Source organism: Acinetobacter sp. 243_ASPC (assembly GCF_001054715.1).
In the GTDB taxonomy this organism is placed as follows: Bacteria; Pseudomonadota; Gammaproteobacteria; order Pseudomonadales; family Moraxellaceae; genus Acinetobacter; species Acinetobacter soli.
The window spans coordinates 1-57,671 of the sequence record NZ_JVOR01000020.1; the positions used below are offsets into that span (position 1 = coordinate 1).

The window sequence follows — 57,671 nt, forward strand, 5'->3', positions numbered from 1 at the left end:
TAAAACAATTAGGGGTAAAAATGAGATTAGTTAAAGCTGATATAAAAAATTTCCGAAAACTAAAAGACTGCTCACTGAGTTTTTCATCAGATCAAACAATTCTTGTTGGTGCAAATAACAGTGGTAAAACTTCTGCGATGAAAGTTTTAAAACTATTTCTAAAAAATGAATCCTCAAATGAAGGTTTCAAATACACAGATTTTACATTTGATAATTGGGTAAAATTAAACAAAAAAGCTCAATGTTGGTTTGATAAAACCATTGTAATGAATCCAGATGAAGAGTTACAAGAATGGAAAAATTTTTGTCCTAGTTTAGACTTAATCATAAATGTCGAATCTTCTGAAATTCATCATGTAATAGAGTTTTTGCCTTCATTGGATTGGGATGGGGGACTTATTGGTTTGAGATTAAGGTTAGAACCTAAAAATATAGAGGAATTGAGGAATGACTTTGTTGAATTATGCAATGAGAATAAGAGGGTCATGTCGGAAAATGGTCAAATAGCGATTAGCAATTTTTGGCCCAATGAAAATATACAAGAGTTCTTAAGTCGTCATCTAGATAAATATTTTAGAATAAAATCATATGTTATTGATCCATATGCTGATAGTACAGAGGAGATTTTATTAGAGACCAGTGAACCTCTGAAAGGTTTAATAAAAATCAATGTTATTGGTGAAGATGCTGGTTTTTTTAATAGTAATGGTGCCAAAAATTTGTTATCTAGTATTATTCAAAGTTTTTACAAATCACATTTTGATAACGATGATCGTAAAAAAACAGCCAATGATTTAGTGGCAATTAAAGCAATAAATGACTCTAAAAGTGCTTTTGATACGACATTAACAGAAACTTTTTCTGAGATATTAAGTGAAATAAGAGACTTAGGTTACCCTGGAAGTAAAAATGATCCTAATATTAGTATTTCCAGTAAGATTGACCAAATTGAGACATTAGGCCATGAAAGTGCAATACGTTTTAAGATTAATAATGATGGTGAAGAGGAAATTAGAATTCCTGAGGGATTGAATGGGCTAGGTTTCAGAAGGTTAATTTCTATTACTTTAACATTGATAGATTTTCGTGAAACTTGGTTACGGAAGAATAAATTAGATCAAGAGCCTATAGAGCCTTTACATTTAGTTCTTATTGAAGAACCAGAAGCTCATTTACATGCCCAAGTACAGCAAGTCTTTATAAAGAAAGCATATGAGACCTTGTGTCTAGGTCAACCTAGTCATTGTGAAACACAATTATTGGTAAGTACCCATTCAAGTTATTTAGCTCGAGAACTAGACTTTTCAAATCTGCGTTACTTTAAGAGGAAAAATAGTGATGCGATACCACATGCAGAAGTAGTAGATCTTTCTAGAACTTTTGATAAAAATTCATCACAGAATGAGAAGTTTGTAACTCGATATATTAGAACTACTCATTGCGATTTATTTTTTGCAAATGGAGTTATCTTAGTCGAAGGCGATGCTGAAAGGTTATTATTACCACATTTCATCAAGAATCACTTTCCTAAACTTAATAGCAGTTATATTTCTATACTCTCAGTTGGGGGAGCGCATGCACATCGATTAAAAAATTTAATTGAAAAACTTGCCTTACCGTGTTTGATTATTACAGATCTAGATTCAGTTGCAATGGAAATTCAGACGGATGAAGATGGGAATATTAAAATGAATAATAATACTGAAAAAGTAAAATATAAAAAGTGTGTACCTTTGCTTAATGCAAATCAATTAACAAATAATGATACTTTAAAAACATGGTTTCCTATCAAGCAGAAAATTGATGATTTGTTAAGTTTAAAATATGAAAATAAAACTAATGGTAATATAAGAGTAAGTTATCAGACTCAAGTTTCTTTGAATTTTAAAGATGAAAATAAAATAGTATTTCCTTACACGTTTGAGGAGTCTATTTATTTTGAAAATAGAACTTGGATCAACACTATTTTTAAAAAGAATGTTGATAAAGATGATCCTCGTATAAAAGCGACTGGCGTTTTGTTAAAAATGATGAAAGCTGAAGATTGTGAGGATTTTAATGATTTTAGACAAAGTATTTTTTTAGCCTTAGAAAGCAATAAAGTTGATATGGCTATGGATTTAATTTATGGTCTGGAGCCAAAGGATTTAAAAACACCAACATATATTTATGAGGGACTAACTTGGCTAGAAAATAAAATATTAGGTATTGATGATTTAGCACAAGGAGAGACTAATGAAATCTGTTAATTCTTTAGTTTTAGAAGATTTAATATTTGATTATGTATCTTCATCTCCACCACAAAGTTTCATTCTATATGCAGGTGCAGGTGCAGGAAAAACCCATACATTACATCAAGTATTAAATAAAATAAAGGAAGATATTCTTTTATCTCTTGGTCGAGAAAATAAAAAGCTTGCTGTTATAACATATACAAATGCTGCCTGTGATGAAATTAAAGAGCGAGTGAATTTTGATAATAATTTTTTTGTCAGTACAATACATAGCTTTGCGTGGAGTTTAATATCACCCTTCACAAAGGAGATTAAAGAAATTATTAAAGAGAATCTAAAGGAAATTATTAATGAAGAAGAAAAGAAATTAAAAAAATCTAGAGATTTAAATAATAAAACTAGTATCGGTCGACAAGAGAGAATTAGGAAGTCTTTAAAAAGATTGTCTTCATTAGAGTCAACTAGATGCTTTAATTATAATCCAAATTCTTCAAATGTTGAAGAAAGTTCATTAGAACACTCAGAAGTTATAGACATTTTTTCAAAATTATTAGTAGAGAAGAAGTCATTTAGAAAAATTTTAGTGAATAAATTTCCTATTCTATTTTTAGATGAAGCTCAAGATACCTATGAAAAGATTATTGATGCATTAGTCCAAACGCAAATTGAATTTCATAGTCAATTTGTAATAGGGTTGTTTGGTGATAATATGCAGCGAATTTTTACTAATAATAAGAAAGATTTAAGTAAGTTTATTCCTGAAAATTGGAAACGCCCAGAAAAGATTGAGAACTGGAGATGTCCGAAAAGAGTAGTGACATTAATTAATAAAGTAAGATTCGATGCCGATAAATTTCAACAAGAATCTAAAGTTAATCATAATGGATTTGCTCGCTGTTTAATTGTTGATACAAATAAGCCGAATTTAGATAAATTGTTAGTTGAAGATGAAATATGCAAAATAATGGGAGAAATAACCAATGATGATAAATGGAATATAAGGTCTGAGATAAAGACCTTAATTTTAGAGCATCACATGGCTGCAACTCGTTCTGGATTCCATAAGTTCTATAAACCATTATATGATTCGGCATTACGAAGTAAATTGAGTGCCGCTGATACTCAATCTTTAAGGTTTTTAGTGGGTACTTTTTGTGAATTTATTAAGTCTGTGCAATCTAAAAATGACTTTAATATCATAAAGATATTGAGGAATAGTTCAGATATTTTTCTTGATTTCTCTACTGTGGAAGATCAGTTGAGTTATTTGAAAAATATAAGAGATAAAAAAAATGAATTGTTTGATCTTTTGATGGATAGTAATAACTCTATAAAGATTATTCTTAATTATATTTATCAGACTAACCTTTTGAATATTCCATCATTATTAGTTCAGGCATTAGTTTTAGATAATTATGCTGTAGATACAGACAGTAGCTCTTCCGAACTTATTGCGTATAGTCAAGCTTTAGATGCAAAAATAGATCAACTATTTAAATATGCATCTTATATAGATGGAACTTCGGCATTCGATACTCATCAAGGAGTTAAAGGATTGCAGTTTGAGAGGGTTATGGCGATATTAGATGATGATGAAGCTGGAGGTTTTTTATTTAACTATGATAAATTTTTAGGTATTAAAAGTTTAAGTGATAGTGATAAAAACAACGAAGCTCAAGGAGATGATAATGCATTGTCTCGCACTCGCAGACTTTTCTATGTAATTTGTAGTAGAGCTGAGAAGAGTTTAGCTGTAGTTTGCTATACGAAAAACTCTGAGCTTTTAAAGGGTAAATTAATTGAAAAAGAATGGTTCGATGAAAGTGAAATACATTTAATTTAAATAAAAAAAATCCGACATTAAGCCTGATTTTTTATTTCAGTTTCATTATATGTGTCGCGTAATGTCGTTACATGTGTCGCGTGACATTTAAATTCTATTATTTTCAGGGGGGATTACCATACCCTTAAAAACATAAAAAAGAACCATTCGACTAGAATGGTTCTTTTCTATTTGAATGACATTTTATGCTTAGCGTGAGGTTGCATTCAGCCTTTACCAGCTTAACGCACCACCAGTTTGGTAATCTGTTACACGCGTTTCAAAGAAGTTCTTCTCTTTACGCAAGTCCATCATCTCAGACATCCACTGGAACGGGTTGTTCACGCCAGGGTATTGCTCTGGTAAGCCAAGCTGTGCCAAACGACGGTTACAGATAAACTTCAAATACTCTTCCATCATGGCCGCATTCATGCCCAATACACCGCGTGGCATCGTGTCACGTGCGTATTCGATTTCAAGCAAAGTACCTTCCACAATCATCTGAATCACTTCTTGCTGGAATTCGGTAGTCCATAAACTTGGGTTTTCAATCTTGATCTGGTTGATCATGTCGATACCGAAGTTTACGTGCATCGATTCGTCACGCAAAATGTACTGGAACTGTTCAGATACACCGTTCATCTTGTTACGGCGGCCCATACTCAAAATTTGGGTAAAGCCACAGTAGAAGAAAATCCCTTCAAGAACACAGTAAAACGCAATCAGGTTACGCAGTAACTGCTGATCGGTTTCAGGTGTACCTGTTTGGAAAGTAGGGTCGCTAAGCGATTGTGTATACTTAAGGCCCCATGCCGCTTTACGCGCGACACTTGGAATCTCGTGATACATGTTGAAGATTTCGCCTTCATCCATACCCAATGATTCGATACAGTACTGGTAAGCATGAGTGTGAATAGCTTCTTCAAACGCCTGACGTAAAATGTACTGACGGCACTCTGGGTTGGTAATCAAACGGTAAATCGCCAAAACCAGATTATTCGCGACCAAAGAGTCGGCAGTCGAAAAGAAGCCCAAGTTACGTTTAACAATCACACGCTCGTCTTCAGTCAAGCCATTTTCAGACTTCCAAAGCGCGATGTCATGGTTCATGTTAACTTCTTGTGGCATCCAGTGATTGGCACATCCGTCTAGGTACTTCTGCCAAGCCCATTCGTATTTAAACGGCACAAGCTGGTTTAAGTCTGCACGGCAGTTGATCATTGCCTTGTCGTCAACCTGTACACGCGCTGCACCTGTTTCGATCTCTTGCAAACCGGCACTGATGTCCAGATGCTTTAGGGATTCAGATGCTCGAGCCACCGGATCGGTTGGATCTGTTGATCGCACGGAATCGGTTCCAGTGGATTGTACATTTGCCACACTCGGCGATGATGGCTCTGTAGCAGATACCAACGGCGTAGCTGGCGCTTCTTTCGTATCGACGGGCGCAGACTGGTGTTCATGTGCAGCCGGTTTTTGCGAATCATCTTCTAAATCGTCCCAACTCAGGATAGACATATCAATTCTCTCTTCGTTGTTAATATCGTTTTCGATATCTTTTGGAAGATATCTTTACTATACGCTTATTCTGTGTAAGCAAAATTAAGTTTTATCGATAACTGCTCTAAAATTACTGAATAGAACAAATATCCCTACGACTTATTTTGATTACGCTGTTGTTCACGAATTTTCAAAAACGCGTAAACCAAGGGCGTGTAGAACACAATTGAGGCCACAATGAGCACCGCCAAACCAAGCATATAGTTGTGAGTCAGATGCCACATTGTGTTGTCCTCATGTTCAATCAGGAACGCCTCAAACCGAAACGTTCCTGAAGGGATGTTTTACTGACACGCTTCGCAGTCAGGATTATCAATTGAGCAAGCCATTGGCACTGGAGCAGCTTGTGTAAAGCCATCTTCAGTGGTTTCTGCTTTTACTTCTGGCGCAACTGCTGCCACTGGTGCTGCAGCCGCGGTAGCTTTAACTGCGTTTAATGCGCTAGTGTTAATGGTCGACTTCTCGGCAGAAGTGGCACCTAATGCACGGAGGTAATACGTCGTTTTGAGGCCACGCAACCATGCCATTTTATAGGTAATGTCAAGTTTCTTACCGTTTGCACCTGCAATGTACAAGTTCAGCGATTGCGCTTGATCGATCCATTTTTGACGACGAGAGGCTGCATCAACAATCCAGCGTGGCTCAACTTCAAATGCTGTAGCAAAAATTGCTTTTAATTCTTCAGGAATACGCGCAATTTTTTGTACCGAACCTTCAAAGTGTTTTAGGTCGTTAACCATCACGGTGTCCCACAGGCCGCGTTCTTTCAAAGCGCGTACAAGGTATGGATTGATGACCGTAAATTCACCCGACAAGTTCGATTTTACATACAGGTTTTGGAAGGTTGGCTCAATCGACTGTGAAACGCCACAAATGTTCGAGATGGTTGCGGTTGGTGCAATCGCCATCACATTTGAGTTACGCATACCGTCTTTTTGCACTTTAGCGCGTAGAGTATCCCAGTCTAGGCGTTGGGTGCGGTCTACTTCAAACATACGCTCCGGACGTGATTTTGCTACGATATCTAGTGAGTCGATTGGCAAAATACCCTGATCCCAGAGTGAACCTTTAAAGGTTGAGTACACACCACGTTCAACCGCCAAGTCGCTTGACGTTTGAATCGCGTAGTAGCTGATAACTTCCATCGATTCATCTGCAAAATCAACCGCTGCATCAGAACCGTAAGCAAGACCCAATTCATATAGTGCATCTTGGAAGCCCATGATGCCCATGCCTACAGGGCGGTGCTTCAAGTTCGAGTTTTTCGCTTGTGGCACTGCGTAGTAGTTAATGTCGATAACGTTGTCGAGCATACGCACAGCAGTTTTGATGGTACGGGCCAGTTTCTCACGGTCAAGTGAACCACCTTGTACGTGCTGAACAAGGTTGATCGAACCTAAGTTACATACTGCAATTTCATCTTCGCTGGTGTTGAGCGTAATTTCTGTACACAAGTTTGACGAGTGAACCACGCCCACATGTTGTTGTGGCGAACGTAAGTTACATACATCTTTAAATGTAATCCACGGATGGCCTGTTTCAAACAGCATCGACAGCATTTTACGCCACAAGTCTTGCGCACGGACTTTTTTGTGCAACAGCTCTTGTTCTTTAGCAATCGATTCATAGTGCGCATAACGCTCTGCAAATGCTTCGCCAGTCAAGTCGTGTAGGTCTGGTACTTCAGATGGCGTAAATAACGTCCATTCTGCATCTTCAAACACACGTTGCATAAACAGGTCTGGTACCCAGTTGGCCGTGTTCATGTCGTGTGTACGACGGCGGTCATCACCTGTGTTCTTACGAAGCTCTAGGAATTCTTCGATGTCGAGGTGCCATGTTTCTAGGTATGCACAGACTGCGCCTTTACGCTTACCACCTTGGTTAACCGCAACAGCTGTATCGTTCGCTACTTTCAAAAACGGTACAACACCTTGAGACTTACCATTGGTGCCTTTAATGTACGAGTTGAGTGCGCGTACTGGTGTCCAGTCATTACCCAAGCCACCCGCCCATTTAGACAGCATCGCATTGTCGCGGATCGCGCCATAAATGTTGTAAAGGTCATCACCAATGGTGGTGAGGTAACAGCTCGACAATTGTGGGCGTAGTGTGCCGGCATTGAACAGGGTCGGGGTAGACGCCATGTAGTCAAAGCTTGAAAGCAGGTTATAAAACTCGATTGCACGTGCTTCACGGTTTTCTTCGTTGAGCGCCAGACCCATCGAGACACGCATGAAGAACAATTGTGGCAATTCGTAACGCACGCCATCTGAATGAATGAAGTAGCGGTCGTAAAGCGTTTGTAAGCCCAAGTATGTAAACTGGTTTGAGCGCTCAGGTTTAATCGCTGCCGCCAATTGCGCCAAATCAAACTTTAAGAGTTCTGGGTCTAGTAGCTCAAGCTCAATCCCTTTTTTCAGGAAAGTTTCAAGCGCATCGCTTTCTAGGGTGTCTTCTGGTAAACCCAAAAACTCAAGACCTTTAGCCACAAGTTCGTTACGTAATAAACGCGCAGTCACGTAGGTATAGTTTGGCTCTTGTTCAATACGTGTACGTGTTGCCATCATCATGGTGGTGGCGATGTCGCTAATTTTGACACCGTTGTACAGGTTTTTAACAGTTTCATCGACAATTGCTTGAATGTTAATGCCTTCAAGGCCTTCCGCTGCTTTTTCAACAGTGGCTTTTAGTGCATCGAGATCAAGCGGTTGAAGCTGACCTTGATTGTCGGTGATTTGTAAGGTTGGGTGATGGTTGGCGCCTGCTTGCTGGCGTGCAGTACTACGCTGCTCACGGTAAATCACGTAAGCACGCGCAACTTTTTGTTCGCCAGTACGCATCAGCGCAAGTTCAACCTGATCCTGAATTTCTTCAATATGAATAGTACCGCCAGAAGGTAAGCGACGGTTAAAGGTGTTCATCACCATTTCGGTTAATTGACTGATTCGGTCATGAATACGACTTGAGTCAGCGCTTTGCTGACCTTCAACAGCTAAGAATGCCTTTCCAATCGCAACAGAGATTTTCTCTGCATCAAAGGTAGCAACTTCTCCATTGCGTTTAATCACCTGAAGTTGTCCAGGAGTTGAAGTGATTACGCTCATGTCAGCATAGCTCCATTGTGATCTGTATTTATGTTCATGGACCATTTGAACCGGGCAAATTTGTGCACGATGTTTGAGGGATAAACACAAGACTTAGTGGTTAATATAGTTTATAGGCACAAGATACGGGAATTTTGGCAGGATATCAATCTTGACTTTTCTTTAATTTTTTTTCCAAATTCTATGTGCATGATTCTGTGGTGCATAGCATAACAAAGGCTGTTAAAAACACGTATAGATAACTGTGTGGATAACTCAAAAAACACTCGTTCAGTGCTGTTGTTTTGGTCCGGTGAAATAATTTGTTTAATAATTGGACGGTCTTTGCGACGACTGGTGAACTTGTGATCTGAGGCGGAAAAATATTTAAAAAGACCTGAAAATTCAACACTTAATAAAAATGCAACAAAATACAACGGACGTGTATCAGTTTGGTGAACGAGGACTTGTTTACAATGTAAACGTGTGTATATTGCAATCTATTATGTCGGTGTAATTGTTGGTTTTTGAACAAGACACTTTAATAGATGATAGGGGCAAAAGTATGAGCCAAGAAGAAAAGTTACCCAAGATTTTAATTGTTGAAGATGACGAGCGTCTTGCACGTCTGACACAAGAATATTTGATCCGTAATGGATTGGAAGTAGGGGTCGAAACAGACGGTAATCGCGCGATTCGTCGTATTATTGGCGAACAACCAGATTTAGTTGTACTTGATGTGATGTTGCCTGGTGCCGATGGCTTGACGGTTTGTCGCGAAGTGCGCCCTCATTATCATCAACCTATTTTGATGTTAACTGCACGTACCGAAGATATGGATCAGGTGTTAGGACTTGAAATGGGTGCCGATGACTATGTCGCAAAACCTGTTCAGCCACGCGTATTGTTGGCGCGTATCCGTGCCTTGTTGCGTCGTACCGACAAAACAGTAGAAGACGAAGTTGCACAGCGTATCGAATTTGATGATCTAGTCATCGATAATGGCGGACGCTCAGTGACGCTCAATGGTGAACTGGTCGATTTTACCAGCGCCGAATACGATTTGTTGTGGTTACTTGCCTCTAATGCTGGTCGCATTTTGTCGCGTGAAGACATTTTCGAGCGTTTACGTGGCATCGAATATGACGGTCAGGATCGCTCGATTGATGTTCGTATTTCTCGTATTCGTCCAAAAATTGGTGACGATCCGGAAAATCCGAAACGAATTAAAACCGTTCGTAGTAAAGGTTATTTGTTTGTAAAAGAAACTAATGGTTTATAATCTTTGCCATTGAGACCAAGAGCACTTCTTGTTTAAGGCTGATCGAGTGTTTAAGCACAGTATATTTTTACGTATTTATGCGGGTTTGGTGGTACTGGTCATGTTGGTGGCCCTATTTGGCTATCTGCTTGTCCAGATCATTAACTATCAGCGCGCACAGGAATATCGTGAATCATTGACCGATGGTATTTCCTTTGTGATCAGTGAGAGTATTGCTCGTCAGCCGACTAAACAGCAAAAGCTGGACTGGATTTCCGATGCCTCAGATTTACTGGAATTACCGATTTATTATGTCGATGCCAGTAAAATCGAGTTATCCCGCACCGAAAAAAAACGTATAGAAGAACAAAAATCGGTGGTTCGGTATGATGCCGAAACCTCTATTGCATATGTGATTATCGGACTGCGGAGCGATCCACAGCATTTTCTCTATATTAAGGTCGATAAAATCGGTGAGCGCCAGATGAAAGCGCTGCCGATCTTTATTTTGGATTACTTGATTTATTATCCGGGTCAAGAAAAGCAATACGTCGAAAAAATCCAGACGCATTTTTCTTATCCGATCAATATTTATAATGTGAAAGATCTGAATCTTGATTCAGAGCAGATTGGTCGTCTTCGTCAAAATCAAAGCATTATGCTATATCGTGATAATGCCACCATTCGTGGTACGACCATTTCGATTATTTCACCTATGCCGAACAATCCACTCAATGTATTGGTGCTCGGTCCGGTTCCGATGTTTAACTGGATGCCGTTTCAGTTATCGGCCGGTATTACGTTGTTTAGCTTGTTTCTGCTTAGCTTAGGGGTGTATGGCTTAATCTTGCCGCTAGAGCGCAAGATCCGCCAGGTGCGTTATGCCTTAAACCGCATGAAATCAGGAGATTTGTCGCTTCGTGTTCCGATCGAGGGAAGCGATGAAATGGCCAATCTGGCTTCAAGTTATAACAATATGTCCGACCATATTCAGCGGTTGATTGAGGCACAGCGCGAACTGATGCGAGCTGTCTCGCATGAACTGCGTACACCAGTGGCGCGAATCCGGTTTGGTATGGAAATGCTCGCAGAAGAAGACGATTACGACTACCGTATTCAACAAATGGAAATGATTGATCGGGATATTGAGGCACTCAATACCTTGATTGATGAAATCATGACCTACGCCAAGCTTGAACAAGGTACGCCATCGCTGGATTTTGAAGAAATTATTCTGCTTGATTTGTTGAGTCAGGTAGCAGTCGAAACCGAAGCACTCAAAACCCAAAAAGAAATCGAGCTGATTCCACCTGCGACCGCCATTATGGTCGATGCAGAGCGACGTTACTTACACCGTGTGGTGCAAAACTTGGTCGGTAATGCGGTACGCTACTGCGATCATAAAGTTCGAATCAGTGGGGGTATTCAAGGCGACGGTAATGCTTACATCTGTGTGGAAGATGACGGGCAGGGCATTGCAGAAGAAGACCGCGTACGAATTTTTGAGGCATTTGCACGACTTGATGACAGTCGAACCCGTGCTTCGGGTGGTTATGGGCTTGGGCTTTCTATCGTCAGTCGTATTGCCTACTGGTTTGGTGGCACAATTGAAGTAGATGAAAGTCCAGATTTGGGCGGGGCGCGTTTTATCATGCGCTGGCCGGCCAAGCGTTTTAATCAAACGTTGAAGAAGAAAAACCAGTTTAAAATGAAAGAAGGCAGCTCATAAGCTGCCTTCTTTTTTAAATGTTAAATTTACTGATAAAGACTGGCATCCGGTGCAATCAAGGGTTTACCTTGTTTTAATGCAGCTAATGCATCTTGGTTGAAGTCTACGCTCAGTGTATTGTTTTCAGCATCAATCTTGTAATGGTTAATTAGTTTTTGGTCCCCACCTGCCAATGTCTCTACACGGTATTCATCACTGATGTTTAAAATGCCTTCAAGGTTTGTGGTCGTTGAAGCAAAGTCTTCACGAAATAATTGATAAATTTCTTTTAAATCAAAAGTAACGTGATCTGCATCGGCGTGTTTTTGCGCATAGGTTTCGATATGGCGAACAAGTAATTGCGCATAAAAGAAATAATTCGGTTTATGTGTAAATTCAAGGCTCATTCTTTTACTCCTTATTCTGTCTTTTCAGCATACACATCCACACAGCACGTCAGTGTATAAAGATGATTAAAGCATGTAGCTGAATTGAAACAAGTTATGAGTAACTCGAGATGGTATTTCGTCCATGTTGCTTGGCTCGATACAATGCCTGATCGGCTTCTTTGAGCATTTGTTCTAAGGACGCCGTGTGGTTCGGCTGAAAAAAGCTAATGCCAATACTGACATGAATATAAATAGGATGGTTATTGGATAAGTAAATCGGATGTTCGCTGACCTTTTTACGAATGCACTCGGCCAGTAAGAAGGTTTCATGTGCTCCAATTTGAGGTAAAAGAATGGCGAACTCTTCTCCTCCTAGGCGGCCCAAAATATCGTTGGGCCTTAGGCATGATTTGATGGTATGCGCGCACAGTTTAATGGCTTGATCACCAATAAAATGACCATAGTTATCATTCACCGATTTAAAGTGATCGATGTCCAGCATCAGCAGTGCGCTTGGGGTGCTGTTGCCTAATATTTTTGTAAATAGTGTGCGTGCGGTCTGATAAAAATAACGACGGGTAAGACTTAAGGTCAGTTCATCGTGCGAGGCAATATACTCTAGATCTTCGATCAACCGGCTCCGAATACTGTTGATATTCGACACGGTAAGCGGGGCAATGACCATCATGATCATACCCAAACGAATTGAGATGCTGTTTTCAAGATATTCCTGCGGATACAGTACGATGTAATTATGAGTTAAATGGTACAGTAACAAACTGGCACTAATCGAGGTAATGATCGTGACTGAAAAGTGTCGATAGGTCAGCGCACACCAGATCAATACCGCGATCGGATAAAGCACAGAACCGGGTCCATTGTCATAAAAGCAGAAAACAAGCGCAGCGGTCACGCTCATGACGGGTAGCAGATGTTGAAATTCGATAGGCGTTTGAAAGAAATGCTTAAGTTCATTTCGAAATGGCAAGCTAATTAAGATAGGCAATAGCAACAAGGCATTTTGCATCTCTGCGGTAAACCAGCCGCCCAGTTCAATCCAGAAATTACCATGCATAAATATCGGGCTGATCATGGGAACAAATAGGCTTGCAAATAAAGCACCTGCGAAACTGCCAATTGCGCAAAAGCTAAATAAAAACAAATAAAAATAGCCTTGATAGCTGCCTTGTAATTTGCGAATAAAACGATGATATAACCCAAAGGTGACTGCGATATAACACAGATTGGCCAAAGTCAGAACAAGGATTTCGGGCAGACTTGAACCAAAAATACTGTCTGATACTAAATACCCAAGTATTCCACCTGTGAGCGCGTAGCGATTACGCAGAGTGGGATAACGGATTAAGAGACCAAGAAAAATCGAATTGGCAGGCCAGAAAGAAGCAAGAAAGCTTAAGGGGCGGGTTAAGATACCCAAAGTACAGCAGAGAAAAATAATAATAAAAAATAAAATAAAATGTTGCTTTGTAGAGCGTGATAACGTATTTCTAAAGTAGTGAACCATAGAATCAAGCCTTAAAATAAGATGACGCTCTTAATAAAATGTTACATTTTCATTCTGCTGCGCATTTAACCATAATTTATGAAAAGGATGAATAATCATAATTTAAATTTATTATGCTTGCGCTATTGTGGTGCAAATCGGATTGAACGTGATAAATCATGCCAATGACTCAAATGACAGACATAAACGACAAAAAAGTTAAAAAAAGAAAAAAATAATCATAAATTGATTAATGATTAGTTAAATCGATAATCTACGTGAACGTTGGGGTTGAACGTGATTGTGTGACAAAATTGTATAAAAACCATGCTAAAGGCAAAGAGGCTTGAACTAGAAAGAGAAAAGCGAAATCAGGTACAATTGGCGGGATTAATTTTGTGTTTGGTGCGGTTCCAAGACCGAAACATATATTTCTTTGTTAAATAATAGGCCTGCCAGGAGTTATCCCCGCATGAGTGCCATTACTCCATACGATTGGGCAATTATTGCCTTCGTGATCGGCGTTACATTTCTGTGCGTTTTTATGCTTACTGTTCCCTTACTCCTAGGGGGTAAATCATGGGGACGCGCAAAGCAGGAACAGTTTGAATCGGGTGTGGTGAGCGCAGGTGGTGCTCGCATTCGTTTGTCTGCAAAATTTTATTTGGTTGCTATTTTCTTTGTCGTGTTTGATCTTGAAGCACTTTATCTTTATGCATGGGCAACGTCTGTGCGTGAAGTGGGTTGGATGGGCTTTACCACGATGTTGATTTTTGTTGTAGATCTTCTGATTGCATTGATTTATGTCTTTGCGACGGGTGCCCTGACGTGGTCGCCTTCAGATCGTCGTAAGGCAGCAGGAATTAAACCGAAGATTGGATCTCCAAACATGAATATTGCAGAGATCACGCGATTTAATTCAATTGAAGAGTTGGTCATCGATCCAACTGGTCATATCCCTGCACAATCCTCTGGTCGAATGAAGTCAAACACATCGACAGCACCGTCATCTATACAGGAGTAACTCGGGATGAAATATACATTAACCCGTGCGAATCCGGATGCTAATCAATATCCATTACAAGAACGCCAAGTTGTCAGTGATCCACTTCAGGAAGAAGTCAATAAAAATGTATTTATGACTCGCCTTGAAGATGTATTGCATAACGTAGTGAACTGGGGACGAAAAAATTCAGTTTGGCCTTTCAACTTTGGTACGTCTTGTTGTTATGTTGAATATGCGACAACCCTAACCGGTGTCCATGACTTATCACGTTTTGGTGCCGAGGTTATTCGTGCTTCACCGCGCCAAGCTGACTTAATGATTGTCGCAGGTACGTGCTTTGTCAAGATGGCACCTGTTATTCAGCGCTTGTACGAACAAATGCTTGAACCAAAGTGGGTCATTTCCATGGGTGCATGTGCAAACTCTGGTGGTATGTATGACATCTACTCAGTGGTACAGGGCGTAGACAAAATCATTCCAGTCGACGTTTATATCCCAGGGTGTCCACCTCGTCCAGAAGCATTAATTCAGGCGCTAATGCTGCTGCAAAACCAAATTCAACTTGAGCGTCGTCCGTTGTCTGCCGTAATTGGTGATGATCTTCAGCCGATTTATAAGCCAAAGATGATGCCAGAACGCGATCGTAAAAATGCAGAGCGGATTGCGGTTAAAAACTTACGCTCCATGGATGAAATTGAGTAAATTTTTGATAATTTGCGCTCATCAGGGCGCAGGATGATCAAAAAACCTAAAAGAATTTGTATTAAATAGGAAGCCAAACCAATGGCTGAAACTGACATTGCTATGCCAGAATCAACCGCTGTTGATTCACGCCCAGCATTTGCAATTGTAGAAGAGCTCAAGACCAAATTTGGTGAGAACTTCTATGTGCAAACAACTTGTGAAGAGTTTCCAACTGTCTGGGTTGAACGCTCACGCGTACAAGAAGTTTTGATGTTTCTACGTAAGGTAGACCGTCCTTATGTCATGTTATTCGATTTGTCTGCAATGGATGAGCGTTTACGTGTACACCGCGATGGTTTGCCTGCTTCAGATTTCACTGTTTTCTATCACTTGCTGTCTTTAGAACGTAACAGTGACATCCGAATCAAGGTTGCTTTAAATGAGAGCGATCTCAATATTGCAACAGCGACCAATATCTGGCCAAACGCCAACTGGTACGAACGTGAAGTCTACGATATGTTTGGCATCAATTTCGAAGGGCATCCAATGCTCCGTCGTATTTTGCTACCAACCTATTGGGAAGGCCATCCGCTTCGTAAAGAATATTCTGCACGTGCTACGGAATACACGCCGTACATGCAGGACAAAGCCAAGCAAGACTTCGAACAAGAGCATTTGCGTTTTGTTCCTGAAGACTGGGGTCTAAAGCGCGGTAATGCCGACGAAGACTTTATGTTCTTGAACTTGGGTCCAAACCATCCGTCTGCGCACGGTGCATTCCGTGTGGTCTTGCAGCTTGATGGTGAAGAAGTTAAAGACTGCGTACCGGATATCGGTTACCACCACCGCGGTGTGGAAAAAATGGCAGAGCGTCAAACATGGCACTCGTTCATTCCCTATACCGACCGTGTAGATTACTTGGGTGGTTGTGCGCAAAACATGCCGTATGTGATGGCAGTTGAGCAGCTTGCCGGTATTAAAGTGCCAGAGCGTGCCCAAGTCATTCGTGTCATGTTGAACGAATTGTTCCGTATCAACAACCATTTGTTGTTCTGTGGTACAGCCATTCAGGATGCCGGTGGTATGACACCAGTATTCTATATGTTTGCCGACCGTCAAAAAGTGTATGACATCGTCGAAGCCATCACGGGTTATCGTATGCACCCGGCTTGGTTCCGTATCGGCGGTACTGCCCACGATCTTCCAAACAACTGGCATAAGCTGGTGAAGGAACTTCTTGAGTGGATGCCAAAGCGTCTAAATGAATACCATACAGCAGCGCTGAAAAACTCGGTATTTATTGGTCGTACCCGTAATGTTGCCCAATACGACGCAAAATCAGCATTGGCTTGGGGCGTGACGGGTACAGGTTTACGTGCAACAGGTATCGACTTCGACGTACGTAAATACCGTCCGTACAGTGGCTATGAAAACTTTGATTTTGATGTGCCAGTCGAGTACGAAGGTGATGCTTACGCGCGTGTCATGGTGCATTTCCGTGAAATCACTGAGTCATTGAAAATCATTCAGCAATGTCTAGACAACATGCCGTCTGGTCCGTACAAAGCCGATCATCCATTGGCTGTTCCACCACCAAAAGACAAGACTCTGCAAGACATCGAAACCTTGATTAATCACTTCTTAAGTGTGTCATGGGGTCCGGTTATGCCTGCGGGTGAAGCATCGTTCATGACTGAAGTGGTAAAAGGGGCGAGTACCTATTATCTCACCTCAGACAAAGCCACCATGAGCTACCGTACGCGTATCCGTACGCCAACCTTCACGCACTTGCAGCAAATGCCGTCAGTAATTAATGGCAGCTTGGTGTCCGACTTGATCATTTATTTGGCGACCATCGATGTGGTTATGGCCGACGTGGATCGCTAGGGATAAACGATTATGATGATTTTGACTGATAAAAAACCTCGCGTGAATGTGGAAGGGATTTTGACTGCTGATGAGATTCATGAAATTGAACATCACATTCATCATTATCCATATCCGCGTGCGGCCTCTTTGGATGCTCTTAAGTGCGTACAGCGCCGTAATGGCTGGGTTGACGATGCACAAATGAATGCAATTGCACAATTGCTTAGCATTAGTGTGGCGGACTTAGAAGGTGTTGCTACCTTTTATAACCGTATTTACCGCCAACCAGTCGGCCGCCATGTAATTTTGCTGTGTGACTCAATTGCCTGTTTCTTAATGGGTGCAGAAACGCTGGCAGAAGCATTTCAGCGTGAGTTGGGAATCCAGTACGGACAAACTACTCCAGATGGCCGTTTTACTTTATTGCCAATTTGCTGCTTAGGAAATTGCGATAAAGGTCCAACTTTAATGATCGATGAAGATACCCATGGTTTGGTGGACGTGTCTTCGGTCAAGCAGTTATTGGAGAAGTATGTATGAATACTGAACCAAAACCGATTTATGGCGATGGTAACCCTGAAACTCATCCACTGACTTGGCGTTTGAGTAAACAGGAACATGTACGAAATGCCGATGAGTACGAAGCACTAGACGGTTATGCTGGCTTTAAAAAAGCATTGGGCATGAAACCTGCTGAAGTACTTGAAGTGGTAAAAGCAGCCACAGTAAAAGGCCGTGGTGGTGCAGGTTTCCCTGCGGGCATTAAATGGTCGCTGATGGCGCCAAACGATGGTGGCCCGCGCTACCTGATTTGTAATGCCGACGAGATGGAACCAGGTACCTTTAAAGACCGTCTGTTGATGGAACAGCTTCCACATCAGTTGATCGAAGGGATGCTCATTGCAGGTTATACGCTTGAAGCAACACAAGGCTATATCTTTATTCGTGGCGAATACATCGAAGCGGCTCAGTATCTCAATGAAGCACTCGAACAAGTGCGTGCCAAAGGCTACTTGGGCGAAAACATTCTAGATACAGGCTGGAACTTCGAGCTGTATGTACATACTGGCGCAGGACGTTATATCTGTGGCGAAGAAACCGCACTGATCAACTCGCTTGAAGGTCGTCGTGCCAATCCGCGTACTAAACCGCCATTCCCGCAAGTTGCGGGTGCATGGGGTCGTCCAACGATTGTCAATAACGTTGAAACCTACAATAACTTGCCTGCCATCATGTTGCGTGGTCCAGAGTGGTACATCGGTCTGTCTTCAGGCAAATCAAAAGATCCTGGCACCAAAATTTATGGGGCATCTGGCAAAGTGAAATTCCCAGGGCTTTGGGAATTGCCATTTGGTACAACGGCGCGTGAAGTGATTGAAGAGCATGCTGGCGGTATGCGTGATGGGCTTAAGCTCAAAGCGTGGTTGCCGGGTGGTGCCTCGACTGACTTCTTGGCGGCAGAACACATTGATTTGCCAATGGACTCAGAAACTATCATGAAAGCAGGCTCACGTTTGGGCACCTGTTTGTTGATGGTGGTCGACGAGACACAGTGTATGGTTGCTGCAACACGTAACTTGGAAGAGTTTTTTGCGCGTGAGTCGTGTGGCTGGTGTACACCGTGTCGTGACGGTCTCCCTTGGGCTGTAAAAGCGTTGAAAGCACTCGAAAATGGTGAAGGCAAGATGGAAGATATCCAGCACCTTCAAGAGCTCACCCGTAAGTTATGGATTGGTAAAACATTCTGTGCACACGCACCTGGTGCGATGGAGCCACTCATGGGCGCGCTTAAATATTTCCGTAGCGAGTTTGAAGCAAAAGTGGCCAATAGCCCTGTTGTTCAAGCCAGCAACGTTGCACAAGCTTAAGGAATTCGACTATGGCTACAATTCATGTCGATGGAAAATCATACGAAGTTGATGGATCTGAAAACCTGCTACAAGCATGTTTGTCCCTCGGCCTTGATATTCCATATTTTTGTTGGCATCCCTCTTTAGGTTCTGTGGGCTCATGCCGCCAGTGTGCGGTGACCCAATATGCAAATCCTGAAGACACCCGTGGGCGTCTGGTGATGTCATGCATGACACCTGCAACAGACAATACCTATATCTCAATTGAAGATAAAGAAGCAGTTGAGTTTCGCGAGTCGGTGGTTGAGTTTTTGATGACCAACCATCCTCACGACTGTCCTGTGTGTGAAGAAGGCGGTCACTGTCATTTGCAAGATATGACGGTGATGACCGGTCATGACCGTCGTCGCTATCGTTTCACAAAACGTACCCACTATAATCAAGAGTTGGGTTCGTTTATTGCACATGAAATGAACCGCTGTATCGCGTGCTACCGTTGTGTACGCTACTACAACGACTACGCAGGCGGAACCGATTTTGGTGTCTACGCCAATGCAGCACGTGTGTACTTCGGTCGTCCAGAATCTGGAACGCTGGAATCTGAATTTTCGGGTAACCTCACCGAAGTGTGTCCAACAGGTGTATTCACCGATAAGACGCATTCAGCACGTTATAACCGTAAATGGGATATGCAGTACGCACCAAGCGTATGTCATGGCTGTTCATCGGGCTGTAATATCTCTCCGGGCGAGCGTTATGGCGAATTACGTCGTATTGAAAACCGCTTCAACGGTGAAGTAAACCAATACTTCCTTTGCGATAAAGGTCGCTTTGGTGGTGGATACGTGAACCGTGAAGATCGTCCGCGTCAGCCGCAGTTCCGTTCGGGCACCTCTGTTACTACTGTGTCGGTTGATCAAGCACTTGATCAAGTAATCAGTACCTTACAAGGCAAAAAAGTATTGGGTGTGGGTTCTCCGCGCGCTAGCCTTGAATCAAACTTTGCACTACGTGAGCTGGTTGGTCAGGATAACTTCTCGACTGGTATCTCGCAAAAAGAACAAAACTTGGTTGAGCTTGCTGCATCTATCATGCAAACACAGGGAATTTACAACCCGAACATGCGTGAAATAGAAAGCTACGATGCAGTTTTGATTTTAGGTGAAGATCTGACTCAAACTGCACCGCGTATGGCGTTGTCAGTTCGTCAGGCTGCCAAAAACAAAGCCAAACAAATGGCGGCAGATCGTCGTACACCAGAATGGTTGGCAGAGCCTGTACAACGTATCGGTCAAGATGCCAAATCGCCAATTTATATTCTGGCAGCCACCCAAACACGTTTAGCCGATGTGGCAACGGGTGAGGTTGTTGCATCACCAAATGATATTGCGCGTTTAGGTTTTGCAGTGGCAGCAGCAGTTCAAGGTGAAACACTGACTGGACTAGACGATGATGCCAAAGCATTTGCACAAAGCATTGCGGATGCATTAAAAGCAGCGAAAAAGCCATTGATCATCTCGGGCACAAGTCTGCAAGATCCGGCAATTATCGAAGCAGCAGCGCAAGTTGCACAAAACCTTGGTCCAGCGGCAGGATTATCCCTAACCGTTCCTGAAGTCAATTCAATGGGTCTAGCGCTTTTGGGTGGTTTAAGCCTTGAGCAAGCCTTTGCACAAGACTACGACGTGATGGTCGTGCTTGAAAACGATTTATATCGCCGTTTACCTGCAACACGTGTCAATGCTGCATTTGAAAAAGCACAGTCTGTTATTGTGCTTGATCATAGTGAAACAGATACGGTGAAACAGGCCGATGTGGTACTGTCTGCTGCAAGCTTTGCAGAGGGCGATGGAACCGTAGTAAGCCAAGAGGGACGTGCACAGCGTTTCTATCAGGTCTATGATCCAAGCTACTACAAACCGGAATATGCCATTAAAGAATCTTGGCGCTGGTTACATGCCATCGAAACAGGTTTAAAAGGTAAGTCAATTATCTGGACCGTGCTAGACGATGTCATTGACTCTGTTGTGAAAAATGTACCTTTACTCGATGCGATCCAAGATGTGGCACCAGATGCAGGCTATCGTGTACATGGTTTGAAAATTGCCCGTGAACCACGTCGCTATTCAGGTCGTACAGCACTACGTGCCCCGATTTCGGTTCATGAGCCAAAGCAACCTGTCGATGTCGACTCAGCATTAACGTTCTCGATGGAAGGCTATGTAGGCCCTCAAAAAGCGGCATCATTGGTTCCGTTTGCATGGGCACCGGGTTGGAACTCACCGCAATCTTGGAACAAGTATCAAGACGAAGTCGGTGGACATTTGAAAGGTGGTGACTCAGGCGTACGTCTGTTTGATCGTTTACCAAAACGTCCGGCACGTAGTTATGTGGCGCCGTCAGCGGTGATGTCACATCCTGAAAGCTTCCGTTTGGTACCAATGCACCATATTTTTGCCTCTGGTGAATTCACCATCAAGACACCTGCGATGGAATCGCGTATTCCAGAAGCTGCTTTTGCAGTAGGTGAACAAGATGCGGCACGTTTAAATCTAAAAGATGGTGCGTCACTCAAAGTACAGGCAGGTGAGACGACAGTGAGCTTACCCGTTCAGGTGATTGAGTATTTACCAGCAGGATATATTGGTTATCCAGTAGGTTTGGCACCGACGATTTCGCTTGCTGAACCTGTTTCTGTTGCGGTGGGAGTGTAATTCATGAATCAAGAAATCATGCGCCAAACTCCACTCTGGGCAGAAAACTGGCCAATCGCATATGCCGTTGTGCAGGCGATTGTGATCTTGTTGGTGGTTGTTCTAATTGCAGCATTGATGTCGTTTATCGAGCGTCGTTTGCTGGCATGGTGGCAAGACCGTTACGGTCCGAACCGTGTAGGTCCGGGCGGGATGTTCCAGATTGTAGCCGACATGCTTAAAATCATGTTTAAAGAAGACTGGACACCAAAGTTTGCAGACAAACTGACGTTTCGTCTTGCACCAGCAGTTGCTATGGCGACAGCGGTGCTGTCTTTTATCGTGATTCCAGTCAGCCCGACATTGGGTGTGGCAGACATGAGCATTGGACTGTTGTTCTTTATGGCGATGGCCGGAATTGCAGTGTATGCCGTGTTGTTTGGTGGTTGGGCATCGAATAACAAATACTCGCTTCTTGGGGGACTTCGTTCAGCGGCTCAGACCATTTCCTATGAAGTGTTTCTCGGGATCTCGCTCATGGGCGTGGTGGCAATTGCGGGTTCATTTAATCTGCGTGAAATTGTCGAAGCTCAACGTGATATGTGGTTCATTGTTCCACAATTCCTTGGTTTCATGATTTTTGTTGTGGCAGGCGTTGCCGTAACTCACCGTCATCCATTTGACCAACCTGAAGCCGAACAAGAGCTGGCAGAAGGTTATCACGTCGAATATGGCGGCATGAAATGGGGGATGTTCTTCGTTGCTGAGTACGTCAACATTGTGCTGATTTCTGCACTGATCGTGACGTTGTTCTTTGGCGGCTGGTTAGCACCGTTCAATCTTGAAGTATCGTTTATTCCACCAGCATTCTGGTTCATTGTAAAAACAGCATTTTTTGTGATGATGTTTGTTTTGGCACGTGGTGCATTGATGCGTCCACGTTATGACCAAGTCATGAATTTTGGTTGGAAAGTTTGTTTGCCGCTGGCGTTGGTCAACCTTATGGTGACTGGTGCTGTGATTCTAATGAATCAGGCCTAAGACAGCAGGGAGTACAAAATGTATAAAGTTCTAGCTGGAGTTGGGTCAATCGTTCGTACATTGTGGATGGTCTTCACTCACATTACGCGTAAACGTGACACAATTCTGTATCCAGAAGTACCAGCAGAGGAAATTGTACCACCTCGCTTTCGTGGTCGTATTGTTTTGACACGTGATCCAGACGGAGAAGAGCGCTGCGTAGCGTGTAACCTCTGTGCGGTGGCATGTCCGGTGGGTTGTATTTCCTTGCAAAAAGCAGAGAAAGAAGACGGTCGCTGGTATCCTGAATTTTTCCGTATCAACTTTTCGCGTTGTATTTTTTGCGGAATGTGTGAAGAAGCGTGTCCAACGACTGCTATTCAGATGACGCCAGATTTCGAGTTAGCCGAATATGTACGTCAAGACCTGGTATATGAAAAAGAAAACTTACTGATTTCTGGTCCGGGTAAATATCCTGATTATAACTTCTACCGCGTTGCAGGTATGGCAATTGATGGTAAAGAAAAAGGTCAGGCACAAAAAGAAAGCGCACCAGTTGATGTACGGAGCTTATTACCATGATGTGGCCATTTTATTTGATGGCTCTTGTGGCCATTATCTCGACGATTCGAGTAGTAACGAACTCGAATCCAGTACATGCGTTGTTAAGTCTGATTGTTTCATTACTTGCAGTTGCGGGGATTTTCATGATCGTGGGTGCGCCATTTGCTGGTGCACTTGAAATCATTGTTTATGCCGGTGCCATTATGGTGTTGTTCGTTTTTGTGGTGATGATGCTCAATCTTGGGCACAACACCGTTGAACAAGAACGTAAATGGTTAAGTTCAGATGCGTGGGCGATTCCTGCGCTCATGAGCTTTTTGCTCGGACTGACATTGATCTGGATGCTCGGCGGCGAATACACCACACAAGGTCTCATGCTGGGCCGTGAAGTGATTGGTCCAAAAGCCGTTGGTCAAGTCCTCTTTACCCACTATCTATTATTGGTAGAAATTGCCGCGATGTTATTGCTTGCAGCTTTGGTTGCAGCCTTCCACTTAGGTAAACGCGAGCCAAGTGCAACAGGGGAACAAGAATAATGGGTAACATTCCTTTAGAGCATGGATTGATTGTCGCGACCATTCTTTTTGCGCTGGGTTTTTACGGCGTAATGGTGCGACGTAACTTACTGTTCATGTTGATGAGCCTTGAAATTATGATGAATGCCGCTGCATTGGCATTTGTTTTGGCAGGAAGCGTTTGGGCACAGCCTGACGGTCAAATTATGTTTATTCTGATTTTGACACTTGCTGCTGCAGAGGCATGTATCGGTCTTGCGATCGTCCTTCAGTTTTACCATCGCTTCCACCATCTGGATGTGGATGCTGCAAGTGAGATGCGCGGATGAGTACTTTATATTTAACGATTCTTTTTCCGCTGATCGGCTTTGTTTTATTGGCGGCAGGTCGCGACAAACTTTCTGAAAATGTAGCCGCGATCATTGGTGTTGGTTCAGTCGGTTTATCTGCATTATTCGCGCTTTTGGCGGGACTCGCATTTACCAGCAGTGGTCAACCTGTTTTTGTTCAGCATTTATGGACATGGTTTAATGTCGGTGGTTTTGCGCCAGGCATTACACTGCATCTTGATGGTTTGTCCTTGCTCATGATGGGCATGATCACGGGTGTGGGTTTTTTAATTCATATCTTTGCATCATGGTACATGCGTGGCGAAGATGGTTATGCGCGTTTCTTCTCATATTTTAACCTGTTTGTTGCCAGCATGTTGGTGCTGGTTTTAGGCGATAACCTTGCGTTATTGTTCTTGGGTTGGGAAGGCGTTGGTCTGTGTTCTTATTTGTTGATTGGTTTTTATTATTCAAATCCAGCCAACGGATGGGCAGCCATCAAAGCATTTACCGTGACTCGTGTGGGTGACGTCTTCTTGCTGATTGCACTCTTCTTGCTTTACCAACAGTTTGGTACGCTCAATACACAGTACATTGTGGAAAATGCAGCGTCGGTGATGACACAGAGTTCATCGCTTTCGATCTGGACCGCATTGATGCTGTTCTTGGGTGCAGCGGGTAAATCAGCACAGATTCCACTACAAACGTGGTTGGCAGATGCGATGGCAGGTCCTACACCTGTTTCGGCATTGATCCACGCAGCAACTATGGTGACCGCAGGGGTATACCTCACTAGCCGTATGCATTCAGTGATTGAAATGGCACCTGCAGTGATGCAGTTTATTTCAATTACTGGTGCAGTAACGCTGCTCGTAGCAGGTTTTGCAGCACTGGTACAAACCGATATCAAACGTATCTTGGCTTACTCAACCATGAGTCAGCTCGGTTATATGTTTATGGCTGTGGGTGCAGAAGCGTACCAAGCAGGATTGTTCCATATGCTTGCACATGCATTCTTCAAAGCATTATTGTTCCTATCGTCTGGTGCTGTAATTCTGGCATGTCATCACGAACAAAACATTTTCAAAATGGGTGGGCTTCGTAAGAAGATTCCATTTGTGTTCTGGTGTTTCGTGATTGGTGGCGGTGCATTGGCTGCACTACCGATCGTAACGATTGGCTTCTTCTCAAAAGATGCAATTTTGGGTGCCGTATACGCACAGTCGAGCATTGCAAATCTTCCACTTTACTCAACGTTGTATTGGGTGGGTGTAGCAGGTGCATTCCTGACCTCAATTTATACCTTCCGCCTCATTTGGGTGGTGTTCTTTGGCGAAGAAAAAACCGAAGCACATGCTATTCATGGTGTGACCTACTGGGGACCATTGGCTATTTTGGCAGTGTTTTCAACAGGCGTAGGTTATTTCCTTCAAGGGCCGGTACTCAATATCTTGACGGCAGCAAAAATTCCAGCCTTTATGATTCCTGAATCAATGGAAGCTGCGGTATCACATGCTGAGCACTTGGCAAGTGGTGTTGCAATTGCAGGTCTGGTTGTTGGAATTGTATTGTTTGCCTTTGCTTACAATGCAGTGAAATCATTTGCTGCAACTGGTCTGGGTTTAGGTTTGGCGCATATTTGCCGCACGGCATTTGGTTTCGATGCACTTTATGACATCGTATTTGTTAAACCGTATTTACTCATCGCGAAAATTTTAGGTCGTGATCCGATTGATGGCTTGTGGCTCTTGCTTCCAGCGTTGGTACGTGGTGGTAACAGCTTCACCAGCTCACGTCAAACGGGTTCGTTGCGTGAATACGCATCAAGCATGTCACTCGGTGTAGTGGTGTTATTGATGATCCTGATTATTCTTCAGGTTGTGGGGAAATAAAATGGAAAACAATTTAATTTTACCCGCGCTGATTCTGATTCCGTTCATTGCTGGTTTTGTGTGTTGGTTGGTCGATAAACTCGACCAGCAACTTCCACGCTGGATTGCCTTGATTGGCATGTTAATCACTTTGGGATTGACCATCGCACTGTGGCAGCATGGTACTTATCATTACGAGCTCGGCGAAAAAACACCAACATGGTCATCTGAGTTTTATATTCCTTGGATTAAAACCCTCGGTATCAGCATTCATTTGGCAGTGGATGGTTTATCGCTGCTTATGGTGGGTTTAACCGCATTGCTGGGTGTTCTTGCAGTCGGTTGTTCTTGGGGTGAAATCCAGAAAAACGTTGGCTTTTTCCACCTGAACTTACTGTGGTCATTGGGCGGTGTGATCGGGGTGTTCCTAGCCATCGATATGTTCCTGTTCTTCTTCTTCTGGGAGATGATGCTGGTTCCAATCTATTTCTTGATTGCACTATGGGGACATAAAGGTTCGAATGGACGCTCGCGTGTATATGCAGCAACGAAATTCTTCCTGTATACCCAGATCTGCGGTTTGATCATGCTGATTGGTATTTTGGGTCTGGTGGTTTACGGTTACATGATGACCGGAATGATCGGATTTGATTACAACTACTTGCTTGCCGTGGCCAATAACCTACCAGCAGGTGTGGCATATGCATTTATGCTCTGCTTCTTTATTGGTTTTGCAGTCAAGCTGCCTGTTTTCCCGTTACATGGTTGGTTGCCAGATGCACATGCACAGGCACCTACGGCAGGTTCGGTTGACCTTGCAGGGATCTTGATTAAAACAGCGGCCTACGGTTTGCTTCGTTTTGTGATTCCGTTTTTTCCGGCAGCATCTGCACAGTTTGCAGATATTGCGATTATCTTTGGTTTGATCGGTATTTTCTACGGCGCTTGGTGTGCTTACCAGCAAACCGATATGAAGCGTTTATTGGCGTATACCTCAATTTCGCACATGGGCTTTGTACTGCTCGCGATTTATGCCGGAAACATTCTGACTTATCAAGGTTTGATGATCATGATGCTGGCACACGGTTTGTCGTCTGCTGCACTGTTCATTATGTGCGGTCAAATCTATGAGCGTCTGCACACTCGCGATATGCGCTTAATGGGTGGTATTCGCGGTCAGTTCCGTTACTTGCCATTTTTCTTAATGTTCTTTGTTGCGGCATTGGTTGGTATTCCGGGTCTAGGTAACTTTATTGGTGAATTCCTGATCTTGATGGGTTCATTCAACAAATATCCGACCTTTACCATTATTGCAGCTGTAAGTTTGGTGTTTGCGGGTCTATACGGTTTGATCTTGATTCACCGCGCATTGTTTGGTGAGCCGAATCCAGAACAAGCACAGCACTACAATAGCCCGCTTAAAGATTTATCTGCTCGCGAAGTAGGGATCTTGATGATTTGTGTGGTTGGTCTAGTCTGGTTGGGGATGTATCCGCAAACTTTCCTAGACATCTCGCATTCATCTATGCAGTGGTTAAGCAACAGTTATGTGCCTGTACAACAAGTCGTTGACGTTACTCAAGAGGCAGTAGCCCAACTTAGTAATGTGGAGATCCAATAAGCCATGAACTTCACAATGTCGTTTTCTCAGCTCATGCCTTTAGCTCCTGTCCTGATTGTGGTTCTCACTGCAGTGGTGGTGATGATTCTGATTTCGATCAAACGTAATCATAATCTCATCGCGACCACCTCAGTCGTAGGCTTAAATTTAACAGCGGCTTATATTCTTTTGACCATGTTTGGCGGACAATTTGTTCCGTCTAACATCATGGGCATGTTTATGGTTGATCCATTTACATTGCTCTATCAACTTTTGATTGTTGTTGCCTCATTGGCGTGCTGTACCTTGTCGCATGCGTATATTGAAAGCTACAAAGACAATCGTGAAGAGCTGTATTTATTGCTGCTTATTTCGGTGTCGGGTGCCATGCTCATGGTGGCGAGCGCGCATTATGCGTCGTTCTTTATCAGTCTTGAGTTAATGTCAATTCCGATGTACGGCTTGCTGGCCTACACCTATCAGCGTAGCCGTTCATTGGAGGCGGGTATCAAGTATTTGGTACTGTCTGCGACTGCATCTGCCATGTTATTGATGGGTATGGCTTACATTTATGCCTATACGGGTTCACTGGCATTTTACGATTCAGTACAAGCATTGTTTGAAGCGATCAAACAGCCAATGGTGATCTTGGGTCTTGGCCTGATCATTTTTGCTGTTGCATTCAAGCTGTCACTTGCCCCTTTTCACAAATGGACACCAGATGTCTATTCAGGTGCACCAGCACCATTGGTAACCTTCCTTGCGACGGCTGCCAAAGTAGCGACAGTGGGTCTGTTTGTTCGCTATATGCTGACTTCTGGCGCGATTCTAATCGACTCCATCGTGACGATCATTACCATTTTGGCGGTATTGTCGATTGTGATTGGTAACTTGCTGGCTGTACGTCAAGTAAACTTAAAACGTGTACTTGCATATTCTTCGATTGCACATTTTGGTTATTTGCTCATTGCTTTGGTAAGTATGACCTATGCAAGCTTAGGCAGTGTAACGGTTTATATCATTACTTATGTACTCACCACGATTGGTGCGTTCGGTGCAGTGGCATTGATGTCAAGCCCGTATAACAATATCGATGAAGCAGAGAGCTTGGCCGATTATCGTGGTTTGTTCTGGCGTCGTCCGGTATTGACTGCCACCTTAACCGTCATGATGCTGTCTTTGGCTGGTATTCCATTGACTGCTGGTTTTATCGGGAAGTTCTTGGTCGTTATGGCTGCCGTTACGACCCAGCATTGGTTCTTGGCTGCCATGATTATTGTAGGTAGTGGTATTGGTTTGTACTACTACTTACGTGTCATGATCGTCATGTATATGACACCGCCAGACGTTCCTCGTATCGATGCCGATAAGCACTGGGGGCAAAAAGTTGGTGGAATCATGGTGCTTGCTGCGGCTGCATTGGTGTTGATCATTGGTATCTATCCAGATCCAATCATCAAGCTGGCACTTGAGGGTGAAATTCTTTCACCATTGCACTTTGTGTTAGCAAATCATCAGTAATGATGGGTTTTTAACAAAAAGAGCCTCCATTTTTGGAGGCTTTTTTTATATTTCATGCTTAAAACCCACTATAATACCCGGAGTTTAGTGTAGTTTTAGGTGTCTCTCGTGCCCATTAAAGAAATCCGCCATCCTTTAATCCGTCATAAACTTGGTTTGTTGCGTCGTGCGGATATTAGTACTAAAAATTTTCGTGAATTAGCGCAAGAAGTCACGATGTTGCTGACCTATGAAGCAACACAGGACTTACTGTTGGTTGATCATGAAATTGATGGCTGGGCAGGTAAAGTTGCAACACAGCGTATTGCAGGCAAGAAAATCACCATCGTGCCAATTTTGCGTGCAGGCATTGGTATGCTCGATGGCGTACTCAATCTGATTCCAAGTGCCAAAGTGAGTGTATTAGGGCTAGAGCGTGATGAACAAACGCTTGAAGCACGTACCTATTACAAAAAACTGGTACCTGATGTTGCTAACCGTATTGCCATGATTATCGATCCGATGTTGGCGACCGGTAGCTCTTTGATTGCGGCGATTGATGTGCTTAAAGCCAGCGGTTGTAAAGATATCCGTGTGATGGTGTTGGTGGCCGCGCCTGAAGGAATTAAAAAGGTTCAGGACAAACATCCAGAAGTTGAGATTTATACCGCTTCAATTGATGACGGACTCAATGAACACGGCTACATTGTACCGGGCTTAGGCGATGCCGGAGATAAGATTTTTGGTAGCGTCCAAAAAGATTAATAAAAAAAGCCACGTTCTCGTGGCTTTTTTATTTCTTGATGATAAGAATGATTTAAATGTCATTGACTCGATTTTCACAAAAATTCATAAATGCCTTCAGCCCAGGCCCCTGATACTTTTGACGATGTACTAAAAGATGCAGCGGGCGGGTAAGCTCCCAAAATGGTGTTTTTAGAATCACCAACTGACCTTTTTCAATGAGCGGTTGTATTGCCAGTTTGGAAATACACGACATACCCAGACCACCGGCGACAATTTTTAAAATGGCTTCGTTATGTCCGAGTGTCAGACGAATATTAGCATCAGGTACATCTTGCAAGATCGCATTATCAAACACTTCACGCGTACCAGATCCTTCTTCGCGCAAAATCCACTCCACGTTTAAAAAGTCTTCTTGGGTGAGTGCACGATTGAGCTGAGCCAGCGGATGCTCTGGCGAGCAGCATACGGCAAGTTCGTCGTTGAGCCAGTGAATACACTGTAGCTGTGGTAAATGACACGAACCTTCAATCAGTGCCAGATCAAGCTGGAATTGATTGACGGCTTCAATCATTTGACGAGTATTGCCTACTTGTAGCTGCAAATGCGCTTGCGGATGGATCTGTAAAAAGTCTGCCATTAGATCGGGAATCAGGTAATCACTGATGGTCAGGGTCGCACCCAAACGCAGATCAATACTTTGTAATTCACCTTTGGCCGCTTGTTCAAATGCTTCACAGCGCCCTAAAATTTCAAGTGCTTGAGGCAATAAGAAGCGGCCAAGATCATTCAGCTGCAGGCGTTTGCCCAAACGATCAAACAATGGTGCGCCCAGGCCATCTTCCAGATCGGCCAGCGCCATACTGGCTGCACTTTGGGTGAGTCGGACTGCATCACTGGCCTTGGTGACCGTTCCCTCTTGAGCGACTGCCACAAAAACAGCCAACTGACGTAATGTCATGCGCATGGAATGAAGCCTTACTCTTTAAAAAGTATTAAAAAATTGACGTGTCATGCTAACATGAGCACACCATTTCGTGCCACGTTGAAATTATGTCAATTGAAAAATTTAGCGTAGAAAAAGTGTTGTCGGTACATCGTTGGACCCCAACCTTGTTTAGTTTTACCCTAACACGTCCTGCGCATTTTAAGTTCGCAGCAGGGCAGTTTGCACGAATTGGCTTAAAAGTAAAAGATGATCTGGTGGTGCGTGCTTATTCGATTGTGTCCTCGCCATACGATGAAACACTCGAGTTTTTTTCAATTGTAGTACCAGATGGCGCTTTTACCTCAAACTTGCAACATTTGCAGGTGGGTGACGAACTGTATCTAGAAAAAATCCCATATGGTTTTTTAACCTTGGCACGCTATCAACTGCCGCTGCCACAAGATTTATGGCTTTTGGCAACTGGAACAGGTTTAGCTCCATTTATTTCGATGTTGCAAGATTTTGCCACGTGGGAAAATTATCAGCAGATTTACTTGGTTTATAGCGTAAGAACGGCTTTTGAACTGGCGTACGTGAAGCGGATTGAAGAAATTGCCTCAAGTTTTGGCGAGGGACATAACGGCTTTAAATTTGTGCCAATCATCACCCGTGATCCACATGCTCAGCTACATGATCGACTGCCGATCCTGATTGAAAACGGTGAGCTAGAAGCTGCCGTCGGTCAGCAATTAAATGCTGCAAGCAGCCATGTGATGCTCTGCGGTAATCCACAAATGGTAGACGATACCAAAGGAGCCTTGAAGCGCCGTGGTTTGACCATGAACCGACGCGGAGAAGGGAATATTGCCGTGGAAAACTACTGGTAATCAGTGAAATACAGCATGCCATACATTAAGTATAGCGGTTTGCGCACTCAGTGCACAAACATATCCATAAACTCGCGCAGTTCGCTAATTGCACTGTCTAGATCGGTATTGATCCAGGTGGGTTCAAATACCCCGATATAATGCGCAAGACGTTCGTGAGGCACGATAAGACGAATCGGACATTCTTCTTCAAGCAGGCGCCATGGAATAATCGGTACTTCGTTGTCTAAAAAAGCGTTGACATTACGAATATCAATGATCATGGCATTGACGCAATCGGGAAACGGCATCACAGAAAATTCCTCGGTTCTGCGACGAAAATATTCCAGATCTCCCCATTTTATCGAAAAGCTCGGTTTGCTAAATTCAATTATACCAATAAGGTGTTCATCGCGCGTGTGATGCAATGTACACTGGTGGGTGACGTCAGTGTCAAGATCAAGCGTTACATTTTGCTGACGGTACGACATAACTGTTTAAACAAAAAAATCGATCGCATAGTATAGCCTATTTTTTAGTACAACGATGAAACAAAGAACACGTTGCTACAATGCTTTTTCACACAACGCTACATAAGTGCTTGTTATGATGGTAAAGGATATAAAAAATAAGAGGGTGAAAATATGAAACACGATTATAGCAAACCATCTTCACATGCTTCATCACCAGAAGAAACTGAACGTAAACGTAAGCTGCCTGTTTATATTCTTATAGTTGTGGGGATTTTCCTAGTGGCATTAATTGCCTATATGGTGGCTGATCATCAGCCAGATGCAGCAGATGCGCCGCCAGATCATCCAAATCCGAATGCGCAGCCTGCTACGCCGAATAATCCAACGCCAGATTCTAAGCAGTCATAGCGAATTCGTCATTATTCTGAGTAAGAGAGGCTCTTTTCATGATTGAACAAGAGCCTTTCTTGCAATGTTTTGCAGTGATTTTGTTGTAATTCTTATGAGAACAATTGAATAAAAAATGCACTCAAAATAAAGTGATAAATATCACAATATTTTTATAATCAGAGATATTTTGATGTTCACTCTATCGTTAAATCATAAATTGCTAAGCCAATAAAAGATAAAAAGAGGATACCTACAACATGAATAATTTCTTTGGAAATGAGCCGAATCGTGCTCATTATGATCTGATGTATTACTGGGACATTTTCCAACCGATTGTAGCAGCCGTTGTGGTGTTTATTATTGGTTGGATTTTGGCACTGGTGATCGCCGCTGGAGTTAAAAAATTACTCAGTGCCTTGGGCACCAACCATCGTTTGTCCTCTGCAACTGGAAAAACACCAGACTTCGAGCGCATCGTCTCAAAATTTGTGTTTTGGTTTGTACTGACGATTGCACTGATTGCTGCACTCAATGTCCTCAACATCTACAGCGTGAGTGGTCCGTTTAGTGCCATGATCACACAAGTGCTGGTATTTGTTCCTAACTTGATTGCTGCTGCGGTTGTGGCCTTGGTGGGTTGGATTATTGCACGTTTGGTTCGTGCTGGTTTTTCCAATGTACTTGCAAGAACGCAACTCGATGAAAAGCTCAGTTCTGAAGTGGGTGTGCGCCCGTTGAGTGAAAATATCGCCGACATTGTTTACTGGCTGATTTTGTTGCTCTTTTTACCAATCGTGCTGTCTATTCTTGGATTGACAGGGCTTTTGCTACCTGTACAAAACATGCTCAATGATGCCGTTGGCTATTTACCGAATATTTTCATTGCTGGTGTGATCGTATTTGTAGGTTACATCTTGGCAAAAATTGTACGCGGTATTGTCGAGGGACTGGTCAACAGTATCGGACTTCAGCAACAGGCACAGAAAATTGGTCTGTTTAAGCAAAGCAATTTGGGCCGTGTACTCGGGTCTTTTGTTTTCGCGCTGGTCATGATCACGGCGTTAATTGTAGCGTTTGAAGCCCTTGGAATTGAAACGATTTCTCAGCCTGCAACCTCAATGCTGAACGAAATCATGTATGCCATTCCAAACATCATTGCAGCAGGTTTAATCCTGATTATTGCGTATGTGGTGTCGCGTTTTATTGCCAATTTGGTACAGGATATTCTGGCGGGTACAGGTGTTGATGACATTCCGGCCAAGTTTGATTTACAGCGCTTCTTGGGTAGCACCAAAGTTTCACATGTAGTTGCTGTGCTGATTGTCTTTTTTACCATGTTGTTTGCCGTATCTGAAGCTGCAAACCGACTTGGATTTGAGCAGATCAGTAATCTGATCGCGATGTTCATTGCCTTTGGCGCAAATATCTTGCTTGGTGCCGTGATTTTGGTGATCGGTTTCTGGTTAGCCAATATTGTGGCCAATGTGGTACAGCGTGGCGAATACAACAGTTCGCGCTGGTTGGGTAATTTGGTTCGTGTATTGATTATGGGACTGGTTTTGGCCATGGGACTTCGTGCTATGGGCATTGCCGATTCAATTGTCAATCTGGCCTTTGGACTCACACTCGGTGCTGTAGCCGTCGCTTTTGCATTGGCTTTTGGTTTAGGTGGCCGTCAGCCTGCAGAACGTGTACTGACGGATTTAATCGATAAAGTCAAGGCAGAGGGTAATGATCCAAATCCTGTTGCACAAACCGCGCGTGAAAAGACCACTTTTGCATCGCCGGATGTGACGTCACATTCAGATCATAGCGTACCAACCAACTTTGAGGTGGATCCGAACAATACGCCACTGAACAATCCTTATGGTTCAAAAGGTGAGGGTGACGATATCTCTTTACCGGGACAATCCGACGACCAACCTAAATAAACTTTGATTTTTTCAATAAGATTAGCCACTCTAGTTTGGGTGGCTAATCTTTTATGTATTTTATTTCACTATCAAACGACAGGAGAATCGTATGCAAAAGCAACCAAATCGTTTTTTAGCGCCTATTGTGATTGCCGGTATTACGGTCGGATTTCTGGCGAGTGCCTATAAGTTTATTTTTTCTAAATCGAGTGCGTCAAAACAACCACGCCCGAATCAATCGTCTAATGAATCGATTGAAACCAAACCATCGACAACTTCCTCAGAAGATCAAACCTCAACTGAGCGCTAGACAAATTCTGCTGCCGCAACTGCAGAGGCCCAAGCCCACTGGAAGTTATAACCGCCCAAATGACCAGTAACGTCAAGCACTTCTCCAACAAAAAACAGGCCTGGCTCGCGTTTGCTTTGCATGGTTTTCGATGAAACTTCAGTGGTATCGACACCACCTAAAGTGACTTCCGCTGTTCGGTAGCCTTCGGTTCCAGATGGTTTGACAGCGAATGCATGCAACTGTTTGCAAATCTCTTCAAGCAAGGCATCACTGAGTTGTCCGATTGCGGTTTCAGCATGTGCTGGCCAGATTAATTGTTGTAGTTCCAGCACAATGCTTTTGGCGGCCAGTTCGCTCAGTAAGGTGCGTAACAAGACTTTCGGCTGTTGCTGTTTTTTCGCTTTGAAATACGCCAGTAACTCATGACTTGGAAAGAAATCGATTTGAAATGCTTCGCCACTGTTCCAGTAGTTAGAAAGCTGTAATGCGCTGGGCCCGCTTAATCCGCGATGTGTAAACAATAGCGCTTCATTAAAGCTATTTTGAGTGTTAGAGAGCGTCACATCCAGTGCATTACCACTTAAACGTGTTGTGACTTCTTTAAATTGATCTGAAAAGGTAAAGGGCACCAATCCTGCTCGAGTTGGATAAACGTGATGACCAAATTGCTTGGCAAGCTCGTATCCAAAGCCCGAACCGCCTAGTGTCGGAATCGAAAGCCCCCCAGAGGCCACCACTACAGACTCTGCCGTATAACTGGCGTGTGGGGTACGAACCTGAAAGCGACCATTTTCTTGCTTGGTTACAGCCTTGACTTCACTGTCGGTTTGAATCTCGACACCGCCCGCTTTCTCACACTCCGAAAGCAGCATATTTAAAATCTCTTTTGCACCTTTTAAGGTAAAGAGCTGTCCGTGTTTGCGTTCTTCGTAGGCAATGCCGTAATCACACACCAAGCCAATAAAATCCCAGTTGGTATAGCGGCTCAGTGCAGAAATGACAAAATGGGGATTATGAGAAATAAAATGCTCGGGTTCGACGTATAAGTTGGTAAAGTTACATTTGCCACCGCCCGACATCAGAATTTTTTTGCCGACTTTATTGGCTTTTTCAAGAATCAGCACCGAACGGCCACGCTTGGCCGCATGTGAGGCCAGCATCAGGCCCGATGCGCCTGCACCCAGAACGATCACATCATACTGAAACGACATTTGAAACTACCTAGCCAAAACAAAGGGGGCGATTATAAAAGATTCTGGCGCAGATGTCAGAACTAGATGCCTATGTTCGCTACTTTGCAGATAAACGCCCTTGTAGCCCCCCTGTGTGCAAGGCCAGTATGCGTATACCTTGAGCAAAGGCCTGTTGTTCAATCAGATCAAACAAGCCGTATAACATTTTGGCGGTATAAATCGGTTCGAGTGGAATCTGATAACGTTCTTCAAAACTCGCCATAAAGTTTAATAAACGTGGCGAGCTTTTGGCATATCCACCAAAACAATAATCATCTGTAATTTTCCAGTTGGTCTTTTGAGTCAACCCGCGAATCTGTTCAGATAAAAAAGTACCTTTTAATGCTGAAAACCCCAGCAGCTGCTGAGATTCAGCACTTGATTCAATTAATCCACTCAATGTACCGCCTGTTCCGACAGCGCAACAAATTAAATCGTACTGTTCTCGATCGAAGTTGCTTAATATTTCTTTACTGCCTTGAATTGCCAGTGCATTGGTGCCGCCTTCAGGCACAATATAGGTATTTGGATAGTGCTGCATCAAGGCCTGAATAAATTCCGGCTGATCCTTCTGACGATATTGCGCACGCGAGATAAACTCAAGCTGCATACCCAAAGCCTGTGCAGTGCTTAACGTAGGATTGAGTGGACGATCAGCAAGCTCTTCCCCCCGTATGATGCCGATACTCTGAAAATTAAAGTGATGCGCAGCGTAGGCTGTGGCGGCAATATGATTGGAAAATGCCCCGCCAAAGGTCAAAATACGCGCACAACCACGTTTCTGAGCTTCGATCAGATTGTACTTGAGCTTATAAAATTTGTTGCCCGAGATTTGTGGATGGATCAGATCAAGCCGTTTTACATCGAGCCGTACAGCAGCGGTGTCAATAAGCGTGTGATAGGGAATCTGTTGGGCCAAAGCATCAAACATAAATTAAAGTGAATTGGGGTGGACGGGTTGCCAGCGATAAAAGGCATGTGTGGCCAATGACAGCATCTCATGATCTTCAATGGTATCACCATAAGCATAAATCGCAGCATAAAGGCTTAAATCATAATTGTCCAAGATACGTTGCTTTTTGACTTCACGGCTACAGTCGCCGTTTTTATAAATTCCCGTAATCTTGCCATCGATGGCATCGACTTCACTGCAAAGCAGATCAAGGCCATATTGTGCACACCACGGTTTTAGATAGACATCCATAGATGCAGACACCACCACGACACGATCACCTTGTGCCAAATGCCACTGAATACGCTCTAATGCCTGTGGACGGATAATCTGTGGCAAATAGCTTTGGCTAAAGCTGAGTCCTTTTTGCTGAAGTTCGTTTGCATCAAGCCCTGCAAAGCCCAGCTTGAAAATTTTTGAGCGTAGTACCGTACCGCGAATCAAATTTAAGCGATAACCCAGAATGTAAGGAGCAAGTAAAAACTTTCCTTTTTTCATTCTGGATGCCGGAATGGTTTGAAAAATAAAAGGGGTATAAGAATCGGTCGAGGTAATGGTGCCGTCAAAATCAAAAAAAGCAATGTTATTCAAATCAGGCCTTTAGTTTTATTTTATTGTTGGGCAAGCGAGTTTAACCCAGAAATAGGGTGAAATCACCAACGTGGTTGATCCTCATGGTGTTGAGGTATCAACCGATGTAATGACCGACATGCCGGGGCGTAAACGGGCAAGGCCATCCTGATTCGGATCGATGGCAATCCTTACCGAAATGCGCTGAACCACTTTGGTAAAATTACCTGTGGCATTATCTGCTTTGAGTACACTAAACTCTGAGCCGGCAGCCGGTGAAATCTGTTCGACATGCCCCGTAAATTTTTGATGATCGAGTGCATCGACAGTAAAGGTTGCCTTTTGGCCAATCCGCATTTTCGCGATCTGTGTTTCTTTAAAGTTGGCAATTACCCAAGTTTGTTGTGGAATCAGATACAACAACTGAGAGCCTGCTGCAACATATTGTCCAACACGTGGCGTGACTTCACCTAACTGACCATTCATTGGTGCGCTAATGATGCTATAGTTTTGAGTGGTTTTGGCTTGATCTAGCTGTGCCTGAGCATTGGTGACTTGAGCCTGTAAACCCACTTGGGCCACTTGTGCTGTTTTTAATGCTTCTTCGGCGACTTTGACGTTGGCTTGTGCTTTTTTGAGTGCAGCTAGATCATTCTTTGCAGTTGCCGCAACTTGATCGCGTTCAGAGCGTGAGACTGCGCCGCTGTCGCCAAGTTGTTGATAGCGTTTTAACTGATCGACAGACAATTGATACTGGGCCTGAGCCTGATCGACCTGAGCCTGAGCTGCCACAATATCGGCCTGCCGCTGGGCAATGGTTTGAGTCTGGTTGGCCAGATTGTTTTGTGCCTGCTCGACAGCCGATTGTGCCTGTGTCACTTTTTGGGCGTACGTGGTCGCATCGATACAAATCAGGGGCTGACCTTTTTTGACCGTATCAAAATCTTTAACCAATACCGTTTTAATGTAGCCATTGATTTGAGAAGACAATACGGTGGTTTTACCCTTCACATAACTGTTATCGGTCTGTTGTAAAGCGGTTTGAAACGGCCCGATTTGCCATGCCCACATGATCAAACCAATCCCAACCAGTAAAACGAAAAACATGAGAATCAAAGTCGATTTTTTGGTTGGAATCAGCTTTCCTACGCTGGGGACTTGTTTCAGCGGAGAAGGCGAAGCCCCCGAATTCTGTTCGGCATTAGCGGGCGGTGGATGAGACTCGCCCGATGCAGATGAATCAGATGAATTTGGTTTTTGCTCGTCACTCATAAATAGTCTCGGAATTCAAAATGAAGATGAACGTTGAGCCGCGATTCGCTCTCGGTAAGCCAAGTATTTGCCCCATAAAATATTACACACGCCCCATAAAAACAGCACAATAGCCACAATACTATTAAAATTAATCACATCATTGTAAGCACGCACCTGCGCTTCACGATTTGCGGTTTGTGACAGCGTTTTGACGGCCTGAAGCTGATCAAGCGTTGGGTCGGTAATCGAGGGGGTAAATTTAGCCTGATACTGACTCAGGCGCTGTGCCACAATGGGATCGGTTTGTGTCAGATTTCGATTAATGTCCATCTGATAAATTTGTGTCTGATGCTTTTGATAGGTGTTATAAAATGAAGATCCAACCAATCCCCCAAAATTTTGTGTCGCTGAAAACAGCACAATAAACGTGACTACATGGCTCGGGCCTTCTTTTAAGGCGCGCCCAAAGCCAACCAGCAGCAACGGCCCGATAAATAAGCCATTGGCAAAGGCAATTAGAAACTGACTGTGAAAAAAGTTTTGGGGGCGAATATCGCTGGTAAGATGTGCATCGAGTTTGCTGGCAACCAAAATCAAAAATGAAGCCAAAACCAGATGCAAAATCGTACGTTCTCTGGAAAATGTCACTGCACTAAATACAACACCTGCCAACATTCCGAAAAAGATAATCGTGTACAGGCCCACAAATTGATCTGGACCCATTCCGACAGTTTTCAAAAAGTTGACTGCTGCATAACTTTGTTCTGAGAGTAAAAAACGCAGTGCAAAAGCACCAAAAATAAAACGTAAAACACCCGCTGTGCCCAGCCAGCGAGTCATTAATAATGGGTTGGTACGATGATGCTCGTAATAAAAACCTAGTACCAGCAGTATAAAACCACTCATAAGTACATAGGCCAGCCAAGGCGAATCAAACCACCACAACAAAGGCCCTTGGGTGAGAACAGCGCAAAGACAGGCAAATCCGGGCGCAAGCAGTAAAAAAGTATAAATGTCTTGGCGTTCAAATACGGCTATTCGCAAACTACGCGGTAATTTAAGCGACACCACCATGGCATAACAGCACACAGCCAGTCCAAGTTCAAAGGTATAAAGCACCGTCCAGTTGTTTACTGTCACCAAAGCGGGTGAAATAATCCACGCCAGTGGTACGCCAAGTTGCCCAAAGCCAAATCCGATATATAAGCCTTTGAGCCGATGTGCATTACTAAAGCCTTGCATGATGTAATACATGCCAAGCGAACTTAGCGGCGCTGCCACCATCCCGCTAATAAAACGCACAAAAATAGCCATGTGATAGTTCTGCACAAAAATATGCAAAATCATCACAGCTATAAACGCCAACAAACCGATTTCGGTAAACAGTCTCAGCCCATATTGTTGTCTGGCTTTAAACAAGATGAGATTGGAGCTGACATTGGCCATCACATAGGCCGCTGGTAGCCATGCCGATTCGACAGGTGTCAGGCCATATTCACCTTGTAGCTGTGGTAAGTTGGCAGTGATAAAACCATTACTCAAGCCTGCGGTCAGCGCAATAAACGTCCCGATAATAAAATACAAATACCGTTTATGTGTAGGATGCGCAATTGAGGGCGGTGAACCAGGAATGACCGGGCGTTCTTCATCGGTCCAGTCCGGTGGCGTTTCGAGGTAACGTGGTGTCTCAGCCATGTTGCACCTCGTGTTTGACAATGATGCCATTGAGCAATAATTCGATTACACGGCTGGCCAAACGAACTTGTTCGCTTTGATCGTGTCCGCGAAAACAAGAAGATAGCATGGTAATAATGCTGCGATAATCTTCAAAACTAAAATCTGATCGGCATAACTGCTGTGCAACCGCACGATCAATTAGGGGCTGGATAATCATTTTGTGTTGGGTAATCAGCTGTTGTAATGTGGGGTCGGAATAGTCCAGTACTCTCCAGTATTCCATCAGCACAGACAATTGATTAAGGTGAAATACATGACTTTGAATGAGCAAAATCAAACCATCGGGTGATTCATAATAGGGTTTGGCTCGATGTTCAAGTGCCTGCAAGGCCTGTTCCAACAAGGCATAAATCAGCGCCTTGCGGTCTGCAAAATTTCGGTAAAACGTAGCGCGTCCGACATGAGCATGATCGATGATGACCTGCAACGGCACCATCATGCCATGCAGTTTAAACATCTCGATTGCGGCCTCGAGCAAATCTTCGCGATTTTGAGCGGCGCGTTTCACGTGTTTACTCATGGCACGACCAACGAAAGGGGATGAAACTATTTTACGGACATTTTTGTCCGTACTAACAGCATTTGTTTGAATAAGTTTTGTAATAATTGATTACTTTTAGTTATTTATAATCAAATAATTCATGATTATTTATTTTGTTTCAATCCCAGTATAGTCAGGTTATCTCTTAATGAAGCGTAAAGAAATGATCACAAGACATGACATAAATCAGCAGCAATATCAAAATAAATCAAATGCTTATTTAAGTAGTGTAGTACATGCACAAGGTGATGAGTTTAAAAAAATGCAAGCATTGATCCAGCAGAATAGATTGAAAACTGTTTTGGATTTGGGCTGTGGCGGCGGGCATGTTACTTATCAGCTTGCACCCTATGTCGATGAAATAACGGCCTATGATTTAAGCGATGAAATGGTCACAACCGTGCTTCATGAGGCACAACAACGTCAGTTATTTCAGGTAAATGGACAGCAAGGGCCGGCAGAAAAGCTTCCGTTTGAATCAGAGCGTTTTGATGTGGTGGTCAGTCGCTATTCGGCACATCACTGGCAAAGTGTACCTCAGGCCTTAAATGAAGTTTGGCGAGTACTTAAACCCCATGGCAAAGCAGTATTCGTTGATATTTTAGGCCATGCATCGCCTTTACTCGATACATTTTTTCAAAGCATGGAAACCTTGCGAGATCCGAGTCATGTACGAAATTACAGCTTAGGCGAGTGGATAAATTTTGCCGAAAATGCCGGATTTGCTATTGAGACTCTAGATCAACAACAGCTTCCACTTGAGTTCAGAAGCTGGGTAGAACGTATGCAAACGCCTCTACATGCAGTTGAATCGCTTCGCTATTTACAGCAGCACACCACAGACCAAATCAAAAATTACTATCAAATACAAAATGATGGTTCTTTTGTCAGCCCTGTGGTGTATTTGGTACTCAGCAAAATCAAATAAATCTGCTAAAATACGCGCCTGATTTTTATAGAGTCTCCGGTCTTGGATAGCTTAATACCACTTTTTTCGATTGCTGCTGCATTGATGTTGGGTGCCATGAGTCCTGGCCCGAGCTTTATTTATGTAGCTCAGAACTCAATTGCAAAATCGCGTAAGCATGGATTATTTACGGCCTTGGGCACGGGGACGGGCGCAGCAATTTTTGGATTTTTGGCCGTGATTGGCCTACAGGCGGTTTTGCTGGCAGTTCCATCTGCCTATCTGGTATTGAAAATCGGGGGCGGGTTATATCTACTTTGGATGGCATACAAAATTTTAAAGCATGCCAAACAGCCAATGGATACACAAAGTGCTGTAGTCTCTAAAATGACCTATTCAAGTGCCTATCGTTATGGTTTATTAACGCAGTTAAGTAATCCAAAAATTGCGGTGGTGCTGGCCAGTGTTTTTACTGCTTTATTGCCAAAAGACATCCCTAGTTATTATTACGTTGCTTTGCCAGTGATTTGTTTTGTCATCGATGCCGGCTGGTATTCTCTGGTTGCATTGTTATTGTCTTCGGAAAAACCACGTACACTATACATCAAGGCCAAAACCCTGATCGACCGTGTGACTGGCGGTATTGTGACCCTACTCGGGCTCAAAATGTTGTTCTCAAGCCGCTAATAAGTTTAAATTTTTATGAGATCAAGCGCGATAGATTCGCGCTTTTTTTGTATCAATTACGATTCAAAAATATGTTGGTTATAAATTGAAATAGATAAAACATTCCACTTTGTTTTAAACATGCTAATCTGAATAAAATAACAAAAACAATGGAGGATATAATGGAAAAATTATCCGCTGTCGTTGTAGGTGCTGTGCTGCTCCTTGGACTCACAGCCTGTAATATGAAAGACAATATGCGCCCACCAAAAGCTGAGCGTGCCATGAGCATAGCGGGTATGCCCGTCTATGAAAAAGACTACAAACTATCTCAAGAACTTGCTCTCAATCAAAGCGCTGTGCAACGTGAATAAGACTATCGGGCTTTCAGTTATGCAGGATTGAAAGCCTTTTTAACATTAAACTGATCAATTGTGAAAGCAGCATAAGTTTAAACTTATGGTGACTTCTGACCAGTTAATATTGGCGACTTAAACGCACATATACCATGCTATCCAGTTTTTGCTCATTGACTCAAGTTTTATACGTCGAAAGCAAAATACTGGTTTCGCTGTTGTAAATTCCTGAAATATTTCGAATTCTTTCCAGCGCTTTATCAAAGCTTTCCAGTGAATCAGATTTTAATTCGACCAAAAGATCCCATTTACCATTGGTGGTGTGCAGGCGCTCAACCGCTGTTTCTAGGCGTAATTCACGAATCACCGACTGTGCCTTGGTGCCTTCCACCATGATATTGGCCCACGCCCGAATAATATTATTTTCAACATCTGGACGAAAACGCACCGTATAGCCCGCAATAATTCCGGTGGTTTCCATGTATTCAATTCGCTTTTGTACCGTAGCTCTCGAGACGCGTGTTTTGGCCGCCAGTTCGGTAATCGACATTCGGGCATTGTCTTTAAGTAAGCCTAAAATCATTTGGTCAAGATTATTCATTTTGCTACTGACTATAATCAATTTGATAAAAAATAATTCATTTTAGTCATTAAGACAAATTTTCTGTGTCAATTTGATTGTGAATAATAGTGCATACACAAAACGCCAGATCATCTGAGACGCAGTCAAAAGCTGTATAGATGATTTAAAGAGGCGTGGCTACGTATCTTCGATGACCTAGATGACGATACGTGAGCCAACAGGAACAAAGTCAATTAAGGAAACCGTAATGTCTTTATCATATGCAGATCAAACCAATGGTGCATGGCAAACCTATCTCACGCAAATCGATCGCGTGGCACCATATTTGGATGCGGATTTAAGCAATTTTGTTAACACCTTAAAAAGTCCAAAGCGGACTTTGATTGTCGATGTTCCAATTGTGATGGATGACGGCTCGATTCGCCATTTTGAAGGATATCGTGTTCAACACAACTTATCGCGTGGGCCGGGTAAAGGCGGGATTCGTTATCATCAAGATGTCGAACTGAATGAGGTCATGGCGCTTTCTGCGTGGATGACCATTAAAACTGCGGTGGTGAATTTGCCTTTTGGTGGTGCCAAAGGTGGCATTCGAGTCAACCCGAAAGAGCTGTCACCACGTGAGCTTGAACGCCTGACACGCCGTTTTACCAGTGAAATTAGTCCAATTATTGGGCCTCAAATTGATATTCCTGCACCGGATGTCGGCACCAATGCCGACATTATGGGCTGGATGATGGACACCTATTCGAGCATCAAAGGTCATACCGTAACCGGTGTGGTGACAGGCAAGCCGGTGCATTTAGGGGGATCACTGGGTCGTGTCCGTGCGACAGGACGTGGTGTGTTTATTACCGGAATGCAGGTTGCTGAGCGAATTCAATTGCCAATTGCAGGCAGTAAGGTTGCGGTGCAGGGCTTTGGTAATGTTGGCAATGAAGCCGCATATTTATTTAGCCATGCACAGGCCAAAATTGTGTGTGTACAAGACCATACGGGCACCATTTACAATGCCGAAGGTTTAAACGTGAAAGAGTTACAGAAGCATGTGACTGAACACGGCGGCGTAATGGGGTTTGCCGGCGCGACTGTAATTGATGACGAAACTTTCTGGACAGTGGATATGGATATTCTGATTCCTGCCGCATTAGAAGGTCAGATTACAGTAGAGCGTGCAGAGCAGCTCAAAGCCAAACTGGTGCTTGAAGGTGCTAATGGCCCAACATATCCAGAAGCAGATGATGTATTTGTTCGCCGTGGGATCACCGTGGTACCCGATGTTATCTGTAATGCTGGCGGTGTGACCGTGAGTTATTTCGAATGGGTACAAGACTTGTCGAGCTACTTCTGGAGTGAAGACGAAATTAATCAGCGTCTGGACAAGCTCATGATTCAGGCCACAGCCGATGTTTGGAATACTGCTACTCAAAAAGGGTGCAGCCTGCGTACAGCAGCTTATATTTTGGCCTGCGAGCGTATTTTAAAAGCACGTAAGGAACGTGGCATTTTCCCAGGCTAAATAGCGCAATACATCGTGATGACTCGGGGCTTGAGCATCAGGCCAAGCCCGACTAAAAAACAGGAAGTGAACATAATGAGTAATCTCGCAATCACCCGTAGTAATTTTAATGACTGGATGGTACCAGTATTTGCCCCTGCAAATTTCATTTTGGTCCGTGGTGAAGGCTCGCGTCTTTGGGATCAAAACGAAAAAGAATATATCGATTTTGCAGGTGGTATTGCGGTTAATGCACTGGGGCATGCGCATCCTGTTGCGGTGAACGCACTGACCGAACAGGCTCAAAAACTTTGGCATGTGGGCAACGGTTATACCAACGAACCAGTGCTAAATTTGGCACGTCAATTGGTCGAAAGTACCTTTGCCGATAAGGTCTTCTTTTGTAACTCAGGTGCAGAGGCCAACGAAGCGGCACTAAAGCTGGCACGTAAAGTCGGCATGATGAGCGGTCAGGCGCATAAAAACCAGATTGTGGCTTTTAAAAATGCCTTTCATGGTCGTACATTATTTACCGTGACCGCAGGCGGTCAGCCAAAATATTCGCAAGATTTCGCGCCACTTCCAGAAGGTATTCAGCACACAGCTTTTAATGACTTAGACGCTGTCAAAGCGCTGATTAATGAACATACCTGTGCGGTGATTGTTGAACCTATCCAAGGTGAAGGCGGTGTAGTGCCAGCAACACGTGAATTTTTGCAGGGGCTACGTGAGCTATGCGATCAGTTTGGCGCGGTCTTGATTTTTGATGAAGTACAAACTGGTGTTGGGCGTACTGGCTCGCTTTATGCCTACATGAATACAGGTGTTACGCCTGATATTCTGACCACGGCAAAAGCATTGGGAGGTGGATTCCCAATTGGTGCGATGCTCACCACCGATCATTTTGCCAATATGTTTGTGGTCGGTGATCATGGCACGACCTATGGCGGTAATCCTTTGGGCGCTGCAGTGGCCAGTGCAGTCTATGGGTTTGTCAACACGCCTGAGGTACTGCAAGGCGTCAAAGACCGTCATCAACATTTTGTTGCTGGGCTTAACACCATCAATGAAAAGTTGGGTCTGTTCAAACAGATCCGTGGTGAAGGTCTGCTTTTAGGCTGTGTACTCAAAGACGAATATGCAGGCAAAGCCAAAAATATCGTGACCTTAGCGGGCGAAGAAGGTCTGTTGGCTTTGGTGGCGGGTATGGACGTGGTTCGATTTGCGCCGTCGCTGATTATTCCATTTGAAGATATCGATGAAGGTTTAAATCGTTTTGCACGCGCATTAGCTCGTCTTTAAGTCAAAAGCGAATCTGATCATGATGATTGTGAGACATGCTGCACACCGAGACTTAGATGATATTTTTCGGTTGGCAGGGCGGGCAGGAGAGTCAGGTATTGGCCTGACCTCACTGCCACAAAATAAAGAAATTCTGGCGGCTCGCATTGACCGTACTACGCGGACACTCGATGGTTTAGCTGAAGCCTACGAGGCCAGCTATTTATTTGTACTTGAAGATACTGCGCTTGGAAAAATTGTTGGGGTAAGCGCAATTGAGGTCGCGGTTGGCCTCAATGAGCCGTTTTATAATTTTCGCGTTGCCAAACAGGTACATGCTTCAAAAGAGCTTAATGTATATACCGCGCTCGACACGTTGTTTATGAGCAATGATTACACTGGCTGTAGTGAGCTGTGTACCTTATTTCTCGATCCAGATTATCGTAAAAACCAAAATGGCAAATTTCTTTCCAAGGTTCGGTTCTTATTTATTGCCGCATTTCGCTCACTGTTTAAAGAAAAACTGATTGCAGAGATGCGCGGTTATTCCGATCAAAATGGACATTCCCCGTTTTGGGATGCCTTGGGATCGCATTTTTTTCATATGGATTTTGCCACAGCAGACTATTTAAGTGGCGTAGGGCAAAAAGTCTTTATTGCCGAGTTGATGCCACGCTTTCCGGTTTATGTGGCGTTGTTACCCGAAGCAGCACGTCATGTGATTGCTCAGGTGCATCCGCATACCTTACCCGCAGCAAAGGTATTGATGACCGAAGGTCTACAGTATCAAGGTTATGTTGATATTTTTGATGCAGGGCCAACGCTTGAAGCGAATACTTCAGATTTACGTGCAGTGAAAGACAGCCGTTACGTAAACGTTGTGATTTCAGATCACGTTTCGGTTTCAGAGCGATGCTATTTGGTCGCCAACGACGATTATCACCATTATCGGGTTTTACTGCTTAAGGTCGCACTAACCGATGAGCACAGTATTTGTCTGACCCCAGAACAGGCAGCAGCTCTTCACGTGACCGAGCAGGATCAGGTTCGTGTTTTAGCATTAGATCAAATGGAGAATCAACAATGACAACAGGCGCACTTGCCATCAATGGAACATGGCGACAAGGATCTGGTGCAGTGATGACCAAAACTGACCCGATCAGTAACGAGTTAATCTGGCGCGGATATGAAGCAACTGCCCAAGAGGTTGAAACAGCATGTCTGGCGGCACGTGAGGCCTTTCCAGCATGGGCACGTTTAGGTCTAGAAGCCCGCATTGAAATAATTGAGCGTTTTGCAGCATTACTTGAGCAAAATAAACAGCATCTGGCAGAGGTGATCAGCCGTGAGACCAGTAAACCGCGCTGGGAAACGCTCACCGAAGTCCAGTCGATGATTGCAAAAGTGGCTATTTCAGTTCGTGCGTATCATCAGCGTACCGGATTTACCCAAACTGAAATGCCGGACGGTGTTGCATCGTTACGCCATAAGCCACATGGTGTTTTGGCAGTATTTGGTCCCTATAATTTTCCGGGCCATTTACCCAATGGGCATATTGTTCCGGCTTTGATTGCAGGTAACACTCTTGTATTTAAGCCAAGTGAACTCACACCTTGGACTGCCGAAGAGACGGTTAAGCTTTGGTACGAAGCGGGTTTGCCTCAGGGCGTACTTAATTTGGTGCAAGGCGGACGAAGCACGGGTGAGGCGCTTGCCGCAGCAACGCAAATTGATGGGCTGTTATTTACCGGTAGTGCATCAACAGGCTATCAGCTACATAAGCAACTGGCAGGCGCACCTGAAAAAATTCTGGCGCTTGAGATGGGCGGCAATAATGCCTTGATTATTGATGACGCTGTCGATCTGGATGCCGTCGTCAATCTGGCGATTCAGTCTGCATTTGTTTCTGCTGGGCAACGTTGCACCTGTGCGCGCCGTATTTTGGTCAAATCTGGACCACAAGGCGATGCCTTTATTGTCAGATTTGTGCAGGTGGCCAAGCAGTTGGTGATTGGGCCGTGGGATGCACAGCCACAACCGTTTATGGGTGGCGTGATTTCATCTGCCGCTGCCGACATGATGCTCAGAGCGCAAGCCAAGCTGATTGCGCTAGGTGCCAAGCCACTGCTTGAAATGACCCGACCAGATGAACACAGTTCGCTATTAACGGCGGGTATTTTAGATGTCACGCAGGTTTCAGATATACCAGATGAAGAATATTTTGGCCCGCTCACCTGTATTTATCGTTATGAGCAGTTTGATGAGGCCTTGAGTCTTGTCAATGCCACACGATTTGGCTTGGCTGTAGGTTTGGTTTCACCTTCTCGCGAACTGTTTGAGCGCGTACTGATTGAAGCGCGGGCCGGTATTGTGAACTGGAATAAGCCGTTAACGGGCGCTTCAAGTGCAGCACCGTTTGGTGGTGTGGGGGCTTCGGGCAACCATCGTGCCAGCGCATTTTATGCGGCGGATTATAGTGCATGGCCAATGGCATCGCTAGAAAGTGAACAGCTCACATTACCAGAGAAATTATCACCGGGCATTGTGCTCTAGTACGGACTGCATAACACCTAAAAGGAAGAAAACATGTCGGGTTATGAAATTAATTTTGATGGATTGGTGGGCCCAACCCATCATTATGCAGGATTGTCATTTGGCAATGTCGCATCAACCAACAACCGCAACAATCTGTCTAATCCGAAGCTGGCGGCGCAGCAAGGCTTACTCAAAATGAAAGCCTTGGCCGACTTGGGCCTTAAGCAAGGTGTATTTGCGCCCCAAGAACGCCCGCATGTGCCTACGCTTCGCCGATTAGGCTTTAGTGGAAGCGATAGCGACGTCATTGCAGCAGCAATGCGCGCCGCACCAGCGTTATTGTCTGCGCTCAGCTCGGCCTCTTCGATGTGGACAGCCAACTCATGTACCGTTTCGCCATCGGCCGACAGTGCAGATGGACGTGTACATTTTACCGCCGCAAACCTAAATAATAAGTTCCATCGTTCAATTGAGCACCAGACAACCACCCGAATCCTACAAGCCATGTTCAATCATGATGTATATTTCGCGCATCATGAAGCATTACCTGAAGCGGCCTTGTTTGGTGATGAGGGTGCTGCCAACCATAATCGTTTGGGCGGTGCCTATGATCAGGCAGGTATTCAGGTATTTGTATACGGTCAGCAGCAACTCGGCGGTACCGTTGCACCCAAAAAGTTTCCGGCACGTCAAACCCGTGAAGCTAGCGAAGCAATTGCACGCCTACATGGTTTGCATGCCGACCGGACAATGTTTGTACAGCAAAATCCTGAGGTGATCGATCAGGGAGTATTCCATAACGATGTGATCGCTGTGAGTAATCAGCAGGTGCTGTTTCATCATCAGCAGGCGTTTTTAAATCAGTCACAGGCGCTTGCAGAAATTCATGAAAAGATGGCTGCTATTGGGCAAGACTTTGTTGCGATTGAAGTACCTGAGCAACGTGTATCGGTCCAAGATGCGGTCTCGACCTATCTGTTTAACAGCCAGATTTTAACCCGTCCAGATGGTGCAATGACACTGGTGGTGCCAGAGGAGTCGCGTCAAAATGCGTCGGTGTGGGCTTATCTGACAGATTTGCTGCAAATGGGAACACCAATCGATCAAATCAAAGTCTTTGATTTGAGAGAAAGCATGCGTAATGGCGGTGGACCTGCGTGTTTGCGTTTGCGCGTGGCGCTAAATGATGCCGAATTGGCAGCGGTTAATCCGAACATCATGATGAATGACGCATTGTTTAGCACGTTAAATCAGTGGGTTGAGCGTCATTATCGGGATCGACTGGCGCAGGATGATCTGGCCGATCCACAGCTATTAATCGAGAGCAGAACGGCTTTAGACGAGCTGACTCAAATTTTAGGATTAGGTTCGGTGTATCACTTCCAGCGCTAACACACGGCAACGACAGACTTTAAAGGATGAAAGCATATGGTTGATCTATTGGCATTGACACTCACGCAACGTGAGCCTGAACAAGACACGGGTGAAACAGCAAAATTTTACTGGCAGTGGCTAGGCGAGGGGATGTTGCAGTGCACGCCTGTTACGGGTTATGAAAAAACCATTTTGCTTTCTGCCGGGATTCATGGCAATGAAACGGCCCCAATTGAATTGATCGACAACATTCTCAAAGATTTATTTGCTGCAAAACTGATGCTCAAGCATCGGGTGCTGTTTGTCTTGGGGAACCCGGAGGCGATCCGTCAAGGCGTACGTTATCTTGAAAATGATATGAACCGGATGTTTTGTGGCGCTCATGAGGCACTTACAGCAGATGTAGAAACTCGCCGTGCAGCTGAGCTTGAACATATCACATCGCATTTTTTTCACACTTCAGATGTGCAGGCCAAGGCTTATCATTACGATTTGCACACTGCCATCCGTGCCTCGCGATTGCCTCTCTTTGCTTTGTTTCCATATCAAAGCCATCCCTATGATGCAGCATTGCTTGCACAGTTGGATGCAGCCGATCTGGATGCGCTGGTTTATCACAACAGTTTTGGCAAAACCTTTACCCAATTTACTGCAACGCATTTTCAAGCAGCCAGTACCACGCTCGAACTGGGTAAAGCCAAAGCGTTTGGACACAATGATTTATCTGAGTTTGATCCAATTGATCAAGTGCTGCGTGCCATTTTAAGCGACACGGTTTTACCTGTGCGACATAAGCCTGCAATACGCGAATTTAAGGTGATGAGTTCGATCATCAAACACAGTGATGATTTTCAGCTTCAACTTGCGGCAGATGCACCCAACTTTTCGACTTTTCAAAAGGGCGATGTGCTGGCGATACAATCAGGCGAAAATCAAATCGTTGACCACGAGCAGGTCTGGATTTTATTTCCAAACCCTCAGGTAAAAAAGGGCTTACGTGCCGGACTGGTGTTAGAGGAAACCACACAGCACAAAAAATAGCTCGTCAGAGGCCAATCAGTCAGGAATAGACATTCATGGAGTATGAAGATGGAGATTCATTAAACGGACGTTGAGACCCAGAACGTGGATGAAATACCCGGTGGGCGATATATACAGCAAGGACATGTTGTCAAAAAAATAGTTGGAGTGAATGTGGATGAGTAATGACAATGAAAAGACATTGCAGGCAGGCGGATTCCTGAACGAGCAATCAGGCTATCAAGATCGAAGTAGCGCACAAACCAGTGCGATCGCCCGAGATCACGATACAGGAAAGCCCTTAAAGCGTGCTATGACCAAACGTCATCTGGTCATGATTTCATTGGGTGGTGCCATTGGAACGGGGCTTTTTTTAGGTTCGGGCGATGTGATTTCACAGGCAGGGCCGGTGGGAGCTATTTTATCGTATTTGCTCGGTGGCGTGATTGCCTACATGGTCATGCTCTGTTTGGGGGAGCTTGCGGTGCATATGCCGGTGTCGGGTTCGTTTGGTGAATATGCCAGAACGTACATTGGCCCGGGAACAGGCTACATGATTACATGGCTTTACTGGCTGACATGGACCGCCACACTGGGAACCGAATTTACTGCGGCGGCTTTACTGATGCAGGAGTGGTTTCCTTCAGTTTCAATGTGGACATGGACCCTGATTTTTGCAGGGTCGATCTTTACACTGAATGTCAGCTCTACTCGATTGTTTGCAGAATCGGAATTTTGGCTCTCCTTGGTAAAGGTGCTCACCATTATCTGCTTTATTGGTTTAGGACTTGCCGCCATTTTTGGGGTGATTTCTTATCATGGGCATGAATCTGCGCCGCTATTTAGTAAATTAACCGAACATGGCTGGTTTCCTAATGGTGTTTTCCCCATCTTTGCCACAATGCTCATTGTCAATTTTGCCTTTTCGGGCACCGAATTGATTGGTGTGGCAGCAGGTGAGGCTGAAAATCCAGCTCAAACCGTACCTAAAGCCATCAATGCGGCGATTTGGCGGTTATTAATTTTCTTTGTCGGCACAATTATTGTGATTTGTGCATTGCTACCGTATGAAATGGCGGGGCTGAATTCAAATAGTGTCAGCAACAGTCCGTTTGTGACGGTATTTAACTACATCGGCATCCCTTATGCCGAAGATATTATTCGTTTTGTGATTATTACGGCTTTGCTTTCGGCAGCCAATTCTGGTTTGTTTGCGGCATCTCGTATGATGTGGTCATTGTCGGCCAAAAATCAGCTTCCTAAAGTTTTCAAAAAGCTCACTGCTTCAGGTACACCGATTGTAGCGATTACGGTCACTATGTTTGGTGCCATTCCGGGTCTGCTTTCTGAACATTTTGCACCCGAAACCATTTTTAAAAATCTGCTAGGCGTGGCGGCATTTACCATGGTGGTGGTGTGGATTTCAATTTGTGTGTGCCAGTTTAACTTTCGTAGACAATGGATCAAATCTGGTAAAACCGCTAAAGATCTAAAATTTGCGGCGCCGCTCTTCCCACTTACGCCGATATTGGGCGGGGTGTTTTGTACCATTACTTGTATCAGTATGGTGGCCGATCCTTCAATGCAAGTTGGATTTGTGTGCTGTATCTTGTTTATTGCGGCTTGCTATGCCAGTTACTTCTTTTTTTATAAAGAAAAAACATCAATGTAATTCAAAAAGCTGCCTGCATTTATGGCGTCAGTTGTAAATGTCACTCCAAACAAAAGCCAGTCTAGGAATAGACTGGCTTGTGAACGGATCTTGATTCAGAATTATGAAGAATGAGGTGCAGTAGCAGTGGTTTTGCCGAGTTCATCCGAGGCTGTTTTTTTACCGAAATGCAAGTGATTAAAAAAGAGATTAAGTAATACCGCAGCCAAACACGTGATACTGATACCAGAGTGAAATAAGGTTTGAATTGCGTTTGGCATGGCATGGAAAAATTCAGGACTGATGAGTGGAATGAGGCCAGCACCGAGTGATACAGCCACGATAATCATATTGGATTGAACCTGATAATCGACTTTAGACAGTGTACGAATACCACTGACGGCAACACTACCAAACAGTACCAAACCCGCACCGCCCAGAACCGGCATTGGAATAGACGCCACCAAGCGACCAAATACCGGCAGTAAGCCAAGTACCACTAAAATTGCCCCAGCACTTGCCACCACAAAGCGGCTTTTCACGCCGGTAATGGCAACCAGACCGACATTTTGAACAAATGCACACTGCATAAATGCCCCAAAAAATGGTGCAATTGCAGAGGAGAGCATATCTGCACGTAGGCCATCGGCAATACGGGTATTGTCTACTTTGGTTTCGACAATTTCACCAATTGCCAGCAAGCTCGCCGTGGTTTCGGTTAAAATGACCAGCGTTACAATACACATCGACAAAATAGCCGGCCATTCAAATACAGGCATACCAAAGCCCAGAATATTTGGTAATGCCACCCAAGCGCCCTGACTGACTTTGGAAAAATCTGCCAGTCCTAATGTAAATGCCACGACAGCACCAAAAACAATCGCCAAGAGTACCGCCAAACGACGTATTGCGGCAGAACCGAATTTGGTAATCAGGAGTAAAAACACCAGTGTGATGCCTGCCAGTCCCAGATTTTCAAGCGAACCCCAGTTAGGCGCTTTAGGATTACCGCCCATGATCCAGCGAATCGCGACAGGTAATAGCGAAACTCCAATAATGGTGATAATCGAACCCGTCACAATCGGTGGAAAGAAACGAACAATTTTGGAAAAAAATGGTGCAATCACCACGCCAAAAATTGAACTGACGATAATTGCACCAAGAATGGACTGAAAGCTCCCTCCATTTGCACCAATTGCGATCATACTTGCAACGGCAGCAAACGAGGTGCCTTGCACGATTGGCAGTCTAGAGCCAAACCACTTCACGCCAAGGGTTTGAAGCAAAGTGGCTAAGCCAGCCACTAAAATTGAGGCTGTAATGAGCAGGCCAATATCGGCTTGAGATAACCCAATACCAAGACCAACAACCAGCGGGGCTGCAATGAGTCCACCGTACATCGTGAGTACATGCTGGAAGCCATAAGTCAGATTTTTAGCCAGTCCGAGATGCTCGTGCTCTGGCGATGATGCTGTCGGATTCGTGTTCATATCAGGTGCTTCGGTTCTTGATAGAGTTTCAAGAAATTTTGCAACATGCATGCCACGCATCCGCACTTCGTAATTTCATAAATTTTGAAATAACTAAATTGATATAACCCAACTCGTTTAAAGGTTAATCTTTAAAGTGCACTGGAATCCATTGATAGCTTTTTCCATCTGCCGAATACACATGCCCAATTCCCGGAAAGGGTAAATGTGGTGCGGCGATGATTTGTCCATTTTTGGCAAAATCTGCAAATTGCTTTAAGCGTGTTTGAACAGCTTGTTGTGGGTTAATGTCATATTCAATGGCTGTTTTTGGCCGATCAAACTGCACCGTATGCGAGTGAACAATATCGCCAATAAATACCACGGTTTCGCTATCAGTTTTAAAGGCATAGCTAAAGTGTCCCGGTGTGTGACCTGCGGTACTGATCACCTTAAAGCCTTGGATTTCGTCGCCAAGCTTATAGGTTTTAAAGCGTTGTTTCGCTTGATACGGTGCCAGCGCTGCTTTGATTTTTTCGACAGTACCCAAGTAGCCTGCACGTTTGGCTTCTGGCACTTTGCTGGCCTGCTTTGCATCTAACCAATAATTGGCTTCATCTTGTGAAGCATATACGATGGCATTTGGAAAATTGGCAGTGCCGTTTTTACTGATACCGCAAACATGATCGGGATGTAAATGAGTCAGCAAAATGGTATCGACCTGTTCAGGCTGGTAGCCCGCTGCTTTTAAATTGGTTAAAACAGAACCTAAATGCGCCCCGAAGCAACTGGCAGCACCGCTATCGACCAGTACCAGCGATTTTCCAGTATTGACCAAAAATGCATTGACTGAGGTTTGAACGCCTTTCTCTTGATCGGCATAGTATTTCTTTAAAATGTCATGTACTTGTTGCTGTGGAATATCTTTAAACAGCGTAGGTGACATAAAGTTTGTACCGTCGAGCAGTGCGGTGATTTGAACATTGCCTGCTTGATATTGGTAATAGCCTGCGACTTGTTTTTGTGGAGTCGGCATAGACAAACTTGCAGCCTGTAGTGTGGAAATTGTACCCAAAACAAGGCTGGTCGCTATAACTGTTGATCTTAATAATGTCATGAGCATTCTTATAAAAGTAGATATACGTAACTTTGTTTTAGCATGACCAATACTATTTTGCATTTAATTTTCAACAAGCATATAGCTGTACTTCGTAGGAAATTGAATCTAAATCCCGATTTGGAATTTTGATGTAGCACTGAGGTTCAGTTTTCATCTGATTGGATAAAGAATTGGACAATTCGGATAGAGCTTTCACTTAGAAATAGATTTAATCAAGTCATGATCACAATCGATAACAAGGTGAAGGAACGAATGAAGACGATACATGTGGATGACATCATTAATCAAAATAGATTATCACGCTTGCAAAAGCAGGTATTGATTTTGAGTTTTTTAATTTTTTTCTGTGATGGATTAGATACAGGAATTATTGGATTTATTGCCCCTGCATTACTAGACGACTGGGGCATTAGTAAACCAGCACTTGCTCCAGTTTTAAGTGCCGCTTTGGTTGGGATGTCTATCGGTGCAATAATTTCCGGACCGATATCAGACCGATTTGGTCGTAAGGGTACGATTTTAGTCAGCACATTTTTATTTGCGTTATTTTCTGTTTTATCAGGATTTGCAACCGATACCACTCAACTGATGATCTACCGTTTAATGACAGGCTTGGGTTTAGGTGCGGTCATGCCAAATATCAGTACGCTTGTATCTGAGTATATGCCTGCAAATCGCAAAGTTTTTCTAACCAGCATCCCAGGTTGCGGTTTTTTATTGGGTATTTCAAGTGGTGGACTCATTTCAAGCATATTTCTTGAAACGATAGGGTGGAGAATGATTATGGTAGTTTGTGGTATCTTGCCACTTTTACTGCTAATGGTCCTGTTTTTTAAATTACCTGAATCAGTTCGCTTTTTAATTAAACACAATCAATTAATAGCAGCACAGAAAATTTTAGAAAAAATTCAGGGATCTGTAATTGATCTAACACGCCTCGCAAATGTTGTCGATACGACTTCCTCACAATCGATTCGTCCTGTTCAGTTTTTATTTCGTCGTCACTTAAAGATTTCCGTATGCCTTTGGCTGTCATGTTTTATGAGTCTGCTGGTATTTTATCTGTTCACAAGTTGGATGCCGACCATTTTAAAAACATCGGGTTTAAGTACAGAACAATTTAGTCTAATTGCTTCCGTTTTTCCAATTGGCGGAGCAATTGGGGCTGCGATTATTGGCTGGTATATGGATAAGATAAATCCACATCGAGTCATCAAAAGCGCCTATTTGATTGCTTTTATTCTGTTTATAACGGCAAGTTTTATTCATTCAAATCTATTTTTACTTAGCCTCACCATTTTACTTACAGGTGCTATGTTGGCGGGTGCTCAAGCAGCTTTACTACCTCTGGCAACGATTTCATATCCAACTGAGTGTAGAGCAGTTGGTGTATCGTGGATGCATGGAATCGGACGATTAGGGGCAATTTTTGGGGCCTTTACAGGATCGCTAATTTTCCAATTTAGTTTTTCATTGGGCGAAATTCTGTTGATCTTGTCTGTACCTACCTTTATTGCTTTTTTGGGACTTAATCTTCAAAGTGATCGACATAACAATAAAGCTGAAATTGTGACTTAAAGGAGAAAAATATATGGACTTATATTTCTCAGATATTGAAGAACGTAATCGACAATATAATGCCAGAAACTCAGTCGCTGATTTTGAAAACTGTATGCAGATCTATCGTCAATTGGCCGAGCAGGCCAAACAACGTGTTGTAGGACTATACGATATTGCATATGGAGTTTCTAAGCAGGAGAAACTGGATATCTTTCCAAGTGTTTCACAACCAGCTCCAGTATTTGTTTATATTCATGGTGGATACTGGCGGGCTCAGTCTAAAGATGATGCTTGTTCCATGGCAGAAAATATGGTCAAACATGGTATTTCTGTGGTGACAATCGAATATAACTTATGCCCAACATTTACTTTATTTGAGATCGTGAAAGAAATACGTTCTGCAATAGCTTGGCTATACAAAAATGCGCATCGGTATGGAATCGATGCTGAACAGATTTATGTCTGTGGCAGTTCAGCGGGTGGGCATTTGGTGGCTATGCTTTGGAATGATCAATGGCAGCAGCATTTTGATGTCCCTAAGAATGTTATTAAAGGCGTGGTGGCTTTGAGTGGATTGTTTGACTTAAAACCACTTTGCGATATCGACCAAAATCAATGGTTAAAACTCAATATTGAACAAGCCGATCGACTTAGTCCTATTCATGATCTTCCTCATCCTTCAACAGCAGCGCCT

At 43.7% G+C, this 57,671-nt stretch carries 50 protein-coding genes (1 of these 50 running past the window's edge); 34 read left to right on the forward strand and 16 right to left on the reverse strand.

Going from position 1 to position 57,671, the window contains the following annotated elements:
• Together ADA42_RS17935 and ADA42_RS02155 are read left to right on the forward strand one after the other, a co-directional pair.
• Positions 1-2,249: ATP-dependent nuclease (locus ADA42_RS17935; protein WP_241485675.1), on the forward strand; the 2,249-nt coding region annotated here is incomplete at its 5' end.
• A complete protein-coding gene (locus ADA42_RS02155) occupies positions 2,236-4,077 on the forward strand; it encodes a UvrD-helicase domain-containing protein (RefSeq protein WP_048763355.1) in 1,842 nt (613 codons plus the stop codon). The genes ADA42_RS17935 and ADA42_RS02155, both read left to right, overlap by 14 nt.
• A gap of 213 nt (positions 4,078-4,290) precedes the next feature.
• Here ADA42_RS02155 and ADA42_RS02160 read toward each other — a convergent pair whose 3' ends face one another.
• From ADA42_RS02160 to ADA42_RS02165, 3 genes are all read right to left on the reverse strand, one after another.
• A complete protein-coding gene (locus ADA42_RS02160; protein ID WP_048763357.1) occupies positions 4,291-5,574 on the reverse strand; it encodes a ribonucleotide-diphosphate reductase subunit beta in 1,284 nt (427 codons plus the stop codon).
• 134 nt (positions 5,575-5,708) lie between these two features.
• Positions 5,709-5,840 carry a hypothetical protein gene (locus ADA42_RS18635; protein WP_004935008.1) on the reverse strand — a complete coding sequence of 44 codons (132 nt, stop codon included), beginning with the start codon at positions 5,838-5,840 and terminating at the stop codon, positions 5,709-5,711.
• Between the two features lie 60 nt (positions 5,841-5,900).
• The gene (locus ADA42_RS02165; protein ID WP_048763359.1) at positions 5,901-8,723 is read right to left on the reverse strand and encodes a ribonucleoside-diphosphate reductase subunit alpha; all 2,823 of its coding nucleotides are present in this window, start codon (positions 8,721-8,723) and stop codon (positions 5,901-5,903) included.
• A 544-nt stretch (positions 8,724-9,267) separates the two neighbouring features.
• Between ADA42_RS02165 and bfmR the strand changes: the two genes are divergently transcribed.
• Entirely contained in the window at positions 9,268-9,984 is a 717-nt protein-coding gene (bfmR, locus tag ADA42_RS02170) for a response regulator transcription factor BfmR (RefSeq protein WP_004935012.1), read from the forward strand.
• 46 nt (positions 9,985-10,030) lie between these two features.
• Positions 10,031-11,692, forward strand: a complete 1,662-nt coding sequence (gene bfmS, locus ADA42_RS02175; RefSeq protein ID WP_004935013.1) for a sensor histidine kinase BfmS — start codon at positions 10,031-10,033, stop codon at positions 11,690-11,692.
• A gap of 26 nt (positions 11,693-11,718) precedes the next feature.
• On the opposite strand, the gene ADA42_RS02180 is transcribed toward bfmS, so the two are convergent.
• Both ADA42_RS02180 and ADA42_RS02185 read right to left on the reverse strand, forming a co-directional pair.
• On the reverse strand, positions 11,719-12,078 hold the full coding sequence (locus ADA42_RS02180) for a hypothetical protein (protein WP_004945574.1): 360 nt from the start codon (positions 12,076-12,078) through the stop codon (positions 11,719-11,721).
• A 94-nt stretch (positions 12,079-12,172) separates the two neighbouring features.
• Positions 12,173-13,585: a GGDEF domain-containing protein gene (locus tag ADA42_RS02185; RefSeq protein ID WP_048763360.1), complete on the reverse strand. Its 1,413-nt coding sequence runs from the start codon at positions 13,583-13,585 to the stop codon at positions 12,173-12,175.
• Positions 13,586-14,036: 451 nt separating this feature from the next.
• Here ADA42_RS02185 and ndhC point away from each other — a divergent pair, with 451 nt between their 5' ends.
• From ndhC to upp, 14 genes are all read left to right on the forward strand, one after another.
• Positions 14,037-14,588, forward strand: a complete 552-nt coding sequence (ndhC, locus tag ADA42_RS02190; protein ID WP_004935016.1) for an NADH-quinone oxidoreductase subunit A — start codon at positions 14,037-14,039, stop codon at positions 14,586-14,588.
• A gap of 6 nt (positions 14,589-14,594) precedes the next feature.
• Positions 14,595-15,272: a NuoB/complex I 20 kDa subunit family protein gene (locus ADA42_RS02195; protein WP_004935017.1), complete on the forward strand. Its 678-nt coding sequence runs from the start codon at positions 14,595-14,597 to the stop codon at positions 15,270-15,272.
• A gap of 81 nt (positions 15,273-15,353) precedes the next feature.
• Positions 15,354-17,141: an NADH-quinone oxidoreductase subunit C/D gene (nuoC, locus tag ADA42_RS02200; protein WP_048763362.1), complete on the forward strand. Its 1,788-nt coding sequence runs from the start codon at positions 15,354-15,356 to the stop codon at positions 17,139-17,141.
• 12 nt (positions 17,142-17,153) lie between these two features.
• On the forward strand, positions 17,154-17,663 hold the full coding sequence (nuoE, locus tag ADA42_RS02205) for an NADH-quinone oxidoreductase subunit NuoE (RefSeq protein WP_004935022.1): 510 nt from the start codon (positions 17,154-17,156) through the stop codon (positions 17,661-17,663).
• A complete protein-coding gene (nuoF, locus tag ADA42_RS02210; RefSeq protein ID WP_048763363.1) occupies positions 17,660-18,991 on the forward strand; it encodes an NADH-quinone oxidoreductase subunit NuoF in 1,332 nt (443 codons plus the stop codon). The genes nuoE and nuoF overlap by 4 nt, the downstream gene beginning before the upstream one ends.
• Positions 18,992-19,002: 11 nt before the next feature.
• Positions 19,003-21,687 (forward strand): NADH-quinone oxidoreductase subunit NuoG, encoded by a 2,685-nt coding sequence (gene nuoG / locus ADA42_RS02215; protein WP_048763365.1) that lies wholly within the window; start codon positions 19,003-19,005, stop codon positions 21,685-21,687.
• Between the two features lie 3 nt (positions 21,688-21,690).
• Positions 21,691-22,707, forward strand: a complete 1,017-nt coding sequence (gene nuoH, locus ADA42_RS02220) for an NADH-quinone oxidoreductase subunit NuoH (protein WP_004935029.1) — start codon at positions 21,691-21,693, stop codon at positions 22,705-22,707.
• Positions 22,708-22,773: 66 nt separating this feature from the next.
• On the forward strand, positions 22,774-23,268 hold the full coding sequence (nuoI, locus tag ADA42_RS02225; RefSeq protein WP_420834467.1) for an NADH-quinone oxidoreductase subunit NuoI: 495 nt from the start codon (positions 22,774-22,776) through the stop codon (positions 23,266-23,268).
• Complete coding sequence (gene nuoJ, locus ADA42_RS02230) at positions 23,268-23,786, forward strand: NADH-quinone oxidoreductase subunit J (RefSeq protein WP_171063737.1); 519 nt, start codon at positions 23,268-23,270, stop codon at positions 23,784-23,786. Before nuoI ends, nuoJ begins: the two co-directional genes overlap by 1 nt.
• A complete protein-coding gene (nuoK, locus tag ADA42_RS02235; protein ID WP_004922503.1) occupies positions 23,786-24,094 on the forward strand; it encodes an NADH-quinone oxidoreductase subunit NuoK in 309 nt (102 codons plus the stop codon). The genes nuoJ and nuoK overlap by 1 nt, the downstream gene beginning before the upstream one ends.
• Positions 24,091-25,986 carry an NADH-quinone oxidoreductase subunit L gene (gene nuoL / locus ADA42_RS02240; RefSeq protein WP_025094477.1) on the forward strand — a complete coding sequence of 632 codons (1,896 nt, stop codon included), beginning with the start codon at positions 24,091-24,093 and terminating at the stop codon, positions 25,984-25,986. The genes nuoK and nuoL overlap by 4 nt, the downstream gene beginning before the upstream one ends.
• A gap of 1 nt (position 25,987) precedes the next feature.
• The gene (gene nuoM, locus ADA42_RS02245; protein ID WP_004935038.1) at positions 25,988-27,586 is read left to right on the forward strand and encodes an NADH-quinone oxidoreductase subunit M; all 1,599 of its coding nucleotides are present in this window, start codon (positions 25,988-25,990) and stop codon (positions 27,584-27,586) included.
• A 3-nt stretch (positions 27,587-27,589) separates the two neighbouring features.
• Positions 27,590-29,086, forward strand: coding sequence for an NADH-quinone oxidoreductase subunit NuoN (gene nuoN / locus ADA42_RS02250; protein ID WP_004935040.1), 1,497 nt, complete (start codon positions 27,590-27,592; stop codon positions 29,084-29,086).
• 108 nt (positions 29,087-29,194) lie between these two features.
• Positions 29,195-29,830 carry a uracil phosphoribosyltransferase gene (gene upp / locus ADA42_RS02255; protein WP_004935042.1) on the forward strand — a complete coding sequence of 212 codons (636 nt, stop codon included), beginning with the start codon at positions 29,195-29,197 and terminating at the stop codon, positions 29,828-29,830.
• A gap of 52 nt (positions 29,831-29,882) precedes the next feature.
• Here upp and gigC read toward each other — a convergent pair whose 3' ends face one another.
• Positions 29,883-30,776, reverse strand: a complete 894-nt coding sequence (gene gigC, locus ADA42_RS02260; protein ID WP_048763369.1) for a LysR family transcriptional regulator GigC — start codon at positions 30,774-30,776, stop codon at positions 29,883-29,885.
• 86 nt (positions 30,777-30,862) lie between these two features.
• On the opposite strand from gigC, the gene ADA42_RS02265 reads away from it, so the two are divergent.
• Positions 30,863-31,624 carry a ferredoxin--NADP reductase gene (locus ADA42_RS02265; protein ID WP_048763370.1) on the forward strand — a complete coding sequence of 254 codons (762 nt, stop codon included), beginning with the start codon at positions 30,863-30,865 and terminating at the stop codon, positions 31,622-31,624.
• 47 nt (positions 31,625-31,671) lie between these two features.
• On the opposite strand, the gene ADA42_RS02270 is transcribed toward ADA42_RS02265, so the two are convergent.
• The gene (locus tag ADA42_RS02270; protein ID WP_004935052.1) at positions 31,672-32,094 is read right to left on the reverse strand and encodes a hypothetical protein; all 423 of its coding nucleotides are present in this window, start codon (positions 32,092-32,094) and stop codon (positions 31,672-31,674) included.
• Between the two features lie 153 nt (positions 32,095-32,247).
• On the opposite strand from ADA42_RS02270, the gene ADA42_RS02275 reads away from it, so the two are divergent.
• From ADA42_RS02275 to ADA42_RS02285, 3 genes are all read left to right on the forward strand, one after another.
• Positions 32,248-32,484, forward strand: coding sequence for a hypothetical protein (locus ADA42_RS02275; protein ID WP_004935055.1), 237 nt, complete (start codon positions 32,248-32,250; stop codon positions 32,482-32,484).
• 239 nt (positions 32,485-32,723) lie between these two features.
• Complete coding sequence (locus tag ADA42_RS02280; RefSeq protein ID WP_004945594.1) at positions 32,724-34,397, forward strand: mechanosensitive ion channel; 1,674 nt, start codon at positions 32,724-32,726, stop codon at positions 34,395-34,397.
• A 91-nt stretch (positions 34,398-34,488) separates the two neighbouring features.
• Positions 34,489-34,689 (forward strand): hypothetical protein, encoded by a 201-nt coding sequence (locus ADA42_RS02285; protein WP_048763372.1) that lies wholly within the window; start codon positions 34,489-34,491, stop codon positions 34,687-34,689.
• On the opposite strand, the gene ADA42_RS02290 is transcribed toward ADA42_RS02285, so the two are convergent.
• The 6 genes from ADA42_RS02290 to ADA42_RS02315 form a co-directional block, all read right to left on the reverse strand.
• Positions 34,686-35,882, reverse strand: a complete 1,197-nt coding sequence (locus ADA42_RS02290; protein WP_025094483.1) for an NAD(P)/FAD-dependent oxidoreductase — start codon at positions 35,880-35,882, stop codon at positions 34,686-34,688. The genes ADA42_RS02285 and ADA42_RS02290 overlap by 4 nt on opposite strands.
• A gap of 79 nt (positions 35,883-35,961) precedes the next feature.
• The gene (locus ADA42_RS02295) at positions 35,962-36,834 is read right to left on the reverse strand and encodes a 1-aminocyclopropane-1-carboxylate deaminase/D-cysteine desulfhydrase (protein ID WP_048763374.1); all 873 of its coding nucleotides are present in this window, start codon (positions 36,832-36,834) and stop codon (positions 35,962-35,964) included.
• Positions 36,835-36,837: 3 nt separating this feature from the next.
• Positions 36,838-37,446, reverse strand: a complete 609-nt coding sequence (locus tag ADA42_RS02300; RefSeq protein ID WP_048763376.1) for an HAD family hydrolase — start codon at positions 37,444-37,446, stop codon at positions 36,838-36,840.
• An 81-nt stretch (positions 37,447-37,527) separates the two neighbouring features.
• Positions 37,528-38,697: an HlyD family secretion protein gene (locus tag ADA42_RS02305; RefSeq protein WP_048763378.1), complete on the reverse strand. Its 1,170-nt coding sequence runs from the start codon at positions 38,695-38,697 to the stop codon at positions 37,528-37,530.
• A 15-nt stretch (positions 38,698-38,712) separates the two neighbouring features.
• Entirely contained in the window at positions 38,713-40,374 is a 1,662-nt protein-coding gene (locus ADA42_RS02310) for an MFS transporter (protein WP_004935073.1), read from the reverse strand.
• Complete coding sequence (locus ADA42_RS02315) at positions 40,367-40,936, reverse strand: TetR/AcrR family transcriptional regulator (protein WP_025094488.1); 570 nt, start codon at positions 40,934-40,936, stop codon at positions 40,367-40,369. The genes ADA42_RS02310 and ADA42_RS02315 overlap by 8 nt, the downstream gene beginning before the upstream one ends.
• 184 nt (positions 40,937-41,120) lie before the next feature.
• Here ADA42_RS02315 and ADA42_RS02320 point away from each other — a divergent pair, with 184 nt between their 5' ends.
• The 3 genes from ADA42_RS02320 to ADA42_RS02330 all read left to right on the forward strand — a co-directional run bounded on the left by ADA42_RS02320 (position 41,121) and on the right by ADA42_RS02330 (position 42,904).
• On the forward strand, positions 41,121-41,885 hold the full coding sequence (locus ADA42_RS02320) for a class I SAM-dependent methyltransferase (protein WP_048763427.1): 765 nt from the start codon (positions 41,121-41,123) through the stop codon (positions 41,883-41,885).
• A gap of 84 nt (positions 41,886-41,969) precedes the next feature.
• Positions 41,970-42,551 (forward strand): LysE family translocator, encoded by a 582-nt coding sequence (locus ADA42_RS02325; protein ID WP_088459361.1) that lies wholly within the window; start codon positions 41,970-41,972, stop codon positions 42,549-42,551.
• A 161-nt stretch (positions 42,552-42,712) separates the two neighbouring features.
• Positions 42,713-42,904, forward strand: a complete 192-nt coding sequence (locus ADA42_RS02330; RefSeq protein WP_048763380.1) for an NF038215 family lipoprotein — start codon at positions 42,713-42,715, stop codon at positions 42,902-42,904.
• 160 nt (positions 42,905-43,064) lie between these two features.
• On the opposite strand, the gene ADA42_RS02335 is transcribed toward ADA42_RS02330, so the two are convergent.
• Entirely contained in the window at positions 43,065-43,487 is a 423-nt protein-coding gene (locus ADA42_RS02335; RefSeq protein WP_004935092.1) for an Lrp/AsnC family transcriptional regulator, read from the reverse strand.
• Positions 43,488-43,716: 229 nt separating this feature from the next.
• On the opposite strand from ADA42_RS02335, the gene ADA42_RS02340 reads away from it, so the two are divergent.
• The 7 genes from ADA42_RS02340 to ADA42_RS02370 all read left to right on the forward strand — a co-directional run bounded on the left by ADA42_RS02340 (position 43,717) and on the right by ADA42_RS02370 (position 52,849).
• Positions 43,717-44,988 carry a Glu/Leu/Phe/Val family dehydrogenase gene (locus ADA42_RS02340; RefSeq protein WP_048763383.1) on the forward strand — a complete coding sequence of 424 codons (1,272 nt, stop codon included), beginning with the start codon at positions 43,717-43,719 and terminating at the stop codon, positions 44,986-44,988.
• 75 nt (positions 44,989-45,063) lie between these two features.
• Positions 45,064-46,269 (forward strand): aspartate aminotransferase family protein, encoded by a 1,206-nt coding sequence (locus tag ADA42_RS02345; RefSeq protein WP_048763385.1) that lies wholly within the window; start codon positions 45,064-45,066, stop codon positions 46,267-46,269.
• Between the two features lie 19 nt (positions 46,270-46,288).
• The gene (astA, locus tag ADA42_RS02350; protein WP_048763386.1) at positions 46,289-47,335 is read left to right on the forward strand and encodes an arginine N-succinyltransferase; all 1,047 of its coding nucleotides are present in this window, start codon (positions 46,289-46,291) and stop codon (positions 47,333-47,335) included.
• Entirely contained in the window at positions 47,332-48,801 is a 1,470-nt protein-coding gene (astD, locus tag ADA42_RS02355; protein WP_048763388.1) for a succinylglutamate-semialdehyde dehydrogenase, read from the forward strand. The genes astA and astD overlap by 4 nt, the downstream gene beginning before the upstream one ends.
• A 33-nt stretch (positions 48,802-48,834) precedes the next feature.
• Entirely contained in the window at positions 48,835-50,175 is a 1,341-nt protein-coding gene (gene astB, locus ADA42_RS02360; RefSeq protein ID WP_048763389.1) for an N-succinylarginine dihydrolase, read from the forward strand.
• A gap of 36 nt (positions 50,176-50,211) precedes the next feature.
• On the forward strand, positions 50,212-51,198 hold the full coding sequence (gene astE, locus ADA42_RS02365; protein ID WP_048763391.1) for a succinylglutamate desuccinylase: 987 nt from the start codon (positions 50,212-50,214) through the stop codon (positions 51,196-51,198).
• A gap of 157 nt (positions 51,199-51,355) precedes the next feature.
• The gene (locus ADA42_RS02370) at positions 51,356-52,849 is read left to right on the forward strand and encodes an amino acid permease (RefSeq protein ID WP_048763393.1); all 1,494 of its coding nucleotides are present in this window, start codon (positions 51,356-51,358) and stop codon (positions 52,847-52,849) included.
• A 101-nt stretch (positions 52,850-52,950) separates the two neighbouring features.
• Here ADA42_RS02370 and ADA42_RS02375 read toward each other — a convergent pair whose 3' ends face one another.
• Entirely contained in the window at positions 52,951-54,318 is a 1,368-nt protein-coding gene (locus ADA42_RS02375) for a nucleobase:cation symporter-2 family protein (RefSeq protein ID WP_048763429.1), read from the reverse strand.
• A gap of 124 nt (positions 54,319-54,442) precedes the next feature.
• On the reverse strand, positions 54,443-55,420 hold the full coding sequence (locus tag ADA42_RS02380) for an MBL fold metallo-hydrolase (protein ID WP_414629807.1): 978 nt from the start codon (positions 55,418-55,420) through the stop codon (positions 54,443-54,445).
• A gap of 249 nt (positions 55,421-55,669) precedes the next feature.
• Here ADA42_RS02380 and ADA42_RS02385 point away from each other — a divergent pair, with 249 nt between their 5' ends.
• Both ADA42_RS02385 and ADA42_RS02390 read left to right on the forward strand, forming a co-directional pair.
• Positions 55,670-56,995, forward strand: coding sequence for an MFS transporter (locus ADA42_RS02385; RefSeq protein WP_048763395.1), 1,326 nt, complete (start codon positions 55,670-55,672; stop codon positions 56,993-56,995).
• Positions 56,996-57,008: 13 nt separating this feature from the next.
• Positions 57,009-57,671: the 5' portion of an alpha/beta hydrolase gene (locus ADA42_RS02390; protein ID WP_048763398.1), read on the forward strand. Its footprint extends 213 nt past the window's final position; only the first 663 of its 876 coding nucleotides appear in the window; it begins with the start codon at positions 57,009-57,011; the stop codon falls past the right edge of the window.

Excerpts from the sequence above, each read along its gene's own strand:
- ADA42_RS02280 (WP_004945594.1), top strand. The coding sequence starts at position 32,724 with ATGAATAATTTCTTTGGAAATGAGCCGAATCGTGCTCATTATGATCTG.
- ADA42_RS02345 (WP_048763385.1), top strand. The coding sequence starts at position 45,064 with ATGAGTAATCTCGCAATCACCCGTAGTAATTTTAATGACTGGATGGTA.
- ADA42_RS02335 (WP_004935092.1), bottom strand. The coding sequence starts at position 43,487 with ATGAATAATCTTGACCAAATGATTTTAGGCTTACTTAAAGACAATGCC.
- nuoF (WP_048763363.1), top strand. The coding sequence starts at position 17,660 with ATGAATACTGAACCAAAACCGATTTATGGCGATGGTAACCCTGAAACT.
- ADA42_RS02270 (WP_004935052.1), bottom strand. The coding sequence starts at position 32,094 with ATGTCGTACCGTCAGCAAAATGTAACGCTTGATCTTGACACTGACGTC.
- ADA42_RS18635 (WP_004935008.1), bottom strand. The coding sequence starts at position 5,840 with ATGTGGCATCTGACTCACAACTATATGCTTGGTTTGGCGGTGCTCATT.
- nuoM (WP_004935038.1), top strand. The coding sequence starts at position 25,988 with ATGGAAAACAATTTAATTTTACCCGCGCTGATTCTGATTCCGTTCATT.
- nuoG (WP_048763365.1), top strand. The coding sequence starts at position 19,003 with ATGGCTACAATTCATGTCGATGGAAAATCATACGAAGTTGATGGATCT.
- ADA42_RS02165 (WP_048763359.1), bottom strand. The coding sequence starts at position 8,723 with ATGAGCGTAATCACTTCAACTCCTGGACAACTTCAGGTGATTAAACGC.
- ADA42_RS02305 (WP_048763378.1), bottom strand. The coding sequence starts at position 38,697 with ATGAGTGACGAGCAAAAACCAAATTCATCTGATTCATCTGCATCGGGC.
- nuoJ (WP_171063737.1), top strand. The coding sequence starts at position 23,268 with ATGTGGCCATTTTATTTGATGGCTCTTGTGGCCATTATCTCGACGATT.
- ADA42_RS02325 (WP_088459361.1), top strand. The coding sequence starts at position 41,970 with ATGTTGGGTGCCATGAGTCCTGGCCCGAGCTTTATTTATGTAGCTCAG.
- ADA42_RS02195 (WP_004935017.1), top strand. The coding sequence starts at position 14,595 with ATGAAATATACATTAACCCGTGCGAATCCGGATGCTAATCAATATCCA.
- astE (WP_048763391.1), top strand. The coding sequence starts at position 50,212 with ATGGTTGATCTATTGGCATTGACACTCACGCAACGTGAGCCTGAACAA.
- nuoE (WP_004935022.1), top strand. The coding sequence starts at position 17,154 with ATGATGATTTTGACTGATAAAAAACCTCGCGTGAATGTGGAAGGGATT.
- nuoN (WP_004935040.1), top strand. The coding sequence starts at position 27,590 with ATGAACTTCACAATGTCGTTTTCTCAGCTCATGCCTTTAGCTCCTGTC.
- astB (WP_048763389.1), top strand. The coding sequence starts at position 48,835 with ATGTCGGGTTATGAAATTAATTTTGATGGATTGGTGGGCCCAACCCAT.
- nuoH (WP_004935029.1), top strand. The coding sequence starts at position 21,691 with ATGAATCAAGAAATCATGCGCCAAACTCCACTCTGGGCAGAAAACTGG.
- ADA42_RS02185 (WP_048763360.1), bottom strand. The coding sequence starts at position 13,585 with ATGGTTCACTACTTTAGAAATACGTTATCACGCTCTACAAAGCAACAT.
- ndhC (WP_004935016.1), top strand. The coding sequence starts at position 14,037 with ATGAGTGCCATTACTCCATACGATTGGGCAATTATTGCCTTCGTGATC.
- ADA42_RS02330 (WP_048763380.1), top strand. The coding sequence starts at position 42,713 with ATGGAAAAATTATCCGCTGTCGTTGTAGGTGCTGTGCTGCTCCTTGGA.
- ADA42_RS02155 (WP_048763355.1), top strand. The coding sequence starts at position 2,236 with ATGAAATCTGTTAATTCTTTAGTTTTAGAAGATTTAATATTTGATTAT.
- ADA42_RS02295 (WP_048763374.1), bottom strand. The coding sequence starts at position 36,834 with ATGTTTGATGCTTTGGCCCAACAGATTCCCTATCACACGCTTATTGAC.
- ADA42_RS02315 (WP_025094488.1), bottom strand. The coding sequence starts at position 40,936 with ATGAGTAAACACGTGAAACGCGCCGCTCAAAATCGCGAAGATTTGCTC.
- nuoC (WP_048763362.1), top strand. The coding sequence starts at position 15,354 with ATGGCTGAAACTGACATTGCTATGCCAGAATCAACCGCTGTTGATTCA.
- ADA42_RS02385 (WP_048763395.1), top strand. The coding sequence starts at position 55,670 with ATGAAGACGATACATGTGGATGACATCATTAATCAAAATAGATTATCA.
- ADA42_RS02310 (WP_004935073.1), bottom strand. The coding sequence starts at position 40,374 with ATGGCTGAGACACCACGTTACCTCGAAACGCCACCGGACTGGACCGAT.
- nuoL (WP_025094477.1), top strand. The coding sequence starts at position 24,091 with ATGAGTACTTTATATTTAACGATTCTTTTTCCGCTGATCGGCTTTGTT.
- ADA42_RS02180 (WP_004945574.1), bottom strand. The coding sequence starts at position 12,078 with ATGAGCCTTGAATTTACACATAAACCGAATTATTTCTTTTATGCGCAA.
- ADA42_RS02285 (WP_048763372.1), top strand. The coding sequence starts at position 34,489 with ATGCAAAAGCAACCAAATCGTTTTTTAGCGCCTATTGTGATTGCCGGT.
- astD (WP_048763388.1), top strand. The coding sequence starts at position 47,332 with ATGACAACAGGCGCACTTGCCATCAATGGAACATGGCGACAAGGATCT.
- ADA42_RS02375 (WP_048763429.1), bottom strand. The coding sequence starts at position 54,318 with ATGAACACGAATCCGACAGCATCATCGCCAGAGCACGAGCATCTCGGA.
- ADA42_RS02320 (WP_048763427.1), top strand. The coding sequence starts at position 41,121 with ATGATCACAAGACATGACATAAATCAGCAGCAATATCAAAATAAATCA.
- ADA42_RS02275 (WP_004935055.1), top strand. The coding sequence starts at position 32,248 with ATGAAACACGATTATAGCAAACCATCTTCACATGCTTCATCACCAGAA.
- ADA42_RS02370 (WP_048763393.1), top strand. The coding sequence starts at position 51,356 with ATGAGTAATGACAATGAAAAGACATTGCAGGCAGGCGGATTCCTGAAC.
- gigC (WP_048763369.1), bottom strand. The coding sequence starts at position 30,776 with ATGCGCATGACATTACGTCAGTTGGCTGTTTTTGTGGCAGTCGCTCAA.
- ADA42_RS02340 (WP_048763383.1), top strand. The coding sequence starts at position 43,717 with ATGTCTTTATCATATGCAGATCAAACCAATGGTGCATGGCAAACCTAT.
- ADA42_RS02380 (WP_414629807.1), bottom strand. The coding sequence starts at position 55,420 with ATGCTCATGACATTATTAAGATCAACAGTTATAGCGACCAGCCTTGTT.
- nuoI (WP_420834467.1), top strand. The coding sequence starts at position 22,774 with ATGGTCTTCACTCACATTACGCGTAAACGTGACACAATTCTGTATCCA.
- ADA42_RS02265 (WP_048763370.1), top strand. The coding sequence starts at position 30,863 with ATGTCAATTGAAAAATTTAGCGTAGAAAAAGTGTTGTCGGTACATCGT.
- ADA42_RS02160 (WP_048763357.1), bottom strand. The coding sequence starts at position 5,574 with ATGTCTATCCTGAGTTGGGACGATTTAGAAGATGATTCGCAAAAACCG.
- ADA42_RS02290 (WP_025094483.1), bottom strand. The coding sequence starts at position 35,882 with ATGTCGTTTCAGTATGATGTGATCGTTCTGGGTGCAGGCGCATCGGGC.
- bfmR (WP_004935012.1), top strand. The coding sequence starts at position 9,268 with ATGAGCCAAGAAGAAAAGTTACCCAAGATTTTAATTGTTGAAGATGAC.
- nuoK (WP_004922503.1), top strand. The coding sequence starts at position 23,786 with ATGGGTAACATTCCTTTAGAGCATGGATTGATTGTCGCGACCATTCTT.
- astA (WP_048763386.1), top strand. The coding sequence starts at position 46,289 with ATGATGATTGTGAGACATGCTGCACACCGAGACTTAGATGATATTTTT.